The organism is Providencia sp. PROV252 (genome assembly GCF_033676005.1).
Taxonomy (GTDB): domain Bacteria; phylum Pseudomonadota; class Gammaproteobacteria; order Enterobacterales; family Enterobacteriaceae; genus Providencia; species Providencia vermicola.
In genome coordinates, this window is sequence record NZ_CP096294.1 from 4,431,856 (window position 1) to 4,489,526 (window position 57,671).

Annotated in this window: 55 protein-coding genes (2 of these 55 only partly in view); 34 read left to right on the top strand and 21 right to left on the bottom strand. The window is 39.1% G+C overall.

Annotated features, from left to right (window positions below; genetic code table 11):
* A protein-coding gene (locus tag M1F05_RS20595; protein WP_206085879.1) for a terminase large subunit domain-containing protein crosses the window boundary here: on the top strand, nt 1-1,515 show its 3' portion. The gene continues 204 nt to the left of window position 1, outside the view; 1,515 of the gene's 1,719 nt are visible here — the last part of the coding sequence; its start codon lies off the left edge, out of view; its stop codon occupies nt 1,513-1,515.
* Entirely contained in the window at nt 1,516-2,547 is a 1,032-nt protein-coding gene (locus tag M1F05_RS20600; protein ID WP_206085877.1) for a phage portal protein, read from the top strand.
* Between the two features lie 405 nt (nt 2,548-2,952).
* Here M1F05_RS20600 and M1F05_RS20605 read toward each other — a convergent pair whose 3' ends face one another.
* From M1F05_RS20605 to M1F05_RS20650, 10 genes are all read right to left on the bottom strand, one after another.
* Nucleotides 2,953-3,843 carry a hypothetical protein gene (locus tag M1F05_RS20605; RefSeq protein WP_206085875.1) on the bottom strand — a complete coding sequence of 297 codons (891 nt, stop codon included), beginning with the start codon at nt 3,841-3,843 and terminating at the stop codon, nt 2,953-2,955.
* 8 nt (nt 3,844-3,851) lie between these two features.
* Nucleotides 3,852-4,499 carry a hypothetical protein gene (locus M1F05_RS20610; protein ID WP_206085874.1) on the bottom strand — a complete coding sequence of 216 codons (648 nt, stop codon included), beginning with the start codon at nt 4,497-4,499 and terminating at the stop codon, nt 3,852-3,854.
* 14 nt (nt 4,500-4,513) lie between these two features.
* The gene (locus M1F05_RS20615) at nt 4,514-5,383 is read right to left on the bottom strand and encodes a TIGR04255 family protein (protein WP_206085872.1); all 870 of its coding nucleotides are present in this window, start codon (nt 5,381-5,383) and stop codon (nt 4,514-4,516) included.
* A gap of 251 nt (nt 5,384-5,634) precedes the next feature.
* Nucleotides 5,635-8,025 (bottom strand): replication endonuclease, encoded by a 2,391-nt coding sequence (locus M1F05_RS20620; RefSeq protein ID WP_206085870.1) that lies wholly within the window; start codon nt 8,023-8,025, stop codon nt 5,635-5,637.
* Nucleotides 8,018-8,341 carry a DUF5405 family protein gene (locus M1F05_RS20625; protein ID WP_094961855.1) on the bottom strand — a complete coding sequence of 108 codons (324 nt, stop codon included), beginning with the start codon at nt 8,339-8,341 and terminating at the stop codon, nt 8,018-8,020. The genes M1F05_RS20620 and M1F05_RS20625 overlap by 8 nt, the downstream gene beginning before the upstream one ends.
* The gene (locus M1F05_RS20630) at nt 8,341-9,141 is read right to left on the bottom strand and encodes a DNA cytosine methyltransferase (RefSeq protein ID WP_206085868.1); all 801 of its coding nucleotides are present in this window, start codon (nt 9,139-9,141) and stop codon (nt 8,341-8,343) included. Before M1F05_RS20630 ends, M1F05_RS20625 begins: the two co-directional genes overlap by 1 nt.
* Nucleotides 9,141-9,362, bottom strand: coding sequence for a TraR/DksA C4-type zinc finger protein (locus M1F05_RS20635; protein WP_206085866.1), 222 nt, complete (start codon nt 9,360-9,362; stop codon nt 9,141-9,143). The genes M1F05_RS20630 and M1F05_RS20635 overlap by 1 nt, the downstream gene beginning before the upstream one ends.
* Nucleotides 9,355-9,576 (bottom strand): DUF2732 family protein, encoded by a 222-nt coding sequence (locus M1F05_RS20640; protein WP_206085864.1) that lies wholly within the window; start codon nt 9,574-9,576, stop codon nt 9,355-9,357. Before M1F05_RS20640 ends, M1F05_RS20635 begins: the two co-directional genes overlap by 8 nt.
* A gap of 74 nt (nt 9,577-9,650) precedes the next feature.
* Nucleotides 9,651-10,085, bottom strand: coding sequence for a DUF5347 family protein (locus tag M1F05_RS20645; RefSeq protein ID WP_206085862.1), 435 nt, complete (start codon nt 10,083-10,085; stop codon nt 9,651-9,653).
* A 185-nt stretch (nt 10,086-10,270) separates the two neighbouring features.
* Nucleotides 10,271-10,561 (bottom strand): Cox family DNA-binding protein, encoded by a 291-nt coding sequence (locus tag M1F05_RS20650; RefSeq protein WP_206085861.1) that lies wholly within the window; start codon nt 10,559-10,561, stop codon nt 10,271-10,273.
* A gap of 109 nt (nt 10,562-10,670) precedes the next feature.
* On the opposite strand from M1F05_RS20650, the gene M1F05_RS20655 reads away from it, so the two are divergent.
* Nucleotides 10,671-10,976 (top strand): helix-turn-helix domain-containing protein, encoded by a 306-nt coding sequence (locus M1F05_RS20655; protein ID WP_206085860.1) that lies wholly within the window; start codon nt 10,671-10,673, stop codon nt 10,974-10,976.
* 66 nt (nt 10,977-11,042) lie between these two features.
* Nucleotides 11,043-12,014, top strand: a complete 972-nt coding sequence (locus M1F05_RS20660) for a tyrosine-type recombinase/integrase (RefSeq protein WP_071548760.1) — start codon at nt 11,043-11,045, stop codon at nt 12,012-12,014.
* Between the two features lie 276 nt (nt 12,015-12,290).
* Here M1F05_RS20660 and M1F05_RS20665 read toward each other — a convergent pair whose 3' ends face one another.
* On the bottom strand, nt 12,291-12,866 hold the full coding sequence (locus M1F05_RS20665; protein ID WP_206085858.1) for a Spy/CpxP family protein refolding chaperone: 576 nt from the start codon (nt 12,864-12,866) through the stop codon (nt 12,291-12,293).
* 150 nt (nt 12,867-13,016) lie between these two features.
* Between M1F05_RS20665 and cpxR the strand changes: the two genes are divergently transcribed.
* The 21 genes from cpxR (at nt 13,017) to trmL (ending at nt 37,718) form a co-directional block, all read left to right on the top strand.
* Nucleotides 13,017-13,715, top strand: a complete 699-nt coding sequence (gene cpxR / locus M1F05_RS20670; protein ID WP_206085856.1) for an envelope stress response regulator transcription factor CpxR — start codon at nt 13,017-13,019, stop codon at nt 13,713-13,715.
* A complete protein-coding gene (cpxA, locus tag M1F05_RS20675) occupies nt 13,712-15,082 on the top strand; it encodes an envelope stress sensor histidine kinase CpxA (protein ID WP_047756819.1) in 1,371 nt (456 codons plus the stop codon). Before cpxR ends, cpxA begins: the two co-directional genes overlap by 4 nt.
* 485 nt (nt 15,083-15,567) lie before the next feature.
* Nucleotides 15,568-17,007, top strand: coding sequence for a capsule assembly Wzi family protein (locus M1F05_RS20680; protein ID WP_206085849.1), 1,440 nt, complete (start codon nt 15,568-15,570; stop codon nt 17,005-17,007).
* A gap of 632 nt (nt 17,008-17,639) precedes the next feature.
* Nucleotides 17,640-18,965 carry a flippase gene (locus M1F05_RS20685; RefSeq protein WP_241016881.1) on the top strand — a complete coding sequence of 442 codons (1,326 nt, stop codon included), beginning with the start codon at nt 17,640-17,642 and terminating at the stop codon, nt 18,963-18,965.
* Nucleotides 18,962-20,266: a phenylacetate--CoA ligase family protein gene (locus tag M1F05_RS20690; protein WP_206085847.1), complete on the top strand. Its 1,305-nt coding sequence runs from the start codon at nt 18,962-18,964 to the stop codon at nt 20,264-20,266. The genes M1F05_RS20685 and M1F05_RS20690 overlap by 4 nt, the downstream gene beginning before the upstream one ends.
* A 20-nt stretch (nt 20,267-20,286) precedes the next feature.
* On the top strand, nt 20,287-21,195 hold the full coding sequence (locus M1F05_RS20695) for a hypothetical protein (RefSeq protein ID WP_206085845.1): 909 nt from the start codon (nt 20,287-20,289) through the stop codon (nt 21,193-21,195).
* Entirely contained in the window at nt 21,192-22,460 is a 1,269-nt protein-coding gene (locus M1F05_RS20700; protein WP_206085842.1) for a glycosyltransferase family 4 protein, read from the top strand. Before M1F05_RS20695 ends, M1F05_RS20700 begins: the two co-directional genes overlap by 4 nt.
* A 531-nt stretch (nt 22,461-22,991) precedes the next feature.
* Nucleotides 22,992-23,567: an O-antigen ligase family protein gene (locus M1F05_RS20705; protein WP_206085840.1), complete on the top strand. Its 576-nt coding sequence runs from the start codon at nt 22,992-22,994 to the stop codon at nt 23,565-23,567.
* A complete protein-coding gene (locus M1F05_RS20710) occupies nt 23,564-24,364 on the top strand; it encodes a glycosyltransferase (protein WP_206085838.1) in 801 nt (266 codons plus the stop codon). Before M1F05_RS20705 ends, M1F05_RS20710 begins: the two co-directional genes overlap by 4 nt.
* A gap of 1 nt (nt 24,365) precedes the next feature.
* Entirely contained in the window at nt 24,366-25,160 is a 795-nt protein-coding gene (locus M1F05_RS20715) for a hypothetical protein (protein ID WP_318825958.1), read from the top strand.
* Nucleotides 25,161-25,563: 403 nt separating this feature from the next.
* The gene (gene gmd / locus M1F05_RS20720; RefSeq protein WP_206085834.1) at nt 25,564-26,670 is read left to right on the top strand and encodes a GDP-mannose 4,6-dehydratase; all 1,107 of its coding nucleotides are present in this window, start codon (nt 25,564-25,566) and stop codon (nt 26,668-26,670) included.
* 10 nt (nt 26,671-26,680) lie between these two features.
* Nucleotides 26,681-27,643: a GDP-L-fucose synthase gene (gene fcl, locus M1F05_RS20725; RefSeq protein ID WP_206085832.1), complete on the top strand. Its 963-nt coding sequence runs from the start codon at nt 26,681-26,683 to the stop codon at nt 27,641-27,643.
* 15 nt (nt 27,644-27,658) lie between these two features.
* Entirely contained in the window at nt 27,659-28,135 is a 477-nt protein-coding gene (locus M1F05_RS20730) for a GDP-mannose mannosyl hydrolase (RefSeq protein WP_206085830.1), read from the top strand.
* A 6-nt stretch (nt 28,136-28,141) separates the two neighbouring features.
* A complete protein-coding gene (locus M1F05_RS20735) occupies nt 28,142-29,551 on the top strand; it encodes a mannose-1-phosphate guanylyltransferase/mannose-6-phosphate isomerase (RefSeq protein ID WP_206085828.1) in 1,410 nt (469 codons plus the stop codon).
* A gap of 19 nt (nt 29,552-29,570) precedes the next feature.
* Nucleotides 29,571-31,001, top strand: coding sequence for a phosphomannomutase (locus tag M1F05_RS20740; protein WP_206085826.1), 1,431 nt, complete (start codon nt 29,571-29,573; stop codon nt 30,999-31,001).
* Nucleotides 31,002-31,017: 16 nt separating this feature from the next.
* Complete coding sequence (locus tag M1F05_RS20745; RefSeq protein WP_206085824.1) at nt 31,018-32,184, top strand: nucleotide sugar dehydrogenase; 1,167 nt, start codon at nt 31,018-31,020, stop codon at nt 32,182-32,184.
* 144 nt (nt 32,185-32,328) lie between these two features.
* The gene (locus M1F05_RS20750; protein ID WP_206085816.1) at nt 32,329-33,483 is read left to right on the top strand and encodes a polysaccharide export protein; all 1,155 of its coding nucleotides are present in this window, start codon (nt 32,329-32,331) and stop codon (nt 33,481-33,483) included.
* 5 nt (nt 33,484-33,488) lie between these two features.
* Complete coding sequence (locus M1F05_RS20755; protein ID WP_206085814.1) at nt 33,489-33,917, top strand: protein tyrosine phosphatase; 429 nt, start codon at nt 33,489-33,491, stop codon at nt 33,915-33,917.
* A 35-nt stretch (nt 33,918-33,952) separates the two neighbouring features.
* Complete coding sequence (locus M1F05_RS20760; protein WP_206085805.1) at nt 33,953-36,031, top strand: polysaccharide biosynthesis tyrosine autokinase; 2,079 nt, start codon at nt 33,953-33,955, stop codon at nt 36,029-36,031.
* 18 nt (nt 36,032-36,049) lie between these two features.
* Entirely contained in the window at nt 36,050-37,072 is a 1,023-nt protein-coding gene (gene galE / locus M1F05_RS20765; RefSeq protein WP_206085796.1) for a UDP-glucose 4-epimerase GalE, read from the top strand.
* A gap of 142 nt (nt 37,073-37,214) precedes the next feature.
* Nucleotides 37,215-37,718 (top strand): tRNA (uridine(34)/cytosine(34)/5-carboxymethylaminomethyluridine(34)-2'-O)-methyltransferase TrmL, encoded by a 504-nt coding sequence (gene trmL / locus M1F05_RS20770; RefSeq protein ID WP_206085996.1) that lies wholly within the window; start codon nt 37,215-37,217, stop codon nt 37,716-37,718.
* Nucleotides 37,719-38,032: 314 nt separating this feature from the next.
* On the opposite strand, the gene cysE is transcribed toward trmL, so the two are convergent.
* From cysE to M1F05_RS20790, 4 genes are all read right to left on the bottom strand, one after another.
* A complete protein-coding gene (cysE, locus tag M1F05_RS20775) occupies nt 38,033-38,854 on the bottom strand; it encodes a serine O-acetyltransferase (RefSeq protein ID WP_206085795.1) in 822 nt (273 codons plus the stop codon).
* A 62-nt stretch (nt 38,855-38,916) separates the two neighbouring features.
* Nucleotides 38,917-39,945 (bottom strand): NAD(P)H-dependent glycerol-3-phosphate dehydrogenase, encoded by a 1,029-nt coding sequence (gene gpsA / locus M1F05_RS20780; protein WP_206085793.1) that lies wholly within the window; start codon nt 39,943-39,945, stop codon nt 38,917-38,919.
* Nucleotides 39,945-40,421, bottom strand: coding sequence for a protein-export chaperone SecB (secB, locus tag M1F05_RS20785; RefSeq protein WP_206085785.1), 477 nt, complete (start codon nt 40,419-40,421; stop codon nt 39,945-39,947). Before secB ends, gpsA begins: the two co-directional genes overlap by 1 nt.
* Nucleotides 40,422-41,025: 604 nt before the next feature.
* Entirely contained in the window at nt 41,026-41,463 is a 438-nt protein-coding gene (locus tag M1F05_RS20790) for a rhodanese-like domain-containing protein (protein ID WP_206085783.1), read from the bottom strand.
* A 435-nt stretch (nt 41,464-41,898) separates the two neighbouring features.
* On the opposite strand from M1F05_RS20790, the gene envC reads away from it, so the two are divergent.
* Nucleotides 41,899-43,191 (top strand): murein hydrolase activator EnvC, encoded by a 1,293-nt coding sequence (envC, locus tag M1F05_RS20795; RefSeq protein WP_206085781.1) that lies wholly within the window; start codon nt 41,899-41,901, stop codon nt 43,189-43,191.
* A 37-nt stretch (nt 43,192-43,228) separates the two neighbouring features.
* A complete protein-coding gene (locus M1F05_RS20800) occupies nt 43,229-44,278 on the top strand; it encodes a divergent polysaccharide deacetylase family protein (protein WP_206085773.1) in 1,050 nt (349 codons plus the stop codon).
* Nucleotides 44,279-44,343: 65 nt separating this feature from the next.
* Here the strand turns inward: M1F05_RS20800 and tdh are convergent, their stop codons facing one another.
* Together tdh and M1F05_RS20810 are read right to left on the bottom strand one after the other, a co-directional pair.
* Nucleotides 44,344-45,369 carry an L-threonine 3-dehydrogenase gene (gene tdh / locus M1F05_RS20805; RefSeq protein WP_206085771.1) on the bottom strand — a complete coding sequence of 342 codons (1,026 nt, stop codon included), beginning with the start codon at nt 45,367-45,369 and terminating at the stop codon, nt 44,344-44,346.
* A 10-nt stretch (nt 45,370-45,379) separates the two neighbouring features.
* Nucleotides 45,380-46,576 (bottom strand): glycine C-acetyltransferase, encoded by a 1,197-nt coding sequence (locus M1F05_RS20810; protein ID WP_206085770.1) that lies wholly within the window; start codon nt 46,574-46,576, stop codon nt 45,380-45,382.
* Nucleotides 46,577-46,805: 229 nt separating this feature from the next.
* On the opposite strand from M1F05_RS20810, the gene rfaD reads away from it, so the two are divergent.
* Genes rfaD through rfaC form a run of 3 tightly spaced genes read left to right on the top strand, consistent with a single transcriptional unit; the run spans nt 46,806 to nt 49,765 of the window.
* The gene (gene rfaD, locus M1F05_RS20815; RefSeq protein ID WP_206085769.1) at nt 46,806-47,744 is read left to right on the top strand and encodes an ADP-glyceromanno-heptose 6-epimerase; all 939 of its coding nucleotides are present in this window, start codon (nt 46,806-46,808) and stop codon (nt 47,742-47,744) included.
* A gap of 9 nt (nt 47,745-47,753) precedes the next feature.
* Entirely contained in the window at nt 47,754-48,800 is a 1,047-nt protein-coding gene (gene rfaF / locus M1F05_RS20820) for an ADP-heptose--LPS heptosyltransferase RfaF (protein ID WP_206085767.1), read from the top strand.
* Nucleotides 48,800-49,765, top strand: a complete 966-nt coding sequence (rfaC, locus tag M1F05_RS20825; RefSeq protein ID WP_206085765.1) for a lipopolysaccharide heptosyltransferase RfaC — start codon at nt 48,800-48,802, stop codon at nt 49,763-49,765. Before rfaF ends, rfaC begins: the two co-directional genes overlap by 1 nt.
* 37 nt (nt 49,766-49,802) lie before the next feature.
* Here the strand turns inward: rfaC and M1F05_RS20830 are convergent, their stop codons facing one another.
* Together M1F05_RS20830 and waaA are read right to left on the bottom strand one after the other, a co-directional pair.
* The gene (locus M1F05_RS20830) at nt 49,803-51,263 is read right to left on the bottom strand and encodes an ArnT family glycosyltransferase (protein WP_206085763.1); all 1,461 of its coding nucleotides are present in this window, start codon (nt 51,261-51,263) and stop codon (nt 49,803-49,805) included.
* Nucleotides 51,264-51,450: 187 nt separating this feature from the next.
* Entirely contained in the window at nt 51,451-52,731 is a 1,281-nt protein-coding gene (waaA, locus tag M1F05_RS20835) for a lipid IV(A) 3-deoxy-D-manno-octulosonic acid transferase (RefSeq protein WP_206085995.1), read from the bottom strand.
* A gap of 203 nt (nt 52,732-52,934) precedes the next feature.
* Here waaA and coaD point away from each other — a divergent pair, with 203 nt between their 5' ends.
* Nucleotides 52,935-53,420: a pantetheine-phosphate adenylyltransferase gene (gene coaD, locus M1F05_RS20840; protein ID WP_206085761.1), complete on the top strand. Its 486-nt coding sequence runs from the start codon at nt 52,935-52,937 to the stop codon at nt 53,418-53,420.
* A gap of 10 nt (nt 53,421-53,430) precedes the next feature.
* Here the strand turns inward: coaD and mutM are convergent, their stop codons facing one another.
* Nucleotides 53,431-54,240, bottom strand: coding sequence for a bifunctional DNA-formamidopyrimidine glycosylase/DNA-(apurinic or apyrimidinic site) lyase (mutM, locus tag M1F05_RS20845; RefSeq protein ID WP_206085753.1), 810 nt, complete (start codon nt 54,238-54,240; stop codon nt 53,431-53,433).
* A gap of 200 nt (nt 54,241-54,440) precedes the next feature.
* Between mutM and M1F05_RS20850 the strand changes: the two genes are divergently transcribed.
* Entirely contained in the window at nt 54,441-55,679 is a 1,239-nt protein-coding gene (locus M1F05_RS20850; protein WP_206085751.1) for an O-antigen ligase family protein, read from the top strand.
* Nucleotides 55,680-55,720: 41 nt separating this feature from the next.
* Here the strand turns inward: M1F05_RS20850 and M1F05_RS20855 are convergent, their stop codons facing one another.
* On the bottom strand, nt 55,721-56,761 hold the full coding sequence (locus M1F05_RS20855; RefSeq protein WP_272516350.1) for a glycosyltransferase: 1,041 nt from the start codon (nt 56,759-56,761) through the stop codon (nt 55,721-55,723).
* A 324-nt stretch (nt 56,762-57,085) separates the two neighbouring features.
* On the opposite strand from M1F05_RS20855, the gene M1F05_RS20860 reads away from it, so the two are divergent.
* Together M1F05_RS20860 and M1F05_RS20865 are read left to right on the top strand one after the other, a co-directional pair.
* Entirely contained in the window at nt 57,086-57,397 is a 312-nt protein-coding gene (locus M1F05_RS20860; protein WP_318825959.1) for a hypothetical protein, read from the top strand.
* Nucleotides 57,398-57,529: 132 nt separating this feature from the next.
* Nucleotides 57,530-57,671, top strand: partial view of a phosphoethanolamine transferase gene (locus M1F05_RS20865; protein WP_318825960.1) — the beginning only. 968 nt of this gene lie beyond the right edge of the window; the window shows 142 of its 1,110 coding nt (coding positions 1-142); it begins with the start codon at nt 57,530-57,532; its stop codon lies beyond the right edge, outside the window.

Below are 57,671 nucleotides of genomic sequence, written 5' to 3' on the forward strand. Positions count from 1 at the left end.
AAAGAGAATTTGACCGCTCATGATTTCAAAGTCATTGATTTTTTAGGGCGTCAACTAGAACGCTTTAACAAATCGAATGAGCAGCACGAAACAGAAAAGAAACCGAAAACCCCGAAAAACCATTTCACCGATGAGCAAATAGACCAATTGCGCGACCTCGTATTGGATTCACTCTATGAACATCAAAAGAAATGGTACAAACAAAAACACCGCCGTAACCGGATGATTTTAAAGTCACGGCAAATCGGGGCGACTTGGTATTTTGCCAGGGAAGCATTAATTCATGCGCTAGAAACTGGTAATAACCAAATATTTCTATCGGCTAGCCGCGCCCAGGCATTGCAATTTAAAGTTTTCATTCAGGCCCTCGCACGGCTTGTCGGCGTTGAATTAAAAGGCGGCGATAAAATTATTTTAGCCAATGGTGCAACGCTGTTTTTCCTTGGCACATCGGCGGCTACCGCACAGTCATACACTGGTGATCTCCATTTTGACGAGTTCTTTTGGACAGCGAATTTTATGGAACTGCGTAAAGTCGCTGCAGCAATGGCAACGCAAATTGGTTTACGCCGTACTTACTTTTCGACGCCCTCGTCAGAAGAACACGAAGCCTATCCGTTCTGGACGGGGGATTTCTTCAATAATGCACGTACTGAAAGTAAAAAAATCCTTATTGATACCAGCCATAAAACATTAAAAAACGGGCAGTTAGGCGGTGATAATATCTGGCGTCAAATCGTTACGATTCATGATGCGCTTAACTCTGGCTTTGACCTGGTTTCCCTGGAAGAAATCGAGAGCGAAAATACCCCTGATGATTTTGAAAACCTGTATAACTGCCAGTTTGTTAAAGCCGGTGAACGAGCCTTTGATTACAACGCCCTGATTGCACGAGGTGTTGACGGGTATAACCGTGAAGTTTGGCCTGATTGGAAACCGTATACCAACCGCCCTCTTGGCAATAAACCGGTACATATCGGTGCTGACCCAACAGGCACTGGTGGCAATGGTGACGGCTTAGGGATAGCCGTTCTTTCTCCACCTGCAGTCACGGGCGGTAAATGGCGAGTCATTGAAGCCCTGCGTTTTCGTGGTATGGCCTTTGAAAAACAAGCCGAAGAAATCAAAAAATTAACACTGCGCTATAACGTTATCGGGATCACGATTGACGGAACTGGCGGGACGGGTGAAGCCGTCTATGAGTTGGTTAAGAAATTCTATCCCGCAGCAACCATGATTGGTTACTCCGCACCGGTTAAACGGCTAATGGTCCTCAAAACACAAATGTTAATTCGTAATGGTCGCCTTGAATATGATGCCGGCGCACAACACATTGCCTCATCGTTTATGACAATTAAAAAGGTAATCACACCAGGCGGCATTGTTACCTACGTATCGGAAAGAACACGCGGCGTTGATCACGGCGATATTGCCTGGTCAATCATGAATGTTTTATATGGCGAACCTATTGGCAGTGAAACTGCAAATGAAGGTTCCTGCATATCGGAGTTTTAAATGGAAACTGAATTACCCGTTGTCACCAACACAACAAACTTACCTGCTGAAAATCAATGTGCCGCATTCACTTTTGATAACCCCATACCCATTATGGGCACCTATGATTTACTGGATTGCATGGAGTGTGCCAAAAATGGCAAGTGGTATGAGACACCGCTGGATTTTTACGGCATTGCGCGCGCCTTTCATTCTGCAGTACATCACCAATCGCCGCTATTTTTTAAGCGTAATGTGATAATGAGTTGCTTTATTCCACATAAGGCACTGACCTATAAAGAAATGAGCGCTTATGTATTGGATTACCTGGTATTCGGTAATGCTTACTTTGAGAAGCGCATTAATCGCCTGGGCGGTTTACTGCAGCTAAAACGCTCACCGGCTAAATATACTCGCCGTGGTGTTGACCTGGATAACTATTTTTTTGTTCAAAACTTTCGTGACGCTCACGAGTTTAAACGCGGTGATGTGTTTCACTTAATCAATCCAGACATAAACCAAGAAATCTATGGTCTACCTGAATATCTTGCTGGTCTAATCTCCGCTACGCTCAATCGTTCAGCCACAACCTTTCGTGTTAACTATTATGAAAATGGTTCGCATGCCGGTGTGATTGTTTATCTAAATGACACCCTCGCCGATCCCAACGGTGTCAATGATTTAAAAGAATCGTTGCAGAAATCACGGCAAGGCGGTGCGTTTAAAAATCTCTTTGTCTACGCTGCCGGCGGTAAGAAAGACGGGATTCAAATATTACCATTTAGCCAAATCGCGGCGAAAGATGAATTTATGAGCGTGAAAGATACAACCCGCGATGACTTGCTCGCCATGCACCGCGTGCCCCCTCAACTTATGGGTATCGTGCCAAGTGGCTCAAGTAACTTTGGTGATATAGAAAAAGCCGCTAAAGTCTTTTCTATCAATGAATTATCCCCCATCATTGAAAGCTTGAAGTCAATCAATGAATGGCTAGGCGAAGAGGTTGTACGCTTCAATACGTACGCTTTGTTAGATGCCCTAGGTAGCAAGTGATAGAAAGATAAAAATACTTCTCCTCTGTATCAAGCTGTACGCTATCACACCGCTTTCAATTATTACTTATAGCTAGCCTCGTTTTAAATCAAAACGCACCAACCTACCCCACACAGGCGCAAAAAAGCGCCTTTTTTTATGCCTCAAACGTGCGAAAAAACAACCCCACCTACAACCCATTGCGCGCGATTGCTCCCCCGCCTCGCCCGCACACAAAAGGTGTGCTTTTTTGTGCAGTTGTGCCGATCACCAAAACCCGCACCAATACAGGCACGGAGTAGCAAATCGGCTAACGTTAAATTTGTGCAACTTGATGCGAAATTGTGAGGTTATTTTAGGCAATAAAAAACCGCCAAGGTTGGCGGCAAAATTAAAAAATTGAAGTGATAATTCATAAGCTAACTATTATTCACTTCCAGAACTCATAAAGCATATAAAATCAAGATTCAAACGATGAGTCAGATACTCATCCTTCTTAGTAAACTCATCAGCTGAAAGTACAAAATCCATAAGTGCCCCTTCATGGATAACTTCATCTAAGGCGCCCCCTCCTAGCTGTAGTAGATTTAGCTTACTAGACTCTCTCGACATCTCTTCCAGTATGGCTTTAAATTCATCCGCTAAACTTTCCTTTGTATCATCATCACACTTATATGATACTAATGCAGTGAATGTAACATCGTACCTTTCAGCATCTTCATCATCTAAAGGAGTACAGAAAACGAATATATCAAGAATATTTTCACGATTGCGAATCAAAAACAGATGAACTGGATGCTCTTTGTCTCTGCAATCATCAATAAATGCCTTATTAAATCCGTCAGGTAACGCTGCCCTAGTGTATGATTTTATTAACCACTCCAATAACATTGTGCAGTTATCTTTTAAAAAACTAAATTTCCCAGAATTGCCAACCCTTACCAATTGATTAATAAGTAAGTCTTTATCTAGAAAGAAACGTTTATCTTTCTTTATAAGAAACCACCTATCATCACCAGAAACAGGTTCATTAATAAGGATTTTTTGGTAATTTCTAGTGTGTTTTATACGTTCACCGTCCTTTACCTGCTTAGATTTAGCTTTTGTGAAAATAAAACCTTCAATATAAGAAACACCATTATTTGAGATGTCACATGTTTGGCTCACTATAACTAAAAACATCTTGTCAGTTACAGGAACCTCTCTTTCATTTTTTAGTGTCATTCCTTGTTGGCAATGCTCAAGAAAGTCCTGACTGAACATATCACAAGGAAAACACGTAAATTGTTGAACATCCCAATCAGAAACTAAATTCATTACAATACTCAGCTATAGCTTGTGTTGGATAACAAATATCTTTCTTCTTCAATTGAAAGTTGTTTCGCCAACTTAACTTTAGTCAACTTTTCAGCAACTTGATCAATATAAGAGATCAGTATATCAGTCTCTAAATTTTTATTTTTTAGATGACTAAGCAATGTTTTTCCATCGACTAAGACAGATTTCAAACCATTTTTTATAGTTAAATTGTTTTTTTCTAAGTAAATTGCGATATCAAAAATTCTTTGATACTGACTTTCAAATGATGTTACATCATTCGACAGAGACATATGATTATAGAGTGTAGCCCTTGACACTCCAGCCATTTCAGCAATTACTAATGTAGGCAAACCTAATTTACTTTTTAAAGTAGAAACCGCATCATTGATGCTAATAACCTGTTGCTCTGCCTTAATATCACTAGTTGTAACAGTATTAGTTTCAGGAGATTGAGTAACAAGAACGTAAGCATTATCTTCCTTTAATAGCGTGCAGTGACTGCTTTTACCATTAAAAGCTCTTATTAACCTATTCTCATTATTTTTAGTTAAACCTGCTCCATTATTGATTTTATTAGCTAAACGCCCATAAAAATCAAGTTGTTCTGCTTGACTATTAGAAATAGAAACATCATTAGAATCTATGTAATACATAATCAGCCCCTTTACTAATCTTCAATGTAACCCCAAACTCTATCACAAACTTCTTTATTTATGATTTTGTTAAACTCTTTCCTACATGTTTCATGTGATTGTGAAAAGAATTCTCTAATAGATTTTCCTGATAGATTACCATCATCTAGTCTATTGATTTCTTCTCCATGTAGCTCATAACCTATTGTAGAAACGAGAACATATTTATCTTTAAGGCGCGGGTCTAGCTTGTATGGTATATCTATCGGCATATGAAACCGTGGTTCTAATTCTGCCATATCTTTAGGTACATATTGATTAGCCATTTGAGGTAATTCTTCTAAGCAAATCTCCACTCTATGGTTTTGCCTTAAAACCTTGTTTACCTCTTTTTTACCAAAGGAGATTAAGCAATCTTCATCATCAAGAAAGTTCAAAGGTAATATATTACTACCATGGTGAAAAAAATCACTCAACTGATGAACACCATCACTCACAATGACATCGACGTACGCTAAAGCAACTTCTTCTATTTTCAATGAATTATAGACCTTTATCTGAGTTATAACCTCCATAACCTTTTGGAATGATTCACACAGATCATCAAAACGTCTATATTTTGTGGTTCTAAACTCAATCCCATCATCATCAAACAGGACCGCTTCTCGCCTATCACTAGTTAAAAAGCAAGTGCGTATTAGCTCTTCAGATACCACTTTCTGTGAGTCAGAATTTAAATTGAATTCTATTTTACTTCCTGTAACTGTTTCCCTATAAATAAAACCTATTAATTTCATTTCTTGGATAAGAAACTTGTTTTGGTCTGAAAACAACTGGGTTAATTCCTTTATCACCAACCTCGCAGTAACATAGGATAAAGGAGCCTGTTCATATCTCCCTCTCATTGGTGTTCCTCTCAATTTTATGCATTTAGACATTTTCTTAGACAGATTATAGCTGATTAATTCAACAAACAAAACAACTCTGTTCACATTATTTCTAATATATCTCTTAGCTTTTTCATATAGATATAAACTATATATAGTAAAAAATGATTAATAAAACACTATATGCTGTATCTGTTATATTAATACCGCTATAACATAAAAAATAATCAATTTTATATTCATTAAACAAAAACTAAACATAACCAAAATTAACTTTTGGTGATACCTACCCTAACCAACACATCAGCACACCGTTGTTTATACTTCTGACTTCTAGCTTTATTTTGTTCTGCTATTTCTTGTTTTCTTTGCTCTTTTCCATCTTCTGTTAACTCTAACCTCAGCCGTTCCCCGTCTAATTTCAGATAATAGTTACCGTCACTAACTCCCATGCCTTTAGCAAACATGGTTTCAACGTGGGGAATATCGAAATCAATACCGACCTCATTGGCAAAAGTAACTATTTCCGACTGAATTTCTTTATCACTCTCGCTTAATTCAATTTTTGATATCTGTCTTTGCTGATTACCCTGTGATATTTCGCTGCCTGCGGCGTTATTAGCATCTGTTTCTATAAACGCAAAACCGTATTCCTTAATGTTGCATACTTCACCTGAGCCGTGCTCAGGCTCGTAAAATTGCACATCTGATAGATTGGATGTGATCCGCGATCTACAGTTATTGACAGGACTCCGAGGCGCTCCGCTGTCGCTTCTTAAAAGATTAAGGTCAACGTCAACGGCGCTTTTCTTGACGATTTGATACTTTCTGTCGCGCGTTTTAATGACTGGGGCGCCGGCTTTTAATTGGTTGTAGATACCAACAACTTTCTGAACATCTTCACCGTAGACATTTACATCACTGACTTCACGGGCAACACGTATTGTTTCTTCGCGCCGGCGAATACATGGGCCACCTTGTGACATAACATATTCAAAGAAATCACCGCTATCTGCTGCCGCACGTACGCGCTCTGCAACTTCACCAAGCTGATCAGCAATAGAAACACCACGCAAACAAGAACGGCGACACTCTCGATAAGCGCCTTTTGATGGGAGTTTATAGAAATGAAATTGTGGTATACGCCAAGTTGAAGCCCACGCGGTAACTGCCGCCGCCATACTTTTTAAATCTTTGCCGGTTTCGTGGTCTATCTCACCATCAAGGGCGTAGCCGTCGATATTTTTAGCGATATATTTTGCAATATAGCCTACCGCACCACCGCGATTCATGTGTTTACATTCAAAACGGTATTTATGTGCTCCGGCTTCGTCACCATCTTCTTTTAATGCACGTTTGCGCATGATCTCAATGGCTTTTGCCCGACTGGCTTTATCAACAAATAACAACATGTGCCAGTGTGGTGTTCCGTCATGATGTGGTTCAACAACGCGGACACCATAAACATCAATGTTATTATCATTAAATGCCGAGCGAATACGCGACCAAACTTTAACTAAATACTGCTGCCCGTCCTTTGGTGTGTAGGCCTCATTTTTCCACTTGCTGTTAAGTACCGCGATCACATCTTTTTTACGTTTACGTAGCTTTGTTGGGTGGTATTTTGACGGGCAAGTCATGGTAATAAACATACCGATATCACCACGTTCTTTTGCTACGCGTTCAATTCCCGCCATTTGAGCCATAAGCTCCATACGGCGAATTTCAGGATTTGAAACACTCGCCATAACTTTATCGAACAAATCAAAGCGCTCACCAGTTTCAACATCCTGAATATCCATACCTTGCAGGTATTGCATATTCGATAAACGCTGCGCTTGTACTGCGCGAATAGCTTGTTTACTCGCATATGGGTTTCGATTTTGGCAAACATCCATATTGGCAATCATTAATGCTTCTAGCCATTGCGTGCGGTGGGCTTTTAACTTTCGACACCAAAAGTCTGCATTAACCAAGCGCTGTACAGCCGCTATCACTTTTCGAATTTCTAGATTTTGTTTACCTTTGCCTTTTTTGCGATTTTTCAAAACTCGGCAGTAGGCTTTATAATGAAGCGGTGCAATATGTAACCCTTTCACCAACTCAGCCAAACGCGCATAAATTTCTGTTTGTACTGAATCTTGATAGATAACTTCACGATCACCGTTATTCTGTTCTGTAAACTTATCGCAATAGGTTTCATACAAATTAGAGAAACCGGCAGCAATAATTTCAGCAAGCTTTTTCACCGATTTATCATTCAAATCAAACAACCGGTTATATTGGCTAACATCAGGCGATAAACGAGTTGAGATTGTTAATAATGCTTTTGTTTCAATTTCATAACGTGCATTGATAACAAGCAATCTTTGCCATATTTGCTCATGAAAACGGTAATATAAAAAGTCGTAGGCTTTACGTAACCCACTTTCTTTTAATAAGTTGTCATAGTGTTTTTGATAGCGATAGCGCAGAACGCGCGGCAAGGTTTGAATATCACTTAAAATCGCTTGCCCCTGAACAATCTGTTCACGGGTAAGCGGTCTTTCTATATCGGATTTATAGTAATCATTATCTTTTGGCTTATTCCACGGATACGGAAATACCATATCCGCGGTATAAGTCAGCGGTAACGTGGTGAAATCTAATACCTTAGACATTAAGCGCCCCGCCTAATGTTTCAGGTCTTAAAAGATTAATCGCGGTTTCACACCGGCGAGAAATGATATCTACCGCCTCACGATAAACATCTAATGTTTTAATGCCTCGCCCTTTAACGTTTTGAACATGATAAGAAACTAAATCAATTGCCAGCATCCACGGATCAGAATGACAGCAAACAAGGCTATAACAACGATTACGGCGGTTATATGACAGCAACCGCCAGATAATTTTATTGTTTTCTGTATCAACATGGCGCTGAATAGCGAAGCGAGTACCGCTAATGTAAACGCCATTAATAGGATCAAGCATCATTACTTAACCCCCTCTAAAACAGCGATATAAGCTTTTATGAACTCTTTCGCTGCTGGCGCGACGATGGCATTTCCGTAGGCGCGCACTCGTCCCACAATGTTGGTAATCCCATCAGTTTCAAGGCCATAACCGGCAGGTAAGACTCTAGTTTTTTCATCTGCTCCTTGGTTGGGTTGCCAGTCATCCCAAATGCATGTAGCCACATTTGTCGATACAGCGTATCGCTCCTTATCTTTCCATCTTTTCTGATGAATGAGTTCCGAATGTTGCCCCTGTCTGCATGTGCTCTTGCTGTCGGAGTAGCCCACCCAAAACAAGCGTTGCCTGATATGCGGGGCACCGAAGCCCGCAGCGCATAAATCGATTGCTGCTGTGGTGTAGCCCGCTGCTTCCAAGTCAGTTTGTATAATGTCGAGCCAACCAAGTCCGTCTGTGCTCGCAACTTGTTCACCAAAGATAGTGTTAGGTTTCTGCTGCTCAATGAGGTGGAAGAACGCTGGCCATAAGTGCCGCTCGTCAGTAGTCCCATTTCCTTTACCTGCGCCGCTGAAAGGTTGGCAAGGACAACTCCCTGTCCAAACGGGTTTATCGTCTGGCCATCCAGCTTGTCGCAATGCAAGTGACCAGATCCCGATACCTGCGAAGAAATGGCACTGTGTGTATTTTTCAAGCTCATAGGGTTTTATTTCCTCAATACTTCGCTCATCAACATCGCCAGGGGCAATCAGCCCCGCATCAATTAGATTTCTCAACCATTGCGCAGCATACGGATCTATTTCGTTGTAATACGCCCTTGCCATTACACACTCCGATAATGTTTACTTTTAAGTTCGGATACCGTTTGGCAGCCAATGCACAAAGTGCAACCAATGGACGCAATACGGCGGCTTTCAGGTATTGGATTTCCGCAACATTCACAAAAGAAAGCGGATACACCGCGCGGGCGGTCAGTAATTGCCTTTATTTGTTGTTCACGGATTAACATTTCGTGGTCGCTAGCGCGGTCAATTTCTTTAGACATGATCCAGCTCCGCAGCCAGATTTGAGTAATGCTCAGACTCATCATGAATTAATTGAATAATTTCATCTGAGGTCATTTTTTCTTTACGTGCTTTGTGTGCAATCGAATCAAGATGATGTGAAAATTTGTCAAATATTGATTTGCGTTCATCTTCTCGGTTAGCTTTTATGTTTTCTGCTACAGGGGTAAATATTGGATCAGGAAATGTTCTCATGTTCATTACCTATATTTTGATTGTAAAAAGCCCTGACGAATAAACGTCATTATTTTTTAATAACTAAATTTAAATTAGATTGGCATTACTATATGTGTTGGCAATAATGCGTTTAATGCCTTTATTTGATTGAGTGCATTAATAAATTGCTTTTGTTCGTTAACAATTAAATCATCAAATCTCATTTCTTTTTTATCACTTAGATTTGCAAGATGAAAAATCATATCTAATATTCTTTTATCTTGTTTACGTAAGTAATCAATGAAACCTGATAATTGTTGATTTGTTGGTTCTTCATTACGGCATTGTAGTAACTGAGCTCTCAGCTCTGCCGCTTTATTCAGCGCTATGGTGCGCTCTGTGAGTGTTCCTCCATCATTAGAGTACCGATCATAAGACTTTCTTTTTATGTTAGGGGCATCAGCCAGCTTTGATTGAAAACTAATAATCTCGGCTGTATTTACTTTCTCGCCTTTATTATCTATTTCTTTCATCGCCGTGTTACCCATATTAAACCCCGTAAAGTTTATCTATATATTTTGTCGCTTCTGCCATTGCATCAAATAACCCGAATGATTGCTCATTCTGTGAAACTTGATAGCGTGTAATGTGGCGCAATTTATTCCGTGGTATTTTATTTATCGTGAAGCCACGATAAATAAAGCAATGAGATTTAAGCTGCAATATTTGCATATTACAGCCCAACCCATAATAACCACGCATCACGTTGTTCTTTTGGTCTATTCAAAAATGCATCACGCATTGCACGGTTGAATTCAGGGATATAAATCCAGTTTTCACCACGGACTTTAACATCACCCTCATGATCTGGATTCTGCCAAACAATCAGCGGTAACTTATTTCTCTCAACCATATTTTTTACTGCTGATTCACTTTTACCAATCAGATCAGCGAATTTCTTATAAGGAACCGCATCCACTGGATAGTGAACTTGTAAATACTTTGCTGATTCTTTATCGCTCATGTTGCATAATCCTCTTTGTGTGAATGCTTATAAAAGCTTATATAGGCAATTTTAAGACTCGCATATAAGTTAGCCACATATGACCAACTAAAGAGGATATTAGACACATATGACCAACACGTCAAGCCTTGGTGAAAAAATTCGCTTAATACGTGAAGCGGAAGGACTAAACAGAAAAGAGCTATCTGAATTGCTAGATATCTCATATGGCTCATTAAACAACTATGAAACTAAAGGGATTCAACTTACAGAGTCATCAATAGTTAAATTCACAAACCACCCCAGATTTGAAAAGTACACGTTATGGCTACTAACAGGCAAAACTAATGAATCAATAGGACAAATTAGCCCAACTCTCTCCCCTGATGGGCAAAATGCTCAAATATTACCCCGCTCAGATCGGAAAACTGGCTGACAATACATACTGATTTACTTGATTGGATTGATAACAATTCAATATGCCACATCGGAGGGCTGCAATATGCCAATTAAAAAAACCGATGATGGTCGATACATGGTGGACATTAGACCTCTTGGGCGGAAAGGAAACCGGATCAGGAAGACATTTGATAAAAAATCAGAAGCGATTGCCTTTGAACGTTACACAATGGCGAATGCTAAAAAAGCGGGAACGAAAGCAGATAGGCGGCTTTTAAGTGATCTATTAGAACTTTGGTGGCTTTATTATGGCCAAACAACTGAAAATGGTTCGATAGAGAAAAGACAACTTAAAAAAACAATTAAGTTTCTTGGTGACCCCGCTATTAACAGATTGAATAAACAAGTATTACTTGAGCATCGTAGTGATAGGTTACTAAGTGGAACAAGTGCAGCGACTATTAATCGCGATATGTATCGTTTATCAGGCATGATTTCTACACTCAAAAAGCTTGAGGTGTTTAATGCAGATAATCCACTTAACGGCTTGCCACCTCTCAAAGAAACACCGCCTGAAATGACATTCTTAACTCATGATGAAATTAGTTTATTGCTATCTCAGCTATCATCAGAAGAAAAGAAAATCGCAATATTTTGTATGAGCACAGGCGCAAGGTGGGGAGAGGCAGCAACACTGCAGAGTAAACAAGTAAAAAATGGGCGAGTTACTTTTCTGAAAACTAAAAATGGGAAATCACGCATAGTTCCTATTTCTGAGGAATTAGAAAAGGAGATAAAAACTAAGCAAACCGGCTTATTGTTTGATGTTGATTACGAAAGTTTCAGGCTGAAACTAAAAGCTGTTAAACCTGATTTGCCAGACGGTCAAGCTACGCACGTTCTTAGGCATACTTTCGCAAGTCACTTCATGATGAATGGTGGCAATATTGTTGCGCTGCAACAAATATTAGGTCACGCCAATATTCAACAGACAATGGCTTATGCTCACTTAGCCCCTGATTATTTGCAATTTGCTATTACCTTAAATCCATTAAATGGGGGTATTAGTATTTAAGCATTAATAGGCGTTCAAAGTGTCCACGGACTGTCCACACTTATGATTTTTCGTGACTTTTATGGACGCCTAATGAAAACATTATCACATTGATAAATAAAGGATTTATTTATTTTTGAGATAAAAAAAAGCCCCTAACAGGGGCTATAAAAGACAGGGATGGTGTCTATGGCAAGGAAAAACTTCATTTATTGCTACTTCACTACTTACTTCAAAATTAAGGATCTGAAATTAACTTACTTACTCAACTACAACTACGGGTACTCTCAATCTGATTTATTGGAACTGCATCGCTTGATATTCAGCCATTTTGTGTTGGTGAATCTGTTCAAGCTCACTTTTCTGCTCTGGCGTCAATAATTGGTATAATTCATGATGAATTCTTGCCATTTCAACGCGTTGTTCCAATTCTTTTTGCATTCTTTTTTCAAGTTGCTGGCGAACCGCTTTATCATCAAAGCTATCCGCTATAATTAATTTATGTAACGCTTCACGCTCTTGCACTAATGCCGTGCTATCAGTGCGATAATGGCGCTGCGTTGCCATCAAATCACGTAGCTGCTGGCGTTGCTTTTCATTTAATGTGATACCATTAAACATAAATGTGCTGGCGCGTTCTTCACTGCTAAACATGTCATGTGACTGAAATGGCACAACGACTTGGTGAGCTGTCGAAGGTACTTCCTCAGGCTGCATCTGCAACATTAATGGCACTGAGCTTTCATCATTCGCAACGTTCTGTGAAACTTCTGCGAAAGCAATTGTTGGTCCGAACACAAATGCAGAAGCTAAAACTAACATTGCGGTTTTATGTACTGTATTATGTACTTTGCTATGTGTTGTTCTTCGCATTTGACACCTTGTCTCCGAACTGTGCTCGTGATTCAATGTGAATAAATATACACCTGTGGCTGCAAACTAGCGTCAGAGCATGTAAAAGAACGTAAAGTCATGGAATCGTACAGATTGTTATCGTATTTTGGCAGTTGGAGGACTTAAAAAATGCATAAAATCCTATTAGTTGATGACGACCGTGAACTCACGTCGCTCTTAAAAGAACTGCTGGAAATGGAAGGTTTCAATGTCGTCATCGCTTATGATGGTGAACAGGCATTGCAACAGATTGACTCATCCATTGATTTGCTTTTATTGGATGTCATGATGCCGAAAAAAAATGGTATTGAGACACTCAAAGAATTGCGCCAAATTCATCAGACCCCTGTCATTATGTTAACCGCTCGTGGTAGTGAGTTAGATAAAGTACTGGGCTTGGAATTAGGTGCGGATGACTATCTACCAAAACCGTTTAATGACCGTGAGCTCGTGGCACGTATTCGTGCGTTATTACGCCGCTCAAACTGGAGTGAACAAACACAGGATAGCAACAGCAATACCCCTGTATTGCAAGTTGATAAACTGCAACTCAACCCAGGTCGCCAAGAAGCCAGTTTCGATAATGAAATTTTGGACTTAACGGGCACCGAATTCACCTTGTTATATCTGTTAGCACAACATTTAGGCCAAGTAGTTTCACGAGAACACCTTAGCCAAGAAGTTTTGGGTAAACGCCTAACACCGTTTGACCGCGCTATTGATATGCATATTTCGAATTTGCGCCGTAAATTACCAGAACGCACTGATGGCCAACCTTGGTTTAAAACCTTACGTGGCCGTGGTTACTTAATGGTTTCTGCCACATGATCAACAGCTTAACCGCAAGGATCTTTGCGATTTTCTGGTTTACCCTCGCACTAGTGCTAATGCTAGTACTGATGGTGCCCAAGCTCGACTCTCGGCAAATCACCGTCCTGATGGAAAGTGAACAACGCCAAGGGGAGATGCTTGAGCAACATATTGAAGCCGAACTCGCACAAGCTCCCATGAATGACCTACTTTGGTGGCGTCGGATTTCCAACGCCATCAAAAAATGGGCGCCGCCGGGTCAGCGGCTAATTATTGTCACCAGTGAAGGCCGTGTTATTGGTGCGATGCCCAGTGAAATGCAGGTGATCCGTAACTTTATTGGTCAATCCGATAACGCCGATCACCCCAAAAAGAAAAAATATGGCCGAGCTGAAATTCTCGGGCCGTTCTCTATTCGTGATGGCGAAGACCACTATCAACTCTATTTAGTGCGCCCAGCCAGCAGCCCGCAATCTGACTTTATTAACTTATTGTTTGATAGGCCATTCTTGCTCTTAATTGCCACCATGTTAATCAGTGCCCCACTGTTATTATGGCTATCTTGGAGCTTAGCTCGACCCGCGCGAAAACTGAAAATGGCAGCCGATGATGTGGCCAAAGGGAATTTGCGGCCGCACCCTGAACTGGAAGCTGGGCCTCAAGAGTTCCTCTCCGCAGGGAACAGTTTCAATCAGATGATCAGCGCACTTGATGGCATGGTGAGTGCACAACAGCGCTTAATTTCTGATATTTCACATGAACTACGCACCCCACTCACTCGCTTACAACTGGCAACCGCCCTATTACGCCGTCGCCATGGTGAAAGTAAAGAGCTGGAGCGCATCGAAACCGAAACGCATCGTTTAGATAGCATGATCAATGACTTGTTGGTGCTCTCACGTAGCCAACATAAAAATGAAATTCTGCGCGAAAATATCAAAGCCGATGAACTTTGGGGGGATATTTTAGATGATGCTAGCTTCGAAGCGGAACAGATGAACAAAACGCTCGATATCACCTCAAACCCAGGCCCTTGGCCGTTGTATTGCAATCCTTCAGCGGTGGGTAGTGCGTTTGAAAATATTGTCCGTAATGCGCTGCGTTATTCACATACCCATATTGCTGTTGATTTTAAAGAAGAAAACAACGGTATTTTGATTACTGTGGATGATGATGGCCCAGGTGTTAGCCCTGCAGACCGTGAGCATATCTTCCGCCCATTCTACCGTACCGATGAAGCGCGAGACCGTGAAACTGGCGGTACAGGGTTAGGCTTAGCAATTGTTGAAACTGCGATTACACAGCATAAAGGCTGGGTGAAAGCCGATGACAGCCCTCTGGGCGGGCTAAGGTTACAAATCTGGCTACCTGAGCACGGCCGTTAAGCCATTTCAAACATTACTCCCAAAAGCCTTCTATTTAAAATAGAGGGCTTTTTTATTTCTATTCCCCAAATGGATTTATAAGCACCTAATATAGAATATTCTTATATTGAGTTCCCATAGCAATAAACCCTAAACCATCTCACAAAATATTAATCTGTTTATTTTAAATTAAAATAACAAAGTAAAATTAAATTTCAATAAAATTGAAATAATAGACACACAAATCTAATACATATCACATTGCTATATATTTTAATAAGTTACTCTTTCCTATCCCGAATAGTTTAATCTGATATTCTATTTTACTTAATTTAATTGTGATGATTGCTTCTCGACATAACACGGGTGGCTCACCCGTTAAAATTAGCATACTTATAATAAAGCAAAATATCACTACACTTTATATTGGTTTAATTTTTAGAAATTTATTTATCTTTATTGACCTGTTCAATATTAGGCGAACTCAACTTCAAACGGATTTATCAATGAAAAAATTCAAGCTTACCAAGCTGGCAATGCTTGCGGTATTAGGCGCAATAAGCGCACACAGTGTGGCGGGGGGATTAGTCCTACCCAATGATAACTTACGTAGTGATTTAGCATGGCTTTCAGAGCGTAACGTCATTCAAATTAGCTTATCCACTTGGCCACTCTCCCAAGAAGAAATTACCCGCTCGTTGAATAATGCAAATATTACCAATAGCGAACAAGAAGCGATTATTCAGCGTATTAAGAAAAACCTAGACCGTAAAAAGAACAGTGTTCAACTGGAAACGCACTTTGCCTCTAGCCATAACTCTATGCCGCAAGGCTTTGCCCAAAGTGAAAAAAGTGACATTCGTTACACCGTTTCAGGTAACTACAGCACAGACGATGTGGATTTAAACCTCACCGCTAATGGTGAGCGCGCTCTGCGCGTTGAAAATGGTTCTGACTACAACCTCAATGGCTCATATGGTGGTGTAAAAATTTGGAACCAATGGGTCACTTTTGGTGAGATCCCACAATGGTGGGGCCCTGGTCACGACGGCAGCTTAATCCGTACCGATGCCGCCCGCCCTGTCACTGGCTTTTTGCTGCAACGCGCCGACCAAAGCCCATTTGAAACCCCATGGCTTTCTTGGATTGGCTCGTGGCAATATCAGCTCACCGCTGGCCAAATCAAACAATACTCATCCCAGCCAAACACTAAACTGATTGGTTTACGCATGACCATGAATCCAACCGACTTCTTCGAACTCGGCGGTTCCCGCGTGGTGATGTGGGGAGGCGATGGCCGTCCTAATAACTGGAATTCTTTCTGGAATGCCATGGGCGGAAGGGATAATACCGATAATAAAAATAAAGACCCTGGTAACCAGCTAGCTGGTTTAGACTTTAAACTAAAACTCTACCCATTAATTGACCTACCTGTTAGTTTTTATGGACAAATGGTCGGTGAAGATGAAGCAGGTTTGTTCCCATCGAAAAATGCCTTTATGGGCGGTATCGAAGGTTATCACACGCTGTGGGGCCAGCCACTGAATTGGTATATTGAAGGCGCCAATACGCATCATGAATGGAACAAAGACAAAGTCATGTATCGCCATAGCGTCTATAAAAATGGTTACTACCAACAAGGCGCAGCACTTGGCCACGGTATGGGCGGTGATGGACGTATGTTAACCACCAAAGTGGAATATACCCTTGATGATGACAACCGTGTTAGTACCCGTTTAGTCTATGCAAAAGTTAACACATCTAACTTTGATGGCAACAAGTTGTTCCCTAAATCTGAAACCATTAAAGGCGTTGATTTCGGTTGGTGGCATAACTTTGATAATGATGTCAGCACTGACGCAAAAGTGTGGGTTTCAAAAACCGATTATGAAACACGTAATGATGTAGGTGCCGCGGTAACAGTAAACGTGCCATTTAAGTGGTAATCATCTTATAGTCACAAGCCATGCTTATTATTGAAACGGATTATAGGTAAACTATAATCCGTTTTTTGCCAATTTGTTTCTGTTTTGCAGTAAAACATATCTGGCTGAAAAATAAACGTAAAAATTGGGTAAATTAATATTATCAATCACGCATATTATTAATCCATCGTAACACTAAATTCGCGTAAAAATAGGTATGTTTTATTTTTGAGCTAATTATATCCACATTAAATGCAATGATATAAAAGACTTAACTTAAGCAAAATATTTAATCACGGCACAAGCGTATAATAAGAATTATAACCTGATAATTTAAAATAACTTATTCATTTAATACTCCTATTAGGACTATTCTCTAAGACAATCGCAGTGATAGTCACTACCTAGGTTTGGTGGTATTATTAAGCGCTTTTGCTTGACCCGATTCGCCATGAGGCATACCCTTTGGGCGGCAAAAAACAATAAGCCATGCTTATCAATTGAACGCGATAGCAAAAAATGTAACGTTTTCAATTAATAAGTATGCATTTACAAATTCAATGGTGCTCTGGGACCCGATAACCCAGTGCGGTAGCTATTCTCACTGCATTGAATACACATATATTTAATAATTAGTTACAAAAAGGTTATTTGTGCAAATAAACAAAATCCCACAGTTTATCAGTAAAAAAATTAATAAGAATGCACAGGTAAAAAAAATCATTTATAACAGTGGGTGGTTATTATTTGACAAATTAATTAGGATGATTCTAGGCCTTTTAGTTGGAGCTTGGGTTGCTCGCTATTTAGGCCCAACTTTATATGGTGAATTAGCGTTCGTCCTTACATACTTAGCATTTTTTCAGGTCATATCATTCTTAGGTATGAATGGAATTATAGTCAGAGATATATCGAAAAATCCAAACGAAGCTCCTACAATCTTAGGCACAGCCTTTTTTTTACAATGCGTAGCAGGGTTATTATGCTGGATTCTTGCTATTATTATTATGGCTATAATATATGGATGGGCAGATCTCAGAGTTGTATTGACAGCAATCATTGGTTCAATATTGGTATTCCAATCTAGCGATACTATTGACTTATGGTTCCAAAGTCAAAGCCAAAGTAAGCGAACTGTATTAGCTAAGCTTATAGCATATATAATATCCAATAGCCTAAAAGTCATACTAATCCTTTCAGAATCCCCACTAACATACTTTGCATTTATTACTGCGTTAGAGGGATTAATAGGGGCTGTAAGTCTATTTTATGCTTATAAAAAATATCCCTGCCCCCTTCCATGGTCAATAATACCAAAAAAAATAATTATTCTATTTAAAGAGTCTTGGACATTCGTTCTCAGTGGATTAACAATAATAATTTATATGAGAATTGATATTATTATGATAGAAGATATATTAGGAACAGAGCAATTAGGAATATATGCCGCGATGTTACCTTTATCCACTCTCTGGCATGTTATTCCAATGTCAATATATACAAGCTTGATGCCATATATAAGTAGATTAAAAATTGAAAATGAAGAAAAATACAAAAAAACTCTAGCTAAAGTATTTTTAGTTTACTCTATACTAGGATGGTTAATTTGTATTCCCATCTACTTTTTATCGCCTTTTCTTATACGCTTTTTATATGGTGAACAATATGCTTTAGGGGGTGATATATTATCTATTTATATTTTCACAAATTTATTTATCTGTAGCGGTGTAGCATTAGGGTTTTGGGTGCTTAACGAACGAAAAGGTCACTTAAGCCTAATAAGGACTAGCCTAGGTGCATTATTCTTAGTCTCTATTAATTTTTATTTAATACCTAAATATGGCTTAATTGGAGCTGCTATATCGGCAGTTCTAACTCAAGCATTCTCAACTATTTTATTAAACATAATATTTTCACCATCCATATTTAAAGTCCAAATACTATCGCTATTCCTTATTAAAAGTAGATATAAACCATGAGAAAAATCAATAGAATCATAAATAAAATAGCAAAAACAGTCTATTCTTTTTCAATGTTTAAGATTGAAAGAGAATTGAAAAACTTTTATTTAAAAAATAATAATGAAGATTATACTGAAATCAGTAGAAAACTAAAAAATAAAATTTTAAAATATGTGACTCAAAATGTTCCATATTACAAAAGTTTCAAATCTAATAAATTACCTATTACATCAAAAAAAATATTTCAAGATAATGATGAGGATATTTTTTTTTCTGACCGCTCTACTTTCATAGCAAAATATAAAATGAATACAGGTGGAAGTACTGGAGAGCCATTTCACTTCCATGTAGATGTACGAGCGGGCTTTATCGATAATCTTCATCAAAAATACCAGCACCAAAAAGCTGGCTTCGAGAGTAAAAATGATAAGATATTTGTTATAAATGGCTTTATGCCAAACCTATTAGACATAAAAAAAAGTATATTCTGGCGAAGAAAAAAAAGCAAAAACCAACTACCATTTGGAAGCAAAGAATTTAGCGCTCATTTTTTAACTCAAGAATATTTTAATTGTTACATTACAGAATTAAAAAAAAACCCACCAGACTTTATTCGTAGCTACCCCTCATCAATGTGTGACCTTACGTTATTACTAATTGAGAATGGATTTGAAAAAAAGCCTTTTATATTAAAAGGAATACAATTAACATCAGAAGCTACTTCAAAACAACAAGAAGATATAATTAAAAATTATTGGGGAAATATTATTTACTATCAGTATGGTCATTCTGAAGCAGGCACTATAGCATCAAAATACCCTGATGAAGACTGCTACTCATTCTCTCCATTATATGGTTCTGTTGAGATACTAAATAGTAATGATCAACATGTTTTGCCTGGTGAAGAAGGTAGAATTGTTGTTACATCATACCATAATTTTGCTAGACCATTCATACGTTATGACACTGGTGACTTAGCTATATATAAAGATTCCAACAATGGCATTGTAAAAGTATATAATATAACAGGTAGATCGCAGGATTATGTAACTGATAAAAATGGAAAGAAACTCTCAGTAACCGCTTTAATTTTTGGTCAACACTTTAAAGCATTTGGTAATATTTTATCCTGGCAGATTGTTAACAAAGAAAATGGTATTTTAAATATTAATATAGTCAAAGGTAGAAATTACTGTGAAAATGATGAGGCTGAAATAAAAGAAAAATTATATTTCGATGGAAAATTCCAGGTAAATATAACATATGTAAATGAAATAAAAAAAACTATCAATGGAAAACATAAACTAGTTATAAATTAGTTATGAATTAGTTATAAATTATGAATGAAAATACATTAGCTCCAATTGTTTTATTCGTCTATGCAAGACCTGAGCATACTCGCTTAACAATCAATTCACTCAAAAATAATCCAGAGTGCATTAATTCAAATTTAATTATCTACTCTGATGCCCCTAAAAATAATTTTCATGAAAAAAATGTAAGGCTAGTTCGTGATTTAATTAAAAACATAAAAGGTTTTAAAAGTGTAACAATAAATCTTAGAAAAAAAAATCATGGATTAGCAAAAAATATAATAAGCGGAGTCTCTGAAACCTGTAAAAAGTATGGTAAAGCAATAATACTTGAAGATGATATTATTACATCACCCAGCTTCCTCAAATTCATGAATGACTCACTTAATAAATACAAAAACGAAAAATCAGTTTGGCATATTAGTGGTTGGAATTACCCTATAAATACTTCTAACATTGAATGTGAGGCATTTTTTTGGCGAACAATGAACTGCTGGGGCTGGGCTACATGGGAAGATAGATGGAATAGTTTTAATAAAGACCCAAAAAACCTTATTAATAATTGGGAAAAAAATAAAATAAAAAAATTTAATCTTGATGGTCACTATAATTTTTGGGCTCAAGTAATCCAAAATAATAATAAGAAAATTGATACTTGGGCCATTTTTTGGTATGCAACCATTTTTGAAAATAGCGGGTTATGCCTTAATCCTATAAGAAGCTTAGTTTACAATAATGGTAATGATGGAAGTGGTGAAAATTGTAGTGATAAGGATATATATAAAAACTCGCTTAGTAACAACCATATAAATATATGGCCAAAAGTAATCGAGGAAAATATTGATATATTAATATTAATTAAAAAATTTTATGACTCAAATAAACCAGGTTTATTTCTTCGTGTACTCGCAAAAATAAAAAAGGCTTTCAAATGAAAATTATTCATCTTTCGAACTCAGATATCTCTGGAGGGGCTGCAAGGGCTGCATACCGCTTACATAAAGCTTTACAAGAATCAGGAATTGACTCTCAAATGTTCGTAAGAACAAAAAAATCAGATGACTGGACTGTTTTATCAACTCTTTCAAATACAAAAAAATTATTTAATCTTCTTAGACCAACTCTAGGTAAAAAATTAAGTAAGCTACAGCACTCTGATAATATAAACCTACGCTCAGTAAATTGGCTTCCTTCTTCTTGGTCTAAAGAAATAAATTCTAGTGACATTGATATTGTAAATATACATTGGGTGGGTAGTGAAACTTTATCAATTGAAGATATTGGCCAAATAAAAAAACCAATAGTGTGGACTATGCATGACATGTGGCCATTTTGTGGAGCAGAACATTATACTAATGATGATCAGAAAGCAAGATGGCTAACTGGCTACAAAAAAAACAATAGGCTTCCACATGAAAGCAAAATTGATATTGATAGATTAACATGGGAGCGCAAAAAGAAAGCATGGAAGAACACCAATATGCATATTATATCTCCTAGTCAGTGGCTAGCTGATTGTGCCAAGCAAAGTGTTTTATTTCAAAACAATCATATCAGTACAATACCTAACCCTTTAGATACTAATGTATATCAGCCCATTGATAAAAACTTCTGTAAGAGGATGTTAAAACTCCCAATAGATAAAAATATTATTTTGTTTGGTGCTATTGGGGGCGGAAATGACCCTAGAAAAGGCTATGACTTACTAAAAAAAGCTCTTTTTCAGCTAAGAAATTTGATAGACCCAAACTCAGTTGAATGTGTCATTTTTGGGCAGAGTGAGCCTAAAAGCCCTATAGAGCTACCCTTTAATACTCACTGGCTTGGGCATATAAACGATGATATAACTTTAGCCTTAATTTATAATACAGCTACTTTAATGGTAGTTCCTTCTAGAGCAGAAAATCTACCTCAAACAGCAACAGAAGCTCAATCCTGTGGGATACCTGTAGTTTGTTTTGCAACGACAGGATTGCTAGATACAGTTGATCATGAAAAAACTGGGTATTTAGTAAAACCATTTGATACTATGGAGTTGGCATCTTCTATGGCTCAGATTTTGAATGACTCCCAAAAACAACTATATCTCAGTAAAGGTGCAAGAGAAAAAGCCCTGAGTAGCTGGAGAAAAGATATAATTATAGAACATTACAATGATATATATCAAAGTATTCTATCAAAAAACTCTTCCATTAAATAATTATAAACCCAAATGTATAAACTAAATTTAGTGCTAAGTTCTATTTCATTTTTTTTCTTTGGATTAGAATTTAACTATTACTTCATGGCCTTTGCAGCACTTTCGATAATAATAATAGCAGTGGACTTCAAAAACTCGAATGTAGATTATATCAATGTAATCACATTACTTATTTGGAGCATTTATTTTATATCATTATATATTTTTGGCTATACACGGCTAACAAATAGCGATCCTATTACTTATATACGATTTATTTTAACAATAGTTTACATCGTATTTATAACATCTTACTTGAAAAAAAATGATTTAATTAAGATAATTAAAATATTTTGCATTTCAACGTGGTTAGCTCAGTTAATTATAATTATTCATTCATATTATTTAGACTCAAGCTATTATGGACGAGGTCGACTTTTCTTTTACCAAACAGGAGAAGAAATCAACAGCCCAATAATTGGAATATTACTGTCTATTTCACTATCGACATATTTATTAATAAGTAAAGTCAAAGTATTTACGAAATTACTTATGGCCATTATTAGTATAGTTTTATTATTATACATTGGTTCTAGAACTGGCTTACTAATAACAATACTACTTTTTATATTCTCTATTGACTTTAAAGCTATTAAATATCAAAAAATAGCACCTATGATTATTAGCCTAATTTGTGTTCTTTCAGCCTCTATTTTTTATTTAGACATGTATCTTGATGAAATTTTTTTGTTTACTGATAGGTTAGGTCAAAGAGGTATTGACTCTCCTAGATATGAAATGTGGAAACAAGGTCTGAATAATATTCTAGACTACCCATTTGGGGGAATGTCATTTAATGTATCAGATTATCAAGGGGTTTGGTTTCATAATATACTGTTAGACACTGCTCGAACTTCTGGCTTAATTCCATTATGTATTTTATTAATCCTACTAAGCTACTATATAATAAAATCTATCTCATTGAAAAATAAAAAAAATATCATTGTAAATTTAATAATTATAATGTCTCTTATGTCAGATGTTATAATTGAAGGTGGTGGTGCTGTCCGACTAATTTTTTTATTAATAATATTTAACTCATACATACCAATCAGGAAACTCAGATGAGTATAATTTACTCTATAATTACTATAAATTATAATAATCACTCTGGACTAACAAGAACAAGTAAGTCAGTTATACCCTTATTAGCTAAAAATACTGAATGGATTATCATTGATGGACTATCATCTGATAACTCTCCTGAGTTTATTAGAAACTGCTCATTTGCTGACAAGTATTTGATAGAAAAAGATAATGGTATTTATGATGCAATGAACAAAGGAATTGATATTGCATCAGGTGACTTTATTATTTTCATGAATTCTGGAGATGAATTTCACCCACATTTTTCTTTTGAAAAAATAAATAGTATTTTAGAAAATAAAGATATATCTGACTGTATTATCTACGGTAATACATTGAGAAAACTAAACCATTTATTTTACCTTGATGAAGTTAATGACTCATATGACTCATGGTGGGAAAAAGTGATTCCATGTCATCAGTCTATAATTATTCCTCGTAATTATATGGTACAGAATAAATTTGACATAAAGTACAAAATATTCGCGGATCGAGTAAATGTGCAATCAGCTTTTTATTCACTCAAAACACACATCAACGTAAATGAAACCATCAGTATTTATGAAGTAGGTGGAGTATCGAGTATTGGGGCAAAGACATTCTCTAAACTAAGAATTTTTATTAATGAGTTCATTGATGTTAACTCTAGAAACCTCAATACTCTATCCAAGGTAAAATTAAAAACAAAACTTTATTTTAAGTATACAATCATTAGGTTGATTGGTTATAAATTGTATTACGGATTGATTTACGCTATAAAGTCAGCAAGAAAGAAATAAAATGAATAAAAAATATAATTTTGCATTTGAGGTCTCAGACAACATTGCTCAACATGGACATATGTTACCTTTACTGCACGAATGTTGTAATGATACATCAATCTTAGTTACTCTTTACACCAATAAAAAAGAAAACATTTTAATTTTGAAAAAACAATACTTAGAATGTTATCAATGCGAGCTGCCTGCCAATGTAGATATTTATCTTTTCAAAGATAATAGATTAAACATACTAAAACGAAAAACGCTATCCTTAATCAATATTCTGCATATACATAAAGTAACTCCTATTATTAGAAAATTATTTCTAAAATTAAAATCAGCTAATACTACGGAGGACTACTCCTTACATTATAAAAAAAACTCTAATTTCTTTCTTTCCCAAAATGTGGTACTGACAACTGAACTAAAAGGGAGTCCATGGTTGTTAGACTCTCCTGTTAAGCTGGTTTGGCTTCTTCATGGAATTATATCTAATGACAATCCATATTTTAAAGATTGGCAATGTGATATTGTCGTATCCCCACAAGTGAATTTAGAAGACAAACTAAAAGAAAGAATCAAAATACCTAAAAACACAATTTTTTATAAAAATGCATATCTTAAAAAAGAAATTATTAATTCTTACAAAAACAAAGAGAAATTATTCCATAATGATAACCCCATAGTTGTTTATAATCCTCATTGGGATAATGGACTAAACCAATCCTCTTGGTTTAATTATGGATTGGATATATTAAAGTTTTTCAAAGAAAATAATCAATTCAATTTAATTTTTGCACCACACTTATTATAAGATAAATTTTATAAAATCAGCATCCCCCAAGAATACATTGATACTCCAAATATTATCATTGACCTAAGTTCGCCAAACTTAATCAATGGTACATACGTAGGACACGCTGATTATTACCTTGGTGATGTTAGTAGCCAATTTTTTGAATTTGCATTATGTAATACAAAAATTAGACCTATTTTTATTAACTGCTCGAAAATGGATTGGAAAAGTAAACCTATCTATTCCTATTGGAATACTGGCTTAGTTATCAACAATATTGATGAATTACATTTTGCAATAGAAAATGCCACTCCCAATGAGGATGGTTTCATTGAATTTTTTCATCATATTCCAGATAACCAATCTAAAATTTTATTAGATTTCTTGAAAAAGAATATATAACACTCATAGGAACGATATTGTGAAAACCGCTTTAATTACTGGCATAACAGGCCAAGATGGCTCTTATCTAGCTGAATTTCTTTTAGAGAAAGGTTATGAAGTACATGGTTTAATCCGACGAGCCTCCTCATTTAATACAGAGCGCATTGATTCTGTTATAAATAATAATAATAAAATTAAATTACACTATGGGGATTTAACAGACACTTCAAATTTAATTCGGCTCGTTAAAGAAATTCAGCCGGATGAAATTTATAATTTAGGTGCTATGTCCCATGTGGCTGTATCTTTTGAATCCCCAGAATATACTGCGGATGTTGATGCAATAGGTACTTTACGCTTATTAGAAGCCATTCGTATTAATGGACTGGAAAAGAAAACTCGTTTTTACCAAGCATCTACATCCGAGCTCTATGGTGAAGTACAAGAGATTCCACAGCGCGAGACAACACCTTTTCATCCACGCTCACCTTATGCTGTGGCAAAAATGTATGCTTTTTGGATCACCGTAAATTACCGAGAGTCATATGGCATGTATGCATGTAATGGTACTTTATTTAACCACGAATCCCCTCGTCGTGGTGAAACTTTTGTCACTCGCAAAATAACTCGTACTATTGCTAATATTTCACAGGGCTTAGAACAGTGCTTATATCTAGGTAATATGGACGCATTACGTGACTGGGGTCATGCTAAAGATTACGTTCGTATGCAATGGATGATGCTACAGCAAGATCACGCTGATGATTTTGTTATTGCTACAGGCAAACAAATCTCTGTGCGTGAATTTGTCCGTATGTCTGCAAAAGAGGCTGGTATCGAGCTGACTTTTAGTGGTACTGGTGTTAATGAAATAGCTACCGTATCTGCTGTAAATAATGGTATTGCACCTCACGTTAACGTAGGTGACGTTATTGTCCGTGTTAGCCCTAAATTCTTCCGTCCTGCGGAAGTAGAAACACTATTAGGTGATCCGACAAAAGCAAAAGAAAAACTAGGCTGGGTTCCTGAAATCACAGTAGAAGAAATGTGTTCTGAAATGGTCGCGTCAGATATAGAAAAAGCAAAACAACATGCATTACTTAAAGCTAATGGATTTGATGTATCTATTTCTTTAGAAAATTAAGGGTTACAATGTGAAAAAAAGAGTATTTGTTGCTGGCCATAATGGCATGGTTGGCTCAGCAATAATTAGGCAATTACAAGCCCGTAGCGATATTGAACTAATAACAAAATCACGTCAGGAATTAGATCTCACAAGTCAGTTAGCAGTTGATAACTTCTTTGCTCAAAATGATATCGACGAAGTTTATTTAGCAGCTGCTAAAGTAGGTGGTATTCATGCAAACAACACTTACCCTGCAGATTTTATTTATGAAAATCTAATTATGGAATGTAATATTATCCATTCTGCTCATAAATATAATGTTCAGCATTTACTATTTTTAGGCTCATCTTGTATTTATCCTAAATTGGCAACACAGCCAATGTCTGAAGATGCGTTACTAACTGGTGTTCTAGAGTCAACAAATGAGCCCTATGCAATTGCAAAAATCGCTGGTATCAAACTTTGCGAATCGTATAACCGGCAATATGGGAGAGATTATCGCAGTGTTATGCCAACCAACTTATATGGAGAAAACGATAATTTCCATCCGGAAAACTCACATGTTATCCCAGCGCTAATGCGCCGTTTCCATGAAGCCAAACTTAATAATGACGAAAGAGTCGTTGTTTGGGGCACAGGAACACCTATGCGTGAGTTTCTTTATGTCGATGACATGGCTGCTGCCTCAATATATGTCATGGAATTAGATAAAGAGATATACCAAGCAAACACTCAATCAATGTTATCTCATATTAACGTTGGTACAGGTGTTGACTGTACTATTCGCGAAATGGCTGAAACTATGGCTAAAGTTGTCGGCTTTAAGGGTAGCGTTGTATTTGATAGCACTAAACCTGATGGTACCCCAAGAAAGTTAATGGATGTGTCTCGCTTAAAAAATCTAGGTTGGACATATTCAATTGAACTTGAAAATGGGTTAAATAAAACTTATCAGTGGTTCCTGCAAAATCAACATAATTTTCGTAAGTAGTGAATTTAAATAAATATGACGCAACGATTAGCATTAAGTACGTTTAAGACTATCGTTGCATCTACTCCCTTAGTTTCTATTGATCTGGTCATTTGTAATTCAAAAAACCAAACATTGTTAGGGCTACGAAATAATCGTCCTGCCCAAGGTTATTGGTTTGTACCAGGAGGGCGTATTTGCAAAGATGAAACATTTGACATCGCTTTTCAACGTTTAGCAATTGATGAACTAGGTATTGACTATAGTATAAATGACGCAACATTTATTGGTCATTATCAACATCTTTATCAAGATAATTTTTCTGGCGATAATTTCTCAACCCATTATGTAGTTTTAGGGTATTTAATAGAAGAAGATCTTGACCTCAATAAGTTACCTTTGGAACAACATAGAAATTATCAATGGTGGAATATTGATGAACTTCTCAACTCTTCCAGAGTTCACGACAATACAAAAGCTTATTTTATCAATAACCATCTAAACTTACGGTAAATTATCATGTTATTGCCTGTTATTATGGCGGGAGGCTCTGGTAGCCGTTTATGGCCTCTTTCTCGTAGCCTATACCCAAAACAGTTTATTAGCTTAACTAGTAAAAAAACAATGTTGCAAGAAACTGTCGCAAGGTTAGATACTTTAAAACACAAACCACCTATGTTCATTTGTAATGAAGAACATCGTTTTATTGTTGCAGAACAATTGAGACAGGAAAACTTTAAACATAGTGGAATAATTTTAGAGCCGATAGGCCGTAACACAGCACCAGCTATAGCTTTAGCTGCCATACATGCAACACAGGCAGGTGACGACCCATTACTTCTAGTTCTCGCCGCAGACCATGTCATTCAGGATCATGAATCATTTATTGCAGCAATAGAGGAAGCAGTGGAGGCTGCAGAGCAAGGAAATCTTATTACGTTTGGCATTGTGCCCACAAGTCCAGAAACTGGTTATGGGTATATCAAAACAGGTGATTGCGTAAACAATCACACTTTCACTGTTGAACGCTTTGTCGAAAAGCCTGATTTGACTACAGCCGAAAGTTACTTTACAAGTAAAGAATACCTTTGGAATAGCGGTATGTTTTTATTCAAGGCATCTTGTTATCTTGATGAACTGAAAAAATACTGTCCCGATATACTGAGGTCGTGTGAATCAGCAATGCAAAATGCACATCACGACTTAGATTTTATCCGTATCAGTTACGATATTTTTAATTCATGCCCAAATAACTCTATCGATTATGCCGTCATGGAACATGCAGAAAACGTATTGGTTGTTCCTATGGATGCGGGTTGGAGTGATGTTGGCTCTTTTAGCTCACTTTGGGAAGTATCCCCCAAAGATCAAAAGTCCAATGTAATCATTGGTGATGTCCTTACAGAAAATACAACTAATAGTTATATATACTCCCAAAACAAGCTTGTCTCTACCGTAGGGATAGACAATTTAGTTATTGTGGAAACAAAAGATGCCGTCTTAGTCGCAGATAAAAATAATGTACAAGATGTAAAAAGTATTGTTAATCAACTAAAAAATGCTGGTCGCCCTGAATGTGAGCAACATCGAGAAGCCTATCGTCCATGGGGTACACATGATGATATTGCAGAAGGTCAGCGCTTTCATGTCAAACATTTAAAAGTAAAACCGGGTGAAAAAACTGCATTACAGATGCATTATCATAGAGCCGAGCATTGGGTTGTAGTACAAGGTACTGCACAAGTAACCAATGGTGATAAAATTTATATACTCAGTGAAAATGAATCAACCTATATTCCTATAGGTTCTCCTCATAGAATTGAAAATCCTGGAAAAATTGATTTACATCTAATAGAAGTTCGCTCTGGTAACTATTTACAAGAGGACGATATTATTAGACTAGAAGAATATAATAATAATCGTCCTTAATAATACGGTTTTAATAATCATGATGAATAGCTCTGATATAATCAAAAACTCAAAAATTCAATTCGGTACTAGTGGCGCTCGAGGATTAGTTACTCAATTTACCAATGAATCCTGTTCTGCATTTACCCATGCATTTATTAATAGCGTAAAAAATAAATTTGATTTCAAACAAATAGCAATCGCCATAGATAACCGCCCAAGCAGTGAATTTATTGCTACCGCTTGTATAACAGCGATAAAGCAACAAGGTATAGAACCTCTATATTATGGTGTCATCCCAACACCTGCGCTTGCATATACTGCAATGAAAAATAATATTCCTTGTATCATGGTGACGGGAAGTCATATTCCATTCGATAGAAATGGACTAAAGTTTTATCGACCAGATGGTGAAATCACTAAAATTGATGAGGTCGCTATTTTAAATAATAACTCGCAATTTGAGATACCAGATGTTATTCCACAGATCTTATCTATAAATACACTAGCGGCAGAAGAGTACCTCAATCGGTATTTGTCTATTTTTAATAGAGATTTACTAGCTGGTAAGCGTATTGGTATTTATGAGCATTCTAGCGCTGGGCGTGATATATACCCAATTTTATTCAAAAAACTTGGCGCTGAAGTTGTTTCTCTAGAACGCACTGACCAATTTGTTCCAATTGATACTGAAGCTGTGTCTGAAGAGGACAAAATAAAAGCCAAAAATTGGTCAAAGTTACACAAACTTGATGCTATTTTCTCTACAGATGGGGATGGAGATCGCCCACTTGTAGCTGATGAGAATGGAGAATGGCTACGTGGGGATATATTAGGTTTGTTATGTGCATTAGAGATGAAAATAGAAGCATTAGCAATCCCTGTTAGCTGCAATACTATCATTTCATCTCATAAATCTTTCAAGTGCGTAAAACAAACTAAAATTGGTTCCCCTTACGTTATTGAAGCATTTTCTGATTTAGCTAAAAACTATGAGAACATAGCGGGTTTTGAAGCTAATGGTGGTTTTCTTTTAGGTTCTAATATTGAAATTAATGATAAGAAATTATCTGCACTACCAACCAGAGATGCGGTGTTACCCTTTTTGATGTTGTTATCTGCAGCAAAAGAGAATGGTATCTCTCAATTAGTTAATTCATTACCGCAACGCATTACCTTTAGCGATAGAATACAAAACTTCGCAACAGAAAAAAGTAAATCTATCATTAAAAAAGCTCAAGAAAACCCAAAACACTTACTGCAACATTTAGGCTTTGGTGACGAACAACTACTAAATTTGAATACAATTGATGGGCTAAGAATAACATTATCAAATGGTAATATTATTCATCTAAGACCATCAGGTAATGCACCGGAACTAAGGTGCTATGCCGAAGCTAATGATCACCAAACCGCACAGTCCATTGTGCAACAATCACTAAAAAATATTCAAACTTTCTCTGAAAATTAATCTACTTGGTTCACATATGAAAATAGCAATCGCAGGAACCGGCTACGTCGGCCTATCTAACGCCATGTTACTGTCACAACACCACGAGGTGGTTGCGCTGGACATCATCCCTGAAAAAGTGGCGATGTTAAATAATCATCAATCACCGATTGTTGATGCCGAAATTGAACAGTTTTTAACGGAAAAAGCACTTAATTTCCGGGCGACGGAAGACAAAGTCGCCGCTTATAACGGTGCACAATATGTGATTGTTGCGACACCTACCGACTACGACCCAAAAACCAACTATTTCAATACCAAATCGGTAGAATCCGTCATTCATGATGTGAATGAAATTAACCCCGATGCGACGATTATCGTAAAATCGACCATTCCTGTCGGTTTTACCGCACGTTTGCGGGAAGAATTTGGCTACACCAACGTGATTTTCTCCCCTGAATTTCTACGTGAAGGCCGCGCATTATGGGATAACCTGCACCCGTCTCGTATTGTGGTCGGTGAGCGTTCTGAGCGCGCGCAAATTTTTGCAGACTTGTTGCTCGAAGGTGCCATCAAAAAGGATGTTCCCGTGTTATTCACGGATGGAACGGAAGCCGAAGCCATTAAGTTGTTCGCTAACACTTACTTAGCGATGCGCGTAGCCTACTTTAACGAACTCGATACTTACGCAGAAAGCCGTGGTTTAAATGCCCGTCAAATTATTGAAGGGGTATCTTTAGACCCACGTATTGGCAGCCATTATAATAACCCATCATTCGGTTACGGCGGTTATTGTTTACCAAAAGATACCAAACAGTTATTAGCCAATTACGATGACGTGCCAAACAACCTGATTAATGCGATTGTGGAATCGAACCGTACCCGTAAAGACTTTATTTCCGATGCTATTATTGCCAAAGCACCACGCAAAGTGGGGGTCTATCGCTTAGTGATGAAAGCCGGCTCTGATAACTTCCGTGCCTCTGCGGTGCAAGGCATCATGAAGCGCATCAAAGCCAAAGGCATTGAAGTGGTGGTGTATGAGCCTGTGATGAAAGAAACCGAGTTTTTCCGTTCAAAAGTGGTCAATGACTTAGCGGAATTTAAAGCCCAGTGCGACATTATTTTAGCCAACCGTATGGTGCCTGAAATCGAAGATGTGGCCGATAAAGTCTATACTCGTGATTTATTTGGTAATGATTAACTTAGTTATTATTATCGCAATTTTTGCCAAATTTCGAACATCAATATAAACTGCTCTCATTTGTAGTTATATGTATAAGTGGGAATGATGATATCCATCATCACTTATACCTTATCTAATCATTTTTTATCATAGGATGGTACCGTGCTTAGGAAGCGTCTCCCACTTACACTATTAACAATCAGTATCTTATTGACAGGCTGCACCGTCACCCCCGGTGCCTATGTTTCGACCTCGGGCAAAAATGTGGTTGATACGGGTGACCGTGATATAACCAAATTGGTCGATATTTACCCAATCTCACCAAAATTGTTGGATGATATGTATACCGCACCAACTATTGCCAAACCGAATGCACAGTTAGAAAAACAGCTGACTCACTATGAATACCGCGTGGGTGCTGGTGATGTATTAACCATCACAGTATGGGACCACCCTGAACTGACTATCCCTGCGGGTTCATACCGTAGTGCGCAAGACTCTGGTAACTGGGTACATTCCGATGGCACCATCTACTACCCGTATATCGGTAAAGTTAAGGTTATCGGTAAAACTGTCACGGAAATCCGTACCTTAATCAGCAACCGCTTAGCGACATATATTGAATCCCCACAAGTGGATGTCAGTATTGCCGCCTTCCGTTCGCAAAAAATGTATGTGTCTGGCGAAGTCGCCAAACCGGGTACATTACCTATCACTAACGTCCCACTGACTATTTTAGAAGCCTTTAATAATGCCGGCGGCTTAACCGAAAAGGCCGATTGGGATAATGTGGTTCTTACCCGCAATGGCAAAGAAATCAAAGTGTCATTACAAGATTTGGTTCAGTACGGTGATTTAACCCAAAACTACCTAATGCTGCCAGGTGATGTACTGTATGTGCCACGTAATGATAGCCAAAAAGTATTTGTGATGGGTGAAGTCGGCCAGCCAACCACGCTAACCATTGACCGTGCGGGTATGAGTATTACTGAAGCCCTAAGCAAAGCGAGTGGCCTTAACCAAACAACCGCCAATGCAACTGGGGTATTTGTTATCCGCCCAATTAAAAACCAGCCAGCGGAAGACAAAGAACTCGAAGCACTGCTACCGAAAAAAATGGCCGCTGTCTATCAGCTAGATTTATCGGATGCAACATCACTTGTGATGGGAACTGAATTTAAATTGCAGCCTTATGACTTAGTGTATGTGACTGCGGCACCAGTTGTGCGTTGGAACCGTCTGATTACCCAGTTGTTACCAACTATCGCTTCATATAATCAGTTAACCGAAGGTACCAAGCGTATTCACGATTGGTAATCTATATGTTTAATAATATTCTTGTTGTTTGTATGGGAAATATCTGTCGCTCTCCTACTGGGGAGCGTTTATTGCAACAGCATTTTCCCGGAAAAACTGTTCATTCGGCGGGTATTATCGCCAAAAATGATATGCCCGCTTATGACAGTGCCATCCGGATTGCTAAGCAACATAGTCTTTCCCTTGAAAACCATCAATCACGTCGGTTAACTAGCGAATTATGTAAAAAAACCGACTTAATCCTAGTGATGGAAAACGACCATATTGCTAAAATCCACCAACAGTTTCCTGAAACCCGCGGCAAAGTGATGTTATTTGGGCAATGGATCAATAAAACCGAGATCCCTGACCCGCACAAACGCAGTGATGAAATGTTTGAACATGTTTACCAGTTGATGGAAAAAGCCGCGATTGCTTGGCAAGGCAAAATTTAATTTTATTTATTGGATGACTTAACATTTAACCTATTATGAACACAACAAAAAATAGCTCCCCTGCCTCAGATGAAATTGATCTGCTCGCTCTGTTTAAAGTTTTGAAATCCAACACCATTAAAATTGGGTTTTTTACTGTGTTTTTTGCAGCTGTTGCAGTGGCATATAGCCTCTTGGCAACGCCAATTTACCAAGCTAATGCGACCTTACAGTATGACAAATTAGGCCAGGTTTCATTACTCGACCAAATGAGTGATGTGATGCCATTTGGTAACAGCAATAACCAAGTGGACTCAGAAATCGAAGTGATTAAGTCCCGCATGGTATTGGGCAAAACCGTTGCAGACCTCAATTTAGACACCCAAACAGCCCCTGAAGGCTTTATCAGTAAATTACTTGGTGAAGTAGCACCCGTTCAGGTTGACCTGTTCCAATTACCTGAGAACCTGATTGGCCAGCCATTTACCCTGACTTATTTAGGGGATAATAATTATTCCCTAAATGTGGACGGCCAAGTGTTACAAGGTAAGGTGGGTGAAGTTCTGAAACAAGATGAAATTAACCTATTAATTTCCAGTTTCGCAGCTGAAACTGGTGAAGAGTTTTCACTGGTTAAAAATGCCCGTTACTCCACCATTGAGGATTTACGTAATACTTTGACTATCGCTGAAGTGGGTAAAGGTACCGGTATTATCAGCTTAGCCATTAAAGGTGCGGATCAAGTTGAGAATGTAGAAATCCTCAATAGTATTATTCAAAATTATGTTGACCAAAATACTGAACGAAAGAAAGAGGTGACCAATAATACCTTGATTTTCCTGGATGGTTATCTACCTACTGTCAAAACCAAATTAGATAACTATGAAAACCAGCTCAATGCATTCCGTAAAAAAAATGAATCTATTGATCTCTCATTAGAAGCCAAGGCCGCATTGGATACTGCACTCCAAGTTGAAGAAAAACTTAACGAACTCACTTTTAAAGAAGTAGAAATACAGCAGCTGTATACTCGTAACCATCCCGCTTATCAGTCGCTACTTGATAAGCGCCAGCAACTGTTACGTGAAAAAGAAAAAATCAGTAAAGCTATCCAAAAACTGCCTAATACCCAGCAAGAAATCGTTCGCTTAACCCGTGATGTTGCCTCCGAGCAAGCGATTTATACTCAACTAGTAGCCAAACAGCAAGAGTTGAATGTATTAAACTCTGGTATCACTGCCGATGTACGTATTATCGACTCCGCTGAGTCTCAGCCCAAACCAGTAGCTCCTAAAAAAGCACTGATTGTTGTACTCGCCACAATCCTTGGCTTTATTGTTGGCTGTGCTTATGTGATTGCCCGTGAGTTCTTTAATAACAAAATTAAAAGTACTGAAGATATTGATGCATTGGGTGTCAATGTCTACGCCACCATCCCATTCTCTACCTATGAGAAAAAACTGATTGAGGCGGGCAATAAGAACCCATTAGCGATAGAAAACCCAGCGGATACCGCCGTTGAAGCTATCCGTTCATTACGTACCAGTGTTTATTTCTCGGTCATGAACCAAGGTAATAACCTAGTGATGGTGACCAGTGCATCTCCTGGGGTGGGGAAAAGTTTTGTCACCTCCAATATGGCAGTGGTACTGGCTAACGCAGGTAAAAAAGTATTATTAATCGATACCGACTTACGTAAAGGCCGTTTGCATAAAGCTTTTGCCTTAAGCAACAAAGCTGGGCTATCCGAATATTTATCACAACAAAGTTTAGAGTCCCCTACCATTCACAGCAATGTGATTGAAAACCTCGATGTGATTTGCCGTGGTAAAAATGTTACTCACTCCTCTGAGTTATTAATGGGTGAGCGCTTTAAGCAGTTACTGGATAAAGTCAAAAACCAATACGACATTGTGGTGATCGATACCGCACCAATCTTAGCTATCACTGACTCGGCGATTATTGGTAAATATGTCGGCACTTCACTGCTAATTGCGTTCTATGGCGTGAATACCGTAAAAGACGTTGACTTATCACTCAAACGCTTTAAGCAAAATGACATCGAAATCACTGGTGTGATATTAAATGGTATCGACGCAAGATCTGACGATTATAACTATCACTACGAATACTAAGAATCAGGGATAATATTGATGAATAATCAAGTTCTAGTCACCGGCGGTCTTGGCTACATTGGTAGCCATACCTGTGTGCAAATGATCCAGCAAGGAATGCAGCCGATTATTTTAGATAACCTGCATAACGCTAACCTTGAAGTGCTTAACCGTATTGAAGCGATTACAGGCACAAAACCCGTATTTTACCAAGGTGATGTGCGCGATAGCCAAATTTTAGACGCCATTTTTGCTAATCACCAAATTCATTCAGTGATCCACTTTGCAGGCCTTAAAGCCGTGGGTGAGTCGGTTGAAAAACCAATTGAATACTATGATGTTAACGTCAATGGCACACTGGTATTAGTGGAAAGCATGAAAAAAGCGGGTGTAAAAAGCCTGATTTTTAGCTCTTCTGCTACAGTATACGGTGAGCCTGAGCATATTCCATTAACGGAAGACGCTTCGGTGGGTAATACCAATAGCCCGTATGGTACCAGCAAGTATATGGTTGAGCGCATTTTGACTGACTTAAATATTGCAGATAGCGAATGGTCTATCTCATTACTGCGCTATTTTAACCCTGTAGGTGCTCATAACTCAGGTTTGATGGGGGAAGACCCGAATGGTATTCCAAATAATCTGACACCATTTATTGCGCAGGTCGCGGTAGGTCGCCGTAAAGAGCTCGCGGTGTTTGGTGGAGACTACCCAACTAAAGATGGTACGGGTGTGCGTGATTATATCCATGTGATGGATTTAGCAGATGGCCATATTGCTGCTTTAAATAAAGTTAGTCAGCAAGCTGGCCTACATATCTATAACCTAGGAACAGGGACTGGGACAAGTGTCTTGGAAGTCGTTGCTGCTTTTGAAAAAACAGTCGGTAAACCCATCCCTTATACTATTTCAGCACGTCGTCCTGGTGATATTGCAGAATACTGGTCAACGCCAGCGAAAGCACAACGTGATCTAGGTTGGACAGCAAAATACTCCATCCAAGATATGGCTGATGACGTTTGGCGCTGGCAGTCCATGAACCCAAATGGTTATAAAAGCTAACCTCAATTAGCAACTTTAAAAGCGCGCCTCTGTGGCGCGTTTTTTGTTTTTAGCACGCAACTAAAAGTTCCACATGAAAACAAACCCATTTGCGCGTACACTCTTCCCATCATTTTTATCATCACAATATCAGTTAAACGCTATGCCACACATTGTTTTATTCGAACCTGAAATACCACCAAACACGGGTAATATCATTCGCCTCTGTGCCAATACGGGCTTTAGTTTGCACCTTATCCACCCGCTCGGGTTTACGTGGGATGATAAACGCCTGCGCCGTGCTGGGTTAGATTACAGTGAGTTTGCCGATATCAAACATCACCATGATTATTATGCATTTTTGAAAAGTGAAGGGCTAAACCCGGATAATAACCAATCTGAAAGTGGGGCGCGCGTGTTTGCCTTAACCACCAAAGGTAAGCCAAGCCACAGTAATGTCAGCTATCAAGAAAATGACTATTTAATGTTTGGCCCTGAAACGCGCGGGTTGCCACCTTATGTGCTCGACAATATGCCAATGGAGCAAAAAATTCGCATTCCAATGTTGGCCGATAGCCGCAGTATGAATTTATCCAATTCAGTGGCCGTGGTGGTGTTTGAGGCATGGAGGCAGTTGGGTTATCCAGGAGCTCTACTAAAAGACTAGAATTACTCAATATACCTCAAGCGGTATGAGTGTGGCTTCACGCCAATACCCAAGCTACATACCGCTCGAATTATTTAGAGGATAGCTCTAAACATAAGCGAGATATATCCATGAAAGAGACAGTTATTAAACAATCTAAGCAACCCACTAATGCACCACTGGATAATATCGATGAAACCACTTATTTATTACGTTCACCCGCTAATGCCGAACATTTAAATAAATCGATTACTCAGTTTAAAATGGGAAATATGTTTAAAAAAAACATACTATTGAAGAATAGCAACTCACTATCTTTTACGCCTACCTACAACTCAAATCCCGTCCCCATTTTCAAAACCCCAAATACTACCATTAAAGTTTTGATCCATTTCTAAGGATGGCTTATCGCTGGTTGGTTTGCCAACAATGCGTGCAGGAACCCCCGCCACTGTGGTATGAGGAGGTACAGGGTGAAGAACAACCGAACCCGCGCCAATTTTTGCGCCGCGGCCGATTTCGATGTTGCCTAAAATTTTTGCCCCTGCCCCAATCATTACCCCTTCCCTGACTTTGGGATGGCGATCGCCACAGGTTTTGCCTGTCCCGCCAAGGGTAACCGACTGTAAAATCGACACATCATTTTCCACGATGGCGGTTTCACCAATCACAATACCCGTTGCATGGTCGAGCATGATGCCACAACCAATACGAGCAGCAGGGTGAATATCCACACCGAAAGACACTGATATTTGGTTTTGTAGGTAAACCGCGAGTGCTTGGCGGCCTTCTTTCCACAACCAATTGCCTATGCGATAGGCTTGCAAGGCGTGGAAACCTTTTAAGTACAATAATGGAGTGGAATATTTATCAACGGCAGGGTCACGTAGGCGAACCGCAGCTAAGTCCATAGCCGCAGAGAAAATCATACTTTCGTCATTGCGATAGGCTTCTTCAACGATTTCGCGCACTTCCAGAGCAGGCATGATAGGCGAGCTGAGCTTGTTCGCCAGCATATAGCTGAGCGCACTGCCCAAGTTGTCATGCTTTAATAATGTCGCGTTAAAAAAACTGGCTAGGAGTGGTTCGCAGTCAGCAAGCGACTTCGCTTCTTCTTTAATGAAGCCCCAAATTCTATCCAATTCTTCACGCGACATAATCACTCACCTATCTATTTTTATATTTACCCTATTATGTAACTTAACCAGACTAATTTTTATTAATCCTGCAGTTTTGGCATATCTGCAATTTCATCTTTCGTCGCTCGGCCTAATAGCGCTTGCGCCGCCTCTAACACATTTTTATGACGGTAAAGGATTTGATAAATTTGCTCTGTAATTGGCATTTCGACACCCGCGCGTTCAGCGAGTGCACGGACTTCTTTGGTATTTCTATATCCTTCAACCACTTGGCCAATCTCTTTTTCCGCTTCTTCAACGGTAATACCATCGCCGAGCATCATGCCAAAACGGCGGTTGCGGGATTGGTTATCGGTACAGGTTAACACAAGGTCGCCTAAGCCTGCCATTCCCATAAAGGTTGCAGGGTCTGCTCCCAAAGCTGCACCTAAACGGCTCATTTCAGCTAAACCACGGGTAATCAATGCAGTACGTGCGTTTGCCCCAAAACCCATGCCATCAGAAATCCCCGCACCGATTGCGATGACGTTTTTTACTGCGCCACCCAGTTGCACCCCAACCATATCTGGGTTTTTATAAACACGGAAACTTTTGCCACAATGGAATAATTGTTGTAAATCATCACCAAATTGGCTGTCGCTCGCCGCTACAGAAATTGCCGTTGGTAAACCTGCGGCTAATTCTTTTGCAAACGTTGGGCCAGATAATACCGCCAGAGGAATTTCATTGCCTAATACCTCACGTGCCACTTCTTGCAACAAACGGCCAGTATCCCTTTCTAAGCCTTTCGTTGCCCAAATAATGCGGGAGTCAGGTCGTAAATAAGGTTGGATTTGTTTGAGTACATCACCAAAAACATGGCTCGGTACGACTATCAAGATATTGGGACTCGCCTCAACGGCGCGTTTTAAGTCCGTTTCGAGAGATAAACTATCAGGGAAAGAAACGCCAGGCAAAAACGCCTGATTGCTGCGATCTTGTTCTAATTGATGAATGTGTTTTGGGTCATGGCCCCATAACACCACCTGATGTGCATTACGTGCAAGTGTAATGGCTAAAGCGGTGCCGTAAGAGCCGGCACCGATCACTGTCATTGAAGCAGTATTCATTAAGCGTCCTGTTGAACTTCTGAGTTCTGCGCTTGTTCACCTTGTTGCTGCTGTAAATAGTTCATGAACAGTGCATCAAAGTTAACTGGCGCTAAGTTCAATTGTGGGAATGTGCCACGGCCCACTAAGCTGGTGATCGCTTCACGTGCATATGGGAACAGAATGTTCGGGCAGTATGCACCTAAGCAATGCGCCATTTGAGTGCCTTCGATACCTTCGATAGAGAAAACACCGGCTTGCTGGACTTCACACAGGAAAGCGGTTTCTTCACCTAAAGTTGCTGTCGTAGTGACACGTAAAACAACCTCATAAACGCCTTCTGACAGCTGAGTTGAAGAAGTATCTAAATCTAATTTAATTTCTGGCTGCCATTCTTGTTGAAAGATGTGCGGCGCGTTAGGTGCTTCAAATGAAACGTCTTTTGCGTAGATACGTTGAATTTGAAAAACCATTTCTGAGTTGTTTTGTTCTGACATAGTTTATGTACCTTTAACTTCCATATGAATTTTCCCTGTTATTCTTTGAGCTACAGGGGTGTTCGCTGCATTGCGCTACCCAAGTCACATACTGATGTATGCTCCTTGGATATCTTCACTTGCTGCCTACCTGTAGCCCAAATAATTTAAGGGAAACCCTGTTATTCTGAGCTACTGGGATGTTCGCTGCATTGCGCTACCCAAGTCACATGCTGATGTATGCTCCTTGGATATCTTCACTTGCTGCCTACCTGTAGCCCAAATAATTTAAGGGAAACCCTGTTATTCTGAGCTACTGGGGTGTTCGCTGCATTGCGCTACCCAAGTCACATACTGATGTATGCTCCTTGGATATCTTCACTTGCTGCCTACCTGTAGCCCAAATAATTTAAGGGAAACCCTGTTATTCTGAGCTACTGGGATGTTCGCTGCATTGCGCTACCCAAGTCACATACTGATGTATGCTCCTTGGATATCTTCACTTGCTGCCTACCTGTAGCCCAAATAATTTAAGGGAAACCCTGTTATTCTGAGCTACTGGGGTGTTCGCTGCATTGCGCTACCCAAGTTACCTATTGATATAGGCAGCTTGAGGTAACGGTAACTACTTCTTACCACGAGCCAGTGGAAGGTTTTCACCTGCCCAACCAGCAATCCCTTCTTTCAGGACAAAGACTTTTTCAAAACCGTGTTGCACGAGTTGCTCTGCGGGTTTGTTTGATTCCATGCCACTTGCAGAAACGATAATCACAGGTTTCTGTTTGTGTTTATCTAACTCACCTAAATTATTATCTTTAATTTCAGACGGCGTTAAATTAATAGAATCAATGATATGGCCTTTACGGAAGTCGTCACGAGAACGCAAATCCACAATAACCGCTTCTTCTTTATTAATCAGTGTAATCGCTTGTGAGCGAGCAATCACTTTCGTTTTAGAAAAGAGGCCTTTAAAGGTCATGACGACCACAGCAACTAATAGCGCTATCCAAACCAGACTCAATAACATGTTCCGGCTTACAAATTGCATGATTTCTTGGATCATGGGGGGCAATCACTCCCGTTAGTTAAAATCGAATATCAAAGGGTTCAGAGTATACCTGTGTGTTGAGCTAATTACAGCCAATTCACGCAAACTACTGTGTTTTTTTTGCGGTAATGTACGCAAAATTAATACCATTTTACTGAAAAATAGAATTTCTTTCTCAAAGCGGTACGCAAATATTTTACCATAAACATGCCTAAACGGGACTAACCTGTAGATTAAATAGGCGTTCAATAATAAAAAACCGTTCAAAACTAGCTATACAAAATAAATCAGTGATAATAAAACTATATTATTTGACTTAATTAGCCTTTGTTTCAGGGCAAAAGTCCGAATTTATAAGTGTTTTCAATACTATTTATTAGAGAGTGCTGGAAACCATCACTTGCAGATGAAATAATCAGTTATTGCATTTAATTGAGGTGATCTATCACAATGGCCAATACACAATATCGAATGAAAACAACATTTCTTCGTCAGGCTATTACATCCGCCCTACTTGGTTTAGGGCTCTTTGCGCTTGCCCCTACACATACCGCTTTCGCAAACCAGATCACTGAAAATAAAGGGCAATTACACGATTTACTCAAAAGTATTGCTGAAAAAGAAAAAAGTGTTAAAGAACAGCAGGCTAAGCGTTCTAACTTACTGGAACAGCTCAAACAGCAAGAACAAAGCATTTCCGCTGCGGGGCGTAGCTTACATGAAACACAAAACCAATTAAAACAGCTAGATAAAGAAATTGTTTCCTTAAATAGCAATATCAAACAGCTACAAACTAAGAAACAACAACAAGAAAAAATGCTTGCAGATCAGCTCGATGCCGCTTTTCGTTTAGGTAAACACCAAGGCCTAACCCTGATGTTTAAAGGGGAAGAAGGCCAACGGGAAGAGCGTATCTTGGCGTACTATAGTTATTTAAATCAAGCGCGTGAAAAAAACATTGTTGCACTTGAAGAAACAACTAAAGAGCTACAACAACAAAAACAATTAGAACAAAAAAAACAGGCGGAACAAAAAAGTACACTTACCCGCCAACAACAAGAGAAGCGTAAATTAGATAACGCCCGAGCCTCTCGGCAAAAAACCCTGACAGCCCTTGAAAGTACCTTAAAAGAAGATCAAAAAAATCTCGCGGTTTTAAAACAAAATGAAGCAAGGTTGCGTGACAAAATTGCTCGTGCAGAACGCGAAGCCAAAGCCAGAGCCGAACGCGAAGCCAAAGAAGCGGCACGTATTCGCGCCCAAGTGGCAGAAAAAGAACGCCAAGCAAAACAGAAAGGGGCGACTTATAAACCTTCTGAAAGTGAGCGATCACTTATGTCCCGTACAGGTGGTTTAGGGCGTCCCGCAGGCCAAGCCATATGGCCAGTTCGTGGCTCCCTACTTCACAATTATGGCGATGTCATTTCCAGTGAACTACGTTGGAAAGGCATGGTTATTGCCGCCAATGAAGGCACACAAGTCAAAGCCATTGCAGATGGTCGCGTTTTACTGGCAGACTGGCTACAAGGTTATGGCCTTGTTGTGGTCGTTGAGCATGGTAAAGGTGACATGAGCCTGTATGGTTATAACCAGAGTGCCTTAGTCAATGTGGGCCAAGAAGTTCGTGCTGGCCAGCCAATTGCTCTAGTCGGTAGCAGTGGTGGTCAAGAGCGACCATCCTTGTACTTTGAAATTCGCAGGCAAGGTAAAACTGTTAATCCTCGCCCATGGTTAGGAAGATAACCCAGAAAACTTAAAATCAAACGATTAGGATGAAATTATGTTGAAGCGCTTACCCTTTAGATTATTCATTAGTTTACCGCTGTTACTGATGAGCCTGCAGGTGAGCGCCGCAAAACTCGCGATAGTTATTGATGATTTTGGCTATCGCGCTAAAGAAGATAACCAAATTTTAGCACTTTCCCCCGCGGTCACGATTGCGATTTTACCCAGTTCGCCCCATGGCCGTGAAGTGGCGGAAAAAGCCTACCAGCAAGGACGGGATATTCTGATCCACATGCCCATGAAACCATTGAGTAACCAGCCCTTAGAAAAAGACACTCTCGCCCCCTCAATGAGTGCGGCGGAAATTGACCGTATTATTAAAAATGCTATTTCCCGTGTACCCCATGCAAAAGGCATGAATAATCATATGGGTAGCGAAATGACATCCAACCTGCCAGGTATGCGTAATGTGATGCAGAGCCTGTCGCAATCAAATTTATTTTTTCTCGATAGTGTGACTATCGGCAATACCCAGGCAGGAAATGCCGCAAAAGAATTTGGCGTCCCAACACTGCGCCGTAACATCTTTATTGATAACCACCAATCAGAAGAAGAAACACGTACCCAACTAAATAAAGCCGTTGCTTATGCGCGAAAACACGGTAGCGCTGTAGCGATAGGTCACCCGCATCCCTCTACTGTGCGTGCACTGCAAAAATATTTGCCACAACTGCCCGCTGATATCGAACTGGTTGCAGTAAGTGCATTGGTTAACCCTCAAGATCCTGCAAAGCAACCTGTGACATCACTCAGAATGCTCTCTGAAGAAGCACAGAAAAAACCTGAGCAACCTAAAGAGAAACAGCCTGACAGTGAGCAGCCAAAAGCACCAGAGTCAACTGAATCGATTGAAAGCAAACCAGAAGATGGACTTATTGTCGAAGAGTTAGGCATTTGTGAGGTCACAATACCTGAAACGAAATTACAAGGTATCGATTTAATTATGTCGATTGTCGAAAATATTTATCAAGACAAAACATTGCAACCATTGCTTAAACAAGAAGCGCCAACGAAAAAGCGCATGCTTTTTAAAACCGAATCTTAGAGGTTAGCTCCCACATACATCATTCCCTTCTGAAGGTAATAACCCAGAAGGGAATAACTCGCTAATTAATCCCAGTTTAAAATCACTTTTCCGGCTTGGCCTGAGCGCATAACGTCAAAGCCTTTTTGGAAATCATCAATGGAAAATTGATGAGTGATGATGGGTGATAAATCTAATCCTGATTGGATCAGTGTCGCCATTTTATACCAAGTTTCGAACATCTCTCGGCCATAAATACCTTTAATAAACAGTCCCTTGAATATAACTTGGCTCCAATCTGTTGCCATTGAGGCTGGAGGTATCCCTAATAATGCAATACGTCCACCATGGTTCATGGTGTCTAACATGGTTTGAAAAGCCGCAGGCGCCCCCGAAACTTCTAATGCCACATCAAAACCTTCTTTCATGCCAAGTTCGTTCATCACATCTTTTAGGTTTTCACGACTCACATTGACTGCACGGGAAACACCCATTTTTTTCGCTAATTCAAGGCGATAGTCATTCACATCCGTAATAACTACATGACGAGCGCCAACATGGCGACAGACCGCGGCAGCCATGATGCCAATCGGCCCAGCTCCAGAAACCAGCACATCCTCACCCACTAAATCGAACGAAAGCGCTGTATGCACAGCGTTACCAAATGGGTCAAAAATAGCGGCTATTTCATCGGGAATATTGTCGGGTATTTTGAATGCGTTGAAAGCTGGGATCACCAAATACTCGGCGAAACAGCCTTCTCGATTCACGCCTACACCAATTGTATTACGACAAAGATGGGTACGGCCACCACGACAGTTACGGCAGTGACCACATGTAATATGCCCTTCTCCTGACACTCGGTCACCAATTTTAAAACCTTTGACTTCCTGCCCAATCGCAACAATTTCCCCTATATATTCATGACCGACCACCATCGGGACAGGAATGGTTTTTTGTGACCATTCATCCCAGTTATAGATATGTACATCTGTACCGCAGATAGCGGTTTTACGAATTTTGATCATCACATCATTGTGCCCGAGTTCCGGTTTCGGAACGTCCGTCATCCATATACCTGGTTCAGCTTTTAGTTTGGACAGTGCTTTCATAAAAGACCTTTTATTTGATTATTTTTAGTTTTCTACCAATGCGGGTGAATGCTTCAACGGCGTGTAAAATATCCTCCTCACTGTGGGCTGCGGACATCTGTGTACGAATTCGTGCCTGACCTTGCGGCACAACTGGGTAGAAAAAGCCAGTGACATAGATACCTTCATCAAGTAGCTCTTTCGCAAAAGTTTGGGCGAGCTTGGCGTCACCTAACATAACAGGGATGATAGCGTGGTCGGCTCCGGCAAGCGTGAAACCCGCTGCCGTCATTCTTTCCCTAAATAACACCGCGTTACGCCATAGTTTTTCACGTAGTGATTGGCCTTCTTCCATCATATCAATCACTTTGATAGACGCGGCAACAATCGCAGGCGCAAGGGAATTCGAGAATAAATAAGGGCGAGAACGCTGACGTAGCCACTCAACGACCTCTTTTTTCGCTGCCGTATAACCACCGGAAGCACCGCCAAGTGCTTTACCTAACGTTCCCGTAATAATATCGATACGCCCCATTACATTGCAGTATTCATGGCTACCGCGCCCATTTTCGCCGACAAAACCCACGGCATGGGAGTCATCAACCATCACTAACGCTTGGTACTCATCCGCTAAGTCACAAATAGATTGTAAATCAGCAATCACACCATCCATTGAAAAAACGCCATCAGTGGCAATTAAAATATGACGAGCCCCCGCCGCTTTTGCTTCTTCTAGGCGTTCTTTTAACTCAACCATATTGTTATTGCTGTAACGGTAGCGTTTAGCTTTACTTAACCGCACACCATCAATAATTGAAGCATGGTTTAATGCATCAGAAATAATGGCATCTTCTGGCCCCAATAAGGTTTCGAATAGGCCACCGTTAGCATCAAAACAGGATGAATAGAGAATAGCGTCTTCCATGCCTAAGAAATCAGCCAGTTTGCGCTCTAAAACTTTATGGCTGTCTTGCGTTCCACAAATAAAACGGACGGAAGCCATTCCAAAACCATGAGTATCCATGCCTTGTTTAGCCGCTTCAATTAACACCGGGTGGTTCGCAAGCCCAAGATAATTATTAGCGCAGAAATTGATGACTCGTTGGCCTCCGACAATTTCAATGTCGGCATCTTGTGAGGTCGTAATAATGCGTTCGTGTTTAAATAACCCATCCGCTTCAATTTGTACCAATTGGTCTTGAATCTGCTGATAAAATCTTTCTGACATGATTTCTTCCTGTATAGTGACTATTTATAGAGTTTAATAATAGTCTCTGTGTGTAGCGATATTCACAGCATAAATAAGTTAAGTTTGTAGCCAAGATCACGATATTTACCTTGTTCCCATTCAGCCCCTAGTTCAATTCTCTGCTATCAATGCTACCGTCTGCGCCAAGAGATGTTATTATAGTCATCAATTGTTATTCCATTTTCTTAACCCATTTGAGGTATACCCAATGATCATAGTCACTGGTGGAGCTGGTTTTATTGGCAGCAATATTGTTAGAGCCCTAAATGCAATCGGCCGCACAGATATCCTAGTGGTAGATAATCTGAAAGATGGCACTAAGTTTGCCAACCTTGTTGACCTTGATATTGCGGACTACGCAGATAAAGAAGATTTTCTTGTTAGCATCCTTTCAGGTGATGACTTTGGCGATGTTGATGCCGTATTCCATGAAGGTGCATGTTCATCCACTACGGAGTGGGATGGCAAGTATATGATGGATAATAACTATCAGTATTCTAAAGAGTTATTACATTACTGCTTAGAACGCGAAATTCCCTTCTTATACGCCTCTTCTGCCGCCACTTATGGCGGCCGTAGCGACAACTTTATTGAAGAACGTGAGTTCGAAAAGCCATTAAATGTCTATGGTTACTCTAAATTCCAATTTGACCAATATGTTCGTGAAATCCTGCCAGAAGCTGAGTCACAAATTTGCGGCTTCCGTTATTTCAACGTTTATGGCCCAAATGAAGAACACAAAGGTGGCATGGCGAGCGTTGCTTATCATTTAAATAAACAAATTAATGAAGGGCAAAACCCGAAATTGTTTGAGGGTAGCGAAACATTCCGCCGTGACTTTATCTATGTTGGCGATGTTGCCGCAGTGAATTTATGGTTCTGGGAAAATAACGTTTCAGGTATTTTTAACTGTGGAACAGGGCGCGCAGAGTCTTTCCAAGCCGTTGCCGATGCCGTGACTGAATTTCACAAAGACAAAAATGTGGCTGTCGAATATATTGAATTCCCAGAAAAATTAAAAGGTCGCTACCAAAGCTTCACACAAGCGGACCTCACCAAGTTACGTGCCGCTGGTTACACTGCGCCATTTAAAACGGTTGCAGAAGGTGTCACTGAATACATGCAGTTACTCAATAAAGACGCGTAATTAGTATTTATGAAAATATTGGTGATCGGCCCTTCGTGGGTAGGGGATATGATGATGTCACAAAGCCTATATCGTACGATAAAGGCGCTTCATCCTCACGCACAAATTGATGTGATGGCACCACAATGGTGCCGTCCTTTATTAGCAAAAATGCCTGAAGTCAATCAAGCCATCCCGATGCCTTTAGGCCATGGTGCCCTTGAAATCGGTGAACGTCGTCGATTAGGCATCAGTTTGCGGGGAAATGGGTACGACCAAGCGATTGTTTTGCCTAACTCATTAAAATCTGCACTTGTTCCGTTCTTTGCTCACATTGCAAAAAGAACGGGCTGGCGCGGGGAGATGCGTTATGGGTTACTCAATGATATTCGCCCATTGAATAAAGAAGCGTTTCCACTCATGGTACAACGCTACGTTGCGCTTGCTTATGATAAGCAAACTATTCAATCTGCTGCTGATATCCCATCACCAATATTAAAACCTAAACTTGTCACGGTGCCACAAGAAGTCAACGAAACACTGCAAACCTTTGGCATTGATGATTCTCGCCCAATTATTGGTTTTTGCCCAGGTGCAGAGTTCGGCCCCGCAAAACGCTGGCCGCACTATCATTATGCAACGCTCGCTCAAGAGCTAATCAGTTTAAAAGGCTACCGAGTCTTATTATTTGGTTCCCAAAAAGACCATCCCGCAGGGGAAGATATTCGCCAAAGTCTAACGGATGATGCCAAATCGTACTGCTATAATTTTGCAGGGAAAACCTCGCTAGAACAAGCCGTTAACTTAATTGATGCCTGCCATGCCGTTGTCAGTAACGATTCAGGCCTTATGCATGTCGCTGCCGCATTAGATAAACCTTTAGTTGCACTTTATGGCCCAAGCAGCCCAGATTTCACACCGCCTTTATCTGATAAAGCAGAAGTGATCCGCTTAATCGAGGGGTATCATAAAGTTCGTAAAGGGGATGGTGAAAGCGGTTATCACCAAAGCCTGATCGATATCCAGCCAGAAATGGTTTTAGACGCATTAGCCCGTTTAAATATAGGTATTGAATAATGCGAGTATTATTAGTCAAAACATCCTCAATGGGCGATGTTTTACATTCTTTACCTGCATTAACCGACGCTCAGCAAGCTATTCCCAATATTCAATTTGATTGGGTCGTTGAGGAAGGTTTCGCTCAAATTCCAACATGGCACAGTGCGGTCAACCAAGTGATCCCTGTCGCTATCCGCCGTTGGCGAAAAAACTGGTTTTCTGCGCCGATCAGGGCTGAACGTGCAGCTTTTCGCCAGCAACTGCAAGCAACACAGTATGATGCAATTATTGATGCTCAAGGCCTACTAAAAAGCGCATTTCTTGTTACGCGCTTGGCACATGGCGATAAACACGGCTATGACCGCCATAGCATTCGTGAACCTCTTGCCAGTTTTTTCTACGACCACCGTTATGCTATTAGCAAGCAACAACACGCCGTTGAACGCATCCGTCAATTATTTGCGAAAAGCCTTGGGTATGTTTGCCCAGTACAGCAAGGCGATTACGCTATTGCGCAGCATTTCCGACAATCTTCAACTCGTCAGGAATGCCCTTACGTGGTTTTCCTACACTCAACCACCCGTGATGATAAACACTGGCCTGAAGAAAGTTGGCGGAATTTAATTGAATTAATGGCGGGGAGTGGCATAAAAATAAAGCTACCGTGGGGAGCGCCACATGAACAGCAACGCGCACAGCGGTTGGCAAACGGTTTTGATTTTGTTGAGGTCTTACCTAAACTCACGTTAGCTGAAGTTGCACAGCAAATTGCCAATGCCAAAGCTGTTGTCTCTGTTGATACAGGGCTAAGCCATCTAACTGCTGCACTGGATAAACCTAACTTCACGCTCTTTGGCCCTACCGATCCAGGGCTGATTGGGGGTTATGGGCAAGAACAGCACGAATTGATATCAACCAACAAGGTTATGGCTAATATTACACCAAATACAGTTTATCAACAGCTGGTTCAATTTATTTCATAAGATAAAAAATCGGCATATCGCCGATTTTTTCTTTAGATCATTTCTGCGGTGCAATAAACCCAAAGCACATCGTTTCAGGCGCGGCATCAGGCTCTGACTGGTAAATGACATCTTCTTTTTCGATGGTAAATTGCGGCCAGAACTTACGTACTTTGGCAAAATTCTCATGGGCACAATCATCGTATTTTTTACCTAATAACAAAGCACCATGCTGGCGAATTTCTGCTTCAGTGATATCACGGTTATATACATTTGGCGGCATATGTTTCTCCATCGACCAAGGTTGGATAACATGCGGCCTGTCTTTCCCATAAATAATAAACCATTGATATTGGTTATCTTCGCCACCGACGTATTTCACGGGTGTACCATAGCGCTGATACCAACGCTGTTCACCATCAGCAATTAAGGTTTTAACACCAATAAATTTTTGCCCTGCTCCGCGGATATTCGCCGCTTGCACTGTGATATAGCCGACAACCACTAAAACCCCAAAAATCGCAAAACCAATGAGTGATTTGTTAAACGGTTTTCTTGGCATCACAGTTATTGAGCCAACAAACAAAGGTGCAATAATCGCCATAAAAGGCTGTAACCATTCTGTAATCCGCCCGCCATCATGGAACGAGAACCAGCCATAAATAACAACTAGAGGGAATAAAATAATGAAATTTGCCATACGATTAGGCAATGCTTTAGGCCACCCAAGTTTCCCGCCACTGCAATAAATAATAATGGCCGCAATCACTAACGGGTAAAAAACACTAAGTGCCGCTTGAGTTGTATGGAAATTAAAACCAGGGTCAATTTGCGAATCCACCCATTTGAAAGCAGAGAAATCCGTTGCCATCAACCAAAAGAAATTAGGTAGAACTAACGCAAACCACAGTGCGATAGCCAAATAAAAGACAGGATAACGATAGCTTTGACGCGCTTGCTTAACAAAAATAGTCAGTAAAAAAACCGAGCCGACTAAAGCCAATGTTGAGTATTTACCCATTGTTGCCAGCCCAGCAAACAAGGCAAAAGGCAACCACCACGCTGGATTATCGTCCACCGCACGCAAAAAGAAATACAACACCCATGGCCACAAAGTGACTAAAATATAGTTATCATTATAAGGAATGATATCGAAATTAATGACACCTGATAAATTCAGCATCAACATTGCAAACCAAGCGAGATCACGACGCCCAGTTAAACGATAAGCCAGCTTCCAGACCCCCAACAGACCAAACGCAATACCGATAAAATGGATCAAATACCAATAAAAACTATACGAAATCCCCAAATAGATAGCTGGCCACATCAATACGCCAACAAACCAGGGATTTTTCGGGGAGCCCCATTCCCCATTCATTCCCCAATTCACAGCTTCTACCGTGTCATAAGGCACTGTTGGGTCAAAATAAAAGCTCGCTAAGATCCATGCTACGGCATAGCCTATGATCCATAAATAAACATATTTATTTGAATTTGGTTGATTGATTGCTGGCATACTGTCTTAAAATATAAGGAAAAAACAAGTACTCTATTCATGACTTAAAAAGCAAAATAGAATACCCCTATAACAAACGGTGCAGTCTACTATAGTTTAAATATAATACTAAGGTGTGGGAGAAAATATTCACTGTTCATTGTTGAAATGTTCAAGTTAGCCTATCTAAAAAAGACACTCTTGATTATTATTGTTCTTTTGGGGGTAAATATGGCTGCAATAATTTTAATAGCCGTTGCAGAGCGCCTTGGTTTTCATGTAAAACTTCTGCAGCATGGCGGCCATAATATAAACGGTAGTCTTCATCAGAAAGCAAGCTAGTTACAGCTTGGGCCATCGATTCACTATCCGTGACAGTAATCAGCCCATCTGCCTGCGTTAACTTTCCACAAATATCTTTAAAATTAAAGGTATGCGGTCCCATTAAAACGGGTAATGCATGCGCTGCCGCTTCTAGAGGGTTATGCCCTCCCGTTTCAACTAAGCTTCCACCAACAAAGGCAATATCTGCAATTCCATACAGCAACATCAATTCACCCATGGTATCGCCAATAACCACTTGAGTATCTACGCTAGGAATAGTGTTGGCACTACGACGAATAAACGTTAAGCCCGCTTTTTGAGTTAGCTCTTCAGCTTTCGTAAAACGTTCAGGGTGGCGAGGGACTAAAATAAGCAATAAATTAGGAAAACGTTTTAATAACTTTTGGTGTGTCTCTAAGACAATCGCTTCTTCACCATCATGAGTACTGGTCGCAATCCATACAGGGCGATGAGCAGCCCATTGCCTGCGAAGTGTAATGGCTCGAACGGCTAATTCAGGGGTAACAGAAATATCAAATTTTAAGCTTCCCGTCACTGTTAACTGCATACGCCTTAACCCTAACTGAACAAAGCGCTCACCATCTTCTTGGTGCTGTGCTGCAATCATCGTGACATTACGCAGCATACGCTTCACAAAGCTGCCTAATTTTTGATAACCCGCTGCGGAACGCTCTGACAATCGCGCATTGGCGATAACTAAAGGAATTTTTTGCTTATGTAATTGATTTATCATGTTTGGCCAAAGCTCAGTTTCCATGATGATCACAAGCTTAGGATCAACCTGCTTAAGAAAACGACGCATCGAGCCAGGTAAATCATAGGGTAGGTAAACATGGCTAACATCATCACCAAATGCGGACTGTACACGTTCCGACCCTGTTGGCGTCATTGTTGTAACAGTGATGGGCAAAGAAGGATAATGATGACGGAGTGCCCTGACTAAAGGGACTGCAGCGAGCGTTTCGCCAACTGACACCGAATGCAGCAAAATGCCTTGAGGCTTAACTTTACCCGCACAAAAACCATAGCGCTCGCCCCAACGTTTACGGTACGCAGGCGCTTTTCGGCTACGCAGTAAAAGGCGAACCCATATAAATGGCTGGATAAGATAAAGAAGTACCTGATATAACCGCAGCAATAACATTCGATCTGATTCACTTACCAAAATTGGCGCTATCTTACCATAAACCTTCTGCAAAAGTGTGCAGAATATGCACCTAAAAATTCACAGAGCCTCGCTAACTCTTGTTGCAACCATACGAGATAGCCGATAAGGTTAAACGCTCACATCGCTTATTTACGCTAATATTTTGAATAAGCAATAACAAACAATGAGATACTATCGCCATGGAACATAAAGCCATCTACCCAGGTACCTTTGACCCGATCACATCAGGGCACGTTGATATTGTCACCCGTGCAGCGGCAATGTTTGACCATGTGCTACTCGCGATAGCCAATAGCCAACGCAAGAACCCCATGTTCACCCTTGATGAGCGAGTTTCCCTTGCAAGGGAAGTAACGTCTCATCTTGATAATGTTGAAGTCGTGGGTTTTTCTGAGTTAATGGCGAGCTTTGCACAAAAAAAAGGGGCGAATATTCTAATTCGTGGTGTCCGTTCCGTGGCTGATTTTGAATATGAGTGGCAATTAGCGAATATGAACCGCCACTTCGTCCCTGAATTAGAAACGGTATTTTTACTCCCATCACAAAGCCTATCTTTCGTTTCATCCTCTTTAATCAAAGACGTTGCCCTTCATGATGGTGATATTTCCTCTTTTCTTCCCCCTGTCGTTGCAGATGCGATGCTAAGAAAGCTCAATAAAAAATAGCTATTACAGATTACTTTTGGCATTGCGGACAGAAAAAAGTACTACGCTGGCCTTGTTTAATACTTTCAATTGGTGTTCCGCACATTGAACAAGGCTCTCCCTTTTTACCATACACAAACAACTCTTGTGCAAAATACCCCGGTTTACCATCTGACTGCAAAAAATCCTTCAGCGTTGTACCACCTTGCTCAATCGACCGTGTTAACACGAGTTTGATTTGCTTAACCAACTCCGTGATTTCAGCCAATGTTAATGTATTGGTTATTTTTTCAGGTGAGATTTTTGTCGCAAATAAAGCTTCATTTGCATAAATATTGCCAACGCCAACCACGACTTTGTTATCCATCAGCCAAGGCTTGACCGCCACTTTCTTTTTTTGTGAGAGTTCATAAAGATATTGCGGGTTAAATGCATCAGATAGGGGCTCAGGGCCCAAGTGCGCGAGTACCGAACTATTTTCTAAGTCGTCACACCACAACCAAGCGCCAAAACGCCGAGGGTCGGTATAGCGTAAAACTTTACCGTCACGCATGACTAAATCTACATGGTCATGTTTTTCTTCAGGTAACTCTTGCGTTAAAATACGCACACTGCCTGACATCCCTAAGTGAACGATAATCCAGCCCTTTTTCAATTCAATCAGCAAATACTTCGCACGGCGTTGTACACTTAAAACAATTTCATCAGATAAACTTTTAATTTGTTCACTGACCGGCCAACGCAAACGGCTGTTTCTTACGACTGCATAAGAGATTGTATTACCGACTAAATGTGGTTCAATGCCACGACGGCTGGTTTCGACTTCTGGTAGTTCTGGCATTTTAAACCCTACATAAATCAGATATTAAATATACAATACAGTATGTGGCTCATTAAACGAAATAGGTTACCAGATAGAATCCTTTTATCCATTGGATTTCTTTGCTTCGTTATGAATGTGCTATGTTTACATTCCATACTCTTTCCTACATGATAAGCATCAATTTTTGAGATTAAATCAAAGACAATAAAGGCAATTTCGTGAAAATAAACAGCTTTCTCCTCCACCAATTTCCTTTTTTATTACTATTTTTAGTCACACTGGGAATGTTTACCAACGATACGCAGGGGGTATTAAATGTCTCAGTTGTCTTGCTTTTTTTATATACAACTTTCACACTTTTAAAGAATAGAGTTAATATCAAAACTGACCTTCTCGCTCTAATTAAGGCAAGAAAGATGCTTTTTTTATTTGGTGGCTGGGGGCTATTTTGCGCTATATTTTTTACTTATTCAGGCTTCACTCAAGAGGCCATCAAAGCATTCTTTGATGATTGGCGATATGTTTTTATTATTACTTTCTTTCTTCTCGTATTTAAAAGCGATGGTGATAAATCAAAAAAAACAATCTGTTATGCACTCATTGCCACATTGGCCTTTATAATATTTTTTATTCCAATTCTAAAACAGTTTAAAAATAGTGCTTTACCTCTCTACTTACAACTTAGATATGGTTTCGCACATTATATGACACTCTTATTTCCCTTTACTTTCAGCGCCTTATTTCTATTCAAACAAAGAATATTAAAAGCCTCTATGCTACTTCTTTCTGTATTGGCCTTCTTGTTCATATTGTATACTGGTAGCCGAGGAGGTTTCCTCTCTGTTATTATTGAAGCTGCTATTATTTTGTTTATTTTATCCTCAAACTACAAAAAACTCATTGTTAATATTGTGAGTTTTGGTGTTTTAGCAATAGTAGTTATTTTCGCCTCTTATCATTACATCCCGCAAGTAAAAAATAAAATAAACCAATCTCTATATGCGTCAGACATCACTTCATCTCGAGGTAAAATCATTGATACTCGATATCCAATTTTTACTCAAAATCTCTCATATCAATTGATGGGAGCGGGCTATGGTTCAGTCGCTTATAATCAGTTTTTATTTGATAATAATGCCCCAAAATTCAGTGGTGGAATGGGGTATTCTAGAAGTAAAAAAGAGTCATTTTACAACAATGATGAACCTTTCTTTCTAAATATTAGCTATAATATAGGCCTAATTGGATTAGTTCTGTTTTTGGTAACATTTGCCATCAATATGAGAGACTTATTTAAAAGTATTCAAGTTGAAAAAGATATTTTTAATGTTGGGATATTTGTTTCATCTATCGGCTACTTTTTAGTTTATTGTCTATTTGAATTTATTTTTATCGATATCTTTATTTTATATAATATTTTAACGGCTATTTTTATTCGAAAAATACTAATCAAGTAAAGAAAGGCCCCGTATAAACGTAAATAAACAGGGTTTTAAAATCAAAATATCTTTTTAACTAAATACTTAAATGTTGTAGACAGAAAACCTAAATAATCTCCATTCTTCCTTAAATGTGATTTCTTTCTTGATAACTGTTTATACCCTTTTGGCTTTATTAAATCGATGTCTTTCCATGGAGACTGGCGCCTTGCCTCTTCAAAAAAAGCATATTCCTCATAAAATCTTGCCCACTCATGAAATGGTTTAGTCAAGCCAACAAAGTGAATAAAAACAACATCTTGAGTTATTTTAGGGATGCTGGATTTTTTCCCTATATACCAGTCTAAAGAGAACATATAATTAAAATTCTCACTAATATTAACTAGCTTCGTATTTAATAAAATATTCAAGGCATCTTGGTCTGGGTGACTAAAATCATTATCACTAACTAACTCAATCACTTTATTTGGAATATTATATTCAGCTAATTTTTTTACTGACATATATAAAAAGCCAGAGTTAAAATACATTGACATATTCATTGGCAATGTTTTTTTCTGGCTACAAAACTTATCTTTTACCGCGTACAAAAAAATATTTTCGTTAAACTCTAATGAATCAAGATAAGATAGATTACCTTTACAGATAATATCTGCATCTAAGTACAATAACTTATTGATACTTTTTCCTGCTAAATAAGAGATAATGATCAGGCGAAAATAGATTGCAGAGCTCCAGCCTTTCGATGGCAAAGGTAATGATTGAAATTTTTCGTTATCAATCAAATAAATAGTTAACCTATGTTGCGTTCCTTCAATCAAGCGATGAAAAAGCAATTCATTTTTTAATTTATCAATAAAAACATGGAAATGAAAACGACGTTCAGTGTTATAGATAAGAATTGAGGATATTGAAGTACCTACACCGTATAAAAAATTTTCATCTACACCATAAGCGATATGAAAAAAGTCTCCATCACTGATGTTGGTATCTGAGCTTATTTCTATTTTTGATTTTATCATCTCATTACTTAACATCATATGTTCCCATTGCAAGCTTTTTACCATTTTAACTTTAACGCCACTTTCTATAAGTATCATCAATAGTATAAACTATTCTTGGTTTGATTTTAGGTTATTCACGTAGTTTTACACTTTATTCTTTTCACGGAAAACATCATAGAACCAATGCACTAAATGATAATAACTATCATTCCCCCGTTGTTAACAAATTGAAGCTCACCTTTATTCATTAGTAAACACAATACCCATAACTCTAAGTAGTCCCCTTTTACTCGTGTAAATACTTTAGTTTTCCTTTATAATCACGAAGTAAAGCATTATACAAAACATACTCTATAGAAATACAATAAGCTCAATGACTAACGAGTATAACAGTTTTATTTTTAATCACATGGCTGCTCTATGATACAAAAACCAGAGTTAAAAAAAACCTTATTGGTTTTATTTTCCTTAATTATCCTAGCCTCTATAGCTAAACTTATGTTACTAGGCTCGGGGAATGCACACCCTACAGTAAGGGAAATAACGTTAGTTTGTTTTTTAATTATTATATTAAGCTCTTCAAATAAATCTTACTGGTACATAGGATTTCCAATTGTATTGGTTAATGCTATATACACGCCTATTGGCTTAAACTTCGGTGAGCCTACTTATCAATATATTTCATCTGTTATTGCTACAGATGCGATAGAGTCCAAAGAATTTTTCACTTAAATTCCGATAAAAAATTATCTTTTTTCGATAGTGATTGTAGCTGGGTTTATTTTCTATCGAAAGATAACCGTTAAGAATGGAATATACTTTTATAAAAATAGAACACTACTTGTTTGCTTAGCTATTCTTGCATTGATTAACCAGTCTCCTTTTAAACTTTTTGATAATATGTATCAATCAACACTAAATGTAAAAAAGGAAGTTGATAGCCTCAGTGAGTTCACTAAAAATAGTGAATGGGGAAAATCAACATTAATAAAGGATAGGACTCAAT

What these genes read in the sequence shown, in the direction of transcription:
- M1F05_RS20600 (WP_206085877.1), top strand. Translation starts at nt 1,516, where the DNA reads ATGGAAACTGAATTACCCGTTGTCACCAACACAACAAACTTACCTGCT.
- M1F05_RS20605 (WP_206085875.1), bottom strand. Translation starts at nt 3,843, where the DNA reads ATGAATTTAGTTTCTGATTGGGATGTTCAACAATTTACGTGTTTTCCT.
- M1F05_RS20610 (WP_206085874.1), bottom strand. Translation starts at nt 4,499, where the DNA reads ATGTATTACATAGATTCTAATGATGTTTCTATTTCTAATAGTCAAGCA.
- M1F05_RS20615 (WP_206085872.1), bottom strand. Translation starts at nt 5,383, where the DNA reads ATGAGAGGGAGATATGAACAGGCTCCTTTATCCTATGTTACTGCGAGG.
- M1F05_RS20620 (WP_206085870.1), bottom strand. Translation starts at nt 8,025, where the DNA reads ATGTCTAAGGTATTAGATTTCACCACGTTACCGCTGACTTATACCGCG.
- M1F05_RS20625 (WP_094961855.1), bottom strand. Translation starts at nt 8,341, where the DNA reads ATGATGCTTGATCCTATTAATGGCGTTTACATTAGCGGTACTCGCTTC.
- M1F05_RS20630 (WP_206085868.1), bottom strand. Translation starts at nt 9,141, where the DNA reads ATGGCAAGGGCGTATTACAACGAAATAGATCCGTATGCTGCGCAATGG.
- M1F05_RS20635 (WP_206085866.1), bottom strand. Translation starts at nt 9,362, where the DNA reads ATGTCTAAAGAAATTGACCGCGCTAGCGACCACGAAATGTTAATCCGT.
- M1F05_RS20640 (WP_206085864.1), bottom strand. Translation starts at nt 9,576, where the DNA reads ATGAGAACATTTCCTGATCCAATATTTACCCCTGTAGCAGAAAACATA.
- M1F05_RS20645 (WP_206085862.1), bottom strand. Translation starts at nt 10,085, where the DNA reads ATGGGTAACACGGCGATGAAAGAAATAGATAATAAAGGCGAGAAAGTA.
- M1F05_RS20650 (WP_206085861.1), bottom strand. Translation starts at nt 10,561, where the DNA reads ATGAGCGATAAAGAATCAGCAAAGTATTTACAAGTTCACTATCCAGTG.
- M1F05_RS20655 (WP_206085860.1), top strand. Translation starts at nt 10,671, where the DNA reads ATGACCAACACGTCAAGCCTTGGTGAAAAAATTCGCTTAATACGTGAA.
- M1F05_RS20660 (WP_071548760.1), top strand. Translation starts at nt 11,043, where the DNA reads ATGCCAATTAAAAAAACCGATGATGGTCGATACATGGTGGACATTAGA.
- M1F05_RS20665 (WP_206085858.1), bottom strand. Translation starts at nt 12,866, where the DNA reads ATGCGAAGAACAACACATAGCAAAGTACATAATACAGTACATAAAACC.
- cpxR (WP_206085856.1), top strand. Translation starts at nt 13,017, where the DNA reads ATGCATAAAATCCTATTAGTTGATGACGACCGTGAACTCACGTCGCTC.
- cpxA (WP_047756819.1), top strand. Translation starts at nt 13,712, where the DNA reads ATGATCAACAGCTTAACCGCAAGGATCTTTGCGATTTTCTGGTTTACC.
- M1F05_RS20680 (WP_206085849.1), top strand. Translation starts at nt 15,568, where the DNA reads ATGAAAAAATTCAAGCTTACCAAGCTGGCAATGCTTGCGGTATTAGGC.
- M1F05_RS20690 (WP_206085847.1), top strand. Translation starts at nt 18,962, where the DNA reads ATGAGAAAAATCAATAGAATCATAAATAAAATAGCAAAAACAGTCTAT.
- M1F05_RS20695 (WP_206085845.1), top strand. Translation starts at nt 20,287, where the DNA reads ATGAATGAAAATACATTAGCTCCAATTGTTTTATTCGTCTATGCAAGA.
- M1F05_RS20700 (WP_206085842.1), top strand. Translation starts at nt 21,192, where the DNA reads ATGAAAATTATTCATCTTTCGAACTCAGATATCTCTGGAGGGGCTGCA.
- M1F05_RS20705 (WP_206085840.1), top strand. Translation starts at nt 22,992, where the DNA reads ATGGCCATTATTAGTATAGTTTTATTATTATACATTGGTTCTAGAACT.
- M1F05_RS20710 (WP_206085838.1), top strand. Translation starts at nt 23,564, where the DNA reads ATGAGTATAATTTACTCTATAATTACTATAAATTATAATAATCACTCT.
- M1F05_RS20715 (WP_318825958.1), top strand. Translation starts at nt 24,366, where the DNA reads ATGAATAAAAAATATAATTTTGCATTTGAGGTCTCAGACAACATTGCT.
- M1F05_RS20730 (WP_206085830.1), top strand. Translation starts at nt 27,659, where the DNA reads ATGACGCAACGATTAGCATTAAGTACGTTTAAGACTATCGTTGCATCT.
- M1F05_RS20735 (WP_206085828.1), top strand. Translation starts at nt 28,142, where the DNA reads ATGTTATTGCCTGTTATTATGGCGGGAGGCTCTGGTAGCCGTTTATGG.
- M1F05_RS20740 (WP_206085826.1), top strand. Translation starts at nt 29,571, where the DNA reads ATGATGAATAGCTCTGATATAATCAAAAACTCAAAAATTCAATTCGGT.
- M1F05_RS20745 (WP_206085824.1), top strand. Translation starts at nt 31,018, where the DNA reads ATGAAAATAGCAATCGCAGGAACCGGCTACGTCGGCCTATCTAACGCC.
- M1F05_RS20755 (WP_206085814.1), top strand. Translation starts at nt 33,489, where the DNA reads ATGTTTAATAATATTCTTGTTGTTTGTATGGGAAATATCTGTCGCTCT.
- M1F05_RS20760 (WP_206085805.1), top strand. Translation starts at nt 33,953, where the DNA reads ATGAACACAACAAAAAATAGCTCCCCTGCCTCAGATGAAATTGATCTG.
- galE (WP_206085796.1), top strand. Translation starts at nt 36,050, where the DNA reads ATGAATAATCAAGTTCTAGTCACCGGCGGTCTTGGCTACATTGGTAGC.
- trmL (WP_206085996.1), top strand. Translation starts at nt 37,215, where the DNA reads ATGCCACACATTGTTTTATTCGAACCTGAAATACCACCAAACACGGGT.
- cysE (WP_206085795.1), bottom strand. Translation starts at nt 38,854, where the DNA reads ATGTCGCGTGAAGAATTGGATAGAATTTGGGGCTTCATTAAAGAAGAA.
- gpsA (WP_206085793.1), bottom strand. Translation starts at nt 39,945, where the DNA reads ATGAATACTGCTTCAATGACAGTGATCGGTGCCGGCTCTTACGGCACC.
- secB (WP_206085785.1), bottom strand. Translation starts at nt 40,421, where the DNA reads ATGTCAGAACAAAACAACTCAGAAATGGTTTTTCAAATTCAACGTATC.
- M1F05_RS20790 (WP_206085783.1), bottom strand. Translation starts at nt 41,463, where the DNA reads ATGATCCAAGAAATCATGCAATTTGTAAGCCGGAACATGTTATTGAGT.
- envC (WP_206085781.1), top strand. Translation starts at nt 41,899, where the DNA reads ATGGCCAATACACAATATCGAATGAAAACAACATTTCTTCGTCAGGCT.
- M1F05_RS20800 (WP_206085773.1), top strand. Translation starts at nt 43,229, where the DNA reads ATGTTGAAGCGCTTACCCTTTAGATTATTCATTAGTTTACCGCTGTTA.
- tdh (WP_206085771.1), bottom strand. Translation starts at nt 45,369, where the DNA reads ATGAAAGCACTGTCCAAACTAAAAGCTGAACCAGGTATATGGATGACG.
- M1F05_RS20810 (WP_206085770.1), bottom strand. Translation starts at nt 46,576, where the DNA reads ATGTCAGAAAGATTTTATCAGCAGATTCAAGACCAATTGGTACAAATT.
- rfaD (WP_206085769.1), top strand. Translation starts at nt 46,806, where the DNA reads ATGATCATAGTCACTGGTGGAGCTGGTTTTATTGGCAGCAATATTGTT.
- rfaF (WP_206085767.1), top strand. Translation starts at nt 47,754, where the DNA reads ATGAAAATATTGGTGATCGGCCCTTCGTGGGTAGGGGATATGATGATG.
- rfaC (WP_206085765.1), top strand. Translation starts at nt 48,800, where the DNA reads ATGCGAGTATTATTAGTCAAAACATCCTCAATGGGCGATGTTTTACAT.
- M1F05_RS20830 (WP_206085763.1), bottom strand. Translation starts at nt 51,263, where the DNA reads ATGCCAGCAATCAATCAACCAAATTCAAATAAATATGTTTATTTATGG.
- waaA (WP_206085995.1), bottom strand. Translation starts at nt 52,731, where the DNA reads ATGTTATTGCTGCGGTTATATCAGGTACTTCTTTATCTTATCCAGCCA.
- coaD (WP_206085761.1), top strand. Translation starts at nt 52,935, where the DNA reads ATGGAACATAAAGCCATCTACCCAGGTACCTTTGACCCGATCACATCA.
- mutM (WP_206085753.1), bottom strand. Translation starts at nt 54,240, where the DNA reads ATGCCAGAACTACCAGAAGTCGAAACCAGCCGTCGTGGCATTGAACCA.
- M1F05_RS20855 (WP_272516350.1), bottom strand. Translation starts at nt 56,761, where the DNA reads ATGATACTTATAGAAAGTGGCGTTAAAGTTAAAATGGTAAAAAGCTTG.
- M1F05_RS20860 (WP_318825959.1), top strand. Translation starts at nt 57,086, where the DNA reads ATGATACAAAAACCAGAGTTAAAAAAAACCTTATTGGTTTTATTTTCC.